The following is a 57,671-nucleotide window of genomic DNA, read 5'->3' as shown; positions in this document are numbered from 1 at the left end:
CCGCAGCCCGGCCAGCAAGCGCCGGGTGGGTCCCAGGCCGGCCCATACGCACCCCAGGCTCCTCAGGCACAGCCCCAGCAGCAGCCTGGCGGCTACCCGCCGGGGCCCGGCCAGTCGGGGCCGGGATGGCAGCAAGGGCCCGGGCAGCAGGGGCCTGTTCCGGGGCAGCAGGGGCAGTGGGGGATGGCTCAGGGCGGTCCGGGCGCGCCAGGTGGGTACGCGCCGGCGCCGGTGCAGACGGCCTACACGCCGGACAAGGTCCAGCAGCAGGTCCAGCAGCAGGCCGGGGTCGCTCCGGCCGGCCCGGGCGGAGGCTCGATCTTCTCCGAGCCGGTGCTGGTCGTGAACCAGAAGACCCAGCTCATCGAGGTCACCAACCAGTACGCCGTCTTCGACCAGCAGGGCCGCCAGATCGCCTCGGTGGTCGAGGTCGGGCAGAGCACGGCGAAGAAGGTCGCCCGGGTACTCACGTCGCTCGACCAGTACATGACCCACAAGCTGGAGGTGCGCGACCCGGGCGGCATGGTCCAGCTGGTGCTCACCCGCCCGGCGAAGCTGCTCAAGTCGCGGGTCGTCGTCACCCGGCCCGACGGCTCCGAGATCGGGCAGATCGTCCAGCAGAACGCGATCGGGAAGATCCGGTTCGGCCTGATGGTCGGCGAGCACCAGATCGGCATGATCAAGGCGGAGAACTGGCGTGCCTGGAACTTCGCCATCGTCGACCACAACGACGTCGAGGTCGCCCGGATCACCAAGACCTGGGAGGGGGTGCTGCGCACGATGTTCACGACGGCCGACAACTACGTCGTGCAGATCCACCACCGCCTCGCGGACCCGCTGCTCAGCCTGGTCATCGCCTCGGCCCTGACCGTCGACACCGCGCTCAAGCAGGACTCCCGCGGCTGGAACTAGCGCCGCCACGAGCGTTCGCCCGGCAGCACTCGACTGATTGATCACCACCGGCGTGTCGTCGTGGTCGCGGATCCGACCAGATCCCGACCACAGCGACACCCACAGCGATCATGAATGATCGTGAGTGGGGCGGACGCCTGCTGACGCGGTGCCAGGTGAGTGGTCCGAGCGAGCAGGCAAGACGGCCAGGGCCCGGAAGATCCGGTTGAACCGGAAGATCCGGTTGACCGCCGGTTGCGGGGGGCTGAGGGAGACTCGCGCGGCGGATGCCCACAGCGGGCCGATTGGTTGAAGGTCGCGCGACAGTTGAAGGTCGCGCGACAATAGACGAAACTCGCGCGGCCGGAGGCCCACGGCGGGTCGAAGGCCCGACTTCGGTCAACAACCTCTTAGACAGACGGGCGGGCGGGCGACAGGATGGCCGCGTGATGCAGCAGGCAGTCACACAGGCACGCAAGCACCTTCCCACGGTGATCCTGCCCGCCCCGCCGGTGACGGTGGCCGCGCTGGAGGCGGCCGAGGCTGACGACGGGCGGGTGGAACTCCTCGACGGGCTGTGCGTGCTGCGCCCATGGCCGACACCGCTGCGCACCCGCGTCATCCAGCGGCTCGCCGAGCGGCTCGCCGACGCCGCCCCCTCAGGCGCGTACGTCTACCCGCACGGCGTGAGCATCGAGGTCTCCGCGCGCACGCTGCTCGCCCCGGACATCATCGTCGGCCCAGCCCCCACCCTGGTGTCGGTCCCGTCCCCCACGCCCGTGCCAGGGCCAGGGCCAGGGCTGACGGCCGTGGCGCCGGCGCAGGGCGCCAGCGGGCAGGCGCCCGCGGGCGCAGTCGCGAGGAGCCGGATCGGCGATCTGCCGTTCCTCGTCGTCGAGGTGGCCGACGAGAGCACTCGCCGCTACGACCGGACCCTCAAGCTGGACGTCTACCGGGAACGCGGGATCCCGTCCTGCTGGCTGGTCGACCCGGACCCGGCCGCGGCCACCGCCACCGTCGAGGTGTACGACCTCATCGACGGCGCCTACGTCCGCACCGGCGAGGTCCGCGGCACCGCCCCGCTGACCGTGAGCCGCCCGTTCCCAGTCACGATCGTCCCCGCCGACCTGATCGACCCCCCCGAGTGACCCACGCCCGCAGGGACATCCCATGGGGTACGGCATCAAGCCGCCGGTGGTCGCGATGTCGTTCTGGCGAGCAATGTACGCAACCCAGCCACCGATGGTGACGGCGCATCAGCGCAGCACCCGGGGTCCCTGCCGGATCGACGGACGGGGTCCCTGCCGGATCGGCGAAGCCGATCTGGGAGGTCGTGATCTGGGAGGTCTGCCAGCCACCTCGTCAGCCCGGAGCCAGCCTTACCACCGCCATATGCCAGGACCCGGAACCACGTGGGGAGGGCGCTCAGCGCCCGCGGACCTCCCAGATTGGCTCCGCGAGCTCCGCCAATCCGGCAGGAACCCCGGGCGCTGCCCGGTTGCGGGCGCGGAGCGTCCGGCAACGGGAGCGCCTTAGGCGATGTCGGCGGCGTCGACGATGGTGTAGGCGTAGCCCTGCTCGGCCAGGAAGCGCTGGCGATGGGCGGCGTACTCCTGGTCGAGGGTGTCGCGGGAGACGACCGTGTAGAAGTGCGCGGAGCGGCCGTCGACCTTGGGGCGCAGCACGCGGCCGAGGCGTTGCGCCTCCTCCTGGCGGGAGCCGAACGTGCCGCTGACCTGGATCGCGACGCCCGCCTCCGGCAGGTCGATCGAGACGTTCGCGACCTTGGAGACGACCAGTGTGGTGATCTCGCCGGTCCGGAACGCCTCGAACAGCCGCTCCCGCTCCTTCGTCCGGGTGCTGCCCTGGATGACGGGTGCGTCGAGGTTGCGCCCGAGCGTCTCCAGCTGGTCGAGGTAGGCCCCGATGACGAGCACCCGGTCGTCGGAGTGCTTCCGGACCAGCCGCTCGACCACACCGTGCTTGGACAGCGCCGTCGCGCACATCTTGTAACGCTCGTCGGGCTCGGCGACGGCGTAGGACATCCGTTCGTCCTCGGTGAGGGTCACCCGCACCTCGGTGCATTCCGCCGGCGCGATCCAGCCCTGCGCCTCGATCTCACGCCAGGGCGCGTCGTACCGCTTCGGGCCGATCAGGGAGAACACGTCGCCCTCGCGGCCGTCCTCGCGCACCAGCGTCGCCGTCAGGCCGAGCCGCCGCCTCGACTGGATGTCGGCGGTCATCCGGAACACCGGGGCGGGCAGCAGGTGAACCTCGTCGTAGAGGATGAGACCCCAGTCGCGGGCGCCGAACAGGTCGAGGTGCAGGTATTCGCCACCGCGACGCGCGGTCATGACCTGGTAGGTGGCGATCGTGACCGGCCGGACCTCTTTGCGCTCCCCGGAGTACTCGCCGATCTCGTCCTCGGTCAGCGACGTGCGCCGCAGCAGCTCGCTGCGCCACTGCCGGCCGGCGACCGTGTTGGTGACGAGGATCAGGGTGGTGCTGCTCGCCCTCGCCATCGCCGCGGCGCCGACGATCGTCTTGCCCGCGCCGCTGGGCAGCACGATCACGCCCGAGCCGCCCTCCCAGAAGCCCGCGACGGCGCCCTTCTGGTAGTCGCGCAGCTGCCAACCTTCCTCACGCAGCTCGATCGCGTGGGCCTCGCCGTCGACGTAGCCGGCCAGGTCGTCGGCCGGCCAGCCGAGCTTGAGCAGCGCCTGCTTGAGCCGGCCCCGCTCGGACGGGTGGACGATGACCGTGTCGTCGTCAACCTTCGCCCCGAGCATCGGCGCGATCCGTTTAGCCCGGGTGACCTCGACCAGCACCGCCCGGTCGATGGCACGCAGCACCAGGCCGTGTACCGGATCGTTCTCCAGGCGCAGCCGGCCGTAGCGGTCCATCGTGTCGGCCACGTCGACTAGCAGTGCGTGCGGCACGGCATAGCGGGAGTAGGTGACCAGCGCGTCGACGACCTGCTCGGCGTCGTGCCCGGCGGCACGGGCGTTCCACAACGCGAGCGGGGTGATCCGATAGGTGTGGACGTGCTCGGGCGAGCGCTCCAGCTCGGCGAACGGCGCGATCCCCGCCCGCGCCTGGGTCGCGAGCGGGTGGTCGACCTCCAGCAGCAGCGTCTTGTCCGACTGGACAATGAGCGGCCCGTCAGCCATATGCTTCCCCACAGATCTGCCAGTGCAGTGGTCCCTGCCCGCCCGTACGTTCCGCCGTCATCCGAACTCGGCAGGCAGATCTGCGGGGACCCCTCGCCTGAACAAACGTCAAAGACGTCATTGGACTTGCGGCCGGGCCTCGGAAAGGCACGCCGACGGGCACGCCGCAGGCTGGGCTGGGCTGGCAAGCATGAGGTCGACGTTACCCGCTCCCGACAACTCGACCGCACGCACACCCTGCGAGGTCGAGGTCGAGAGGCTGGCCACGCACCGAGGGGCGCCCGAGTCCGCGGTGACGCGGCGGTCATGCCCTAGCCTTACGACGTCCAGCCGAAGGCCGCGCGATCGTGGCGAAGCCCGGCGCGACCAGAGGCCGAGATCCATGTCCCGGCCGAAGACCGCGATCGTGGCTAAGCCCCGCGCGGCCGGCGGCCGAGATCCATACCAGCGGACGCCAGCGGAACGGCTGCGTCCTTGACATCGGGAGCCCGCCATCGCTCGCCGAACCGCCCCAGCACCCAGGACCTCCACCGCGGCGAGCGGCGCCCTCGGCAGCGTGCCCGAGCCGCATGGGCCGCGCCAGCCGTGCCCATGCGGCTCGGGCCGCCGTTACAAGGCCTGCCACGGCGCCAGGACGCGTCCCGCGCCGGTGCTGCGGCCGTTCGTCGGCCGCGCTGACGAGCCGGACCTGGTCGCGCTGCGAGAACTGGTGCCCAGCGCGACCGCGCCGGTGGCCCTGCACCCCGACCACCTCGCCAAGCACCCCGAGCACGCCGGCCGCAAGATCACTATCGGCACGATGCTGCCGCAGGCGGCGCCGGCGCTGGTCCGTGACACCGGCGAGATCCTGCTGGCCACCCAGACCCTCACCCCCGGCCTCGACGCGTCCGCCGACATCGCGGGCGCGCTGCTGGCGGCGCTCGCCGCGGAGCCAGGCACCGTCGTCGACGACGGTCCGGTCTCGGCGCTGGCCGCCGTGGAACGCCTGCCGCAGGGGCTCGCCGGCCTTCCCCGCCTTGTCGACCTGCTCGCCCCGGCCCCGCTGGAGGTCACCGTGCACCCCGGCTTCGGCTGGTGGCTGCCGCCGGCCGAGGACGACTCCCCCGGCCTGTCCAGCGAGGTGCAGGCCAGTCTCGAACGGGCGAACGCCACGGTCGTGCCCACCGCCCGGCTGAGCTCCGTCGAAGCCGCCTACTGGACCCAGCCCGGCGACAAGCGCCACCTGCGCTGGGTGCTGCCATTCCCGGCCGAGGAAGACGGCGGGGCCGGCCTGGCGAGAGCCGGAGCCGAGGAGCAGCTGCTCGACGCGCTCGCCCGGCTCGCCGCCGCCGGCGCGTTGACCGTCGGAGACGGGTCGCGTTTCGTCGGCTCGTTCCGGGCCGACGGGCTGGTCGTCCCGGTCTGGGACCTCGCGCCGGACGCCGACGCGGACAGCTGCGAGGAACCTGCGGCTGCGCTGCGCGCCGCGCTGGACGGCGTGCTGGCCGACCGCCGCCCGCTGACAGGCGAGGAGCGCCGCGTCCGCGCCGGCGTCGTCGGCCGCACCCTGACGCTGCGCTGAGCGCCGTGGTCCCTTGCCGGGGGACGCGAGGATGATGGCGGCGATACCGCCGATGCCGCCGCGACCGAGACGAGGCCACTCCTGATGCCGGACCGTGCCTGATGGCGGACTTCGACGTCGTCGTGATCGGGGCCGGGCCGGCAGGGGCCGCGGCCGCGCGGGTCGCCGCGGCGGCGGGAGCCCGCGTCTGTCTGCTCGAACGCGCCGTGCTGCCGCGTTACAAGACCTGCGGCGGCGGGCTCGTCGGGATGTCCCGCGACCAGATCGCCGCCGCCGGGCTCGACTGGGCCGGCCTCGCGCGCGCCCAGGTCGACGCGCTCACGATGACGCTCGACGGCCGGCTGAAGGTCACCCGGCGCCGCCGCGACGGCCAGCCGATCCTCGCGATGGTGATGCGCCCCGAGTTCGACGCCGCCCTGGTCGACGCGGCCAAGGCGGCGGGCGCCGAGGTGCGGACCGCGACCACGGTCACCGAGGTGCGCGACGCCGGCGCGGACGGGGTCGCGGTGGCGGTGCGCGGCGGGCCCGACCTGGTCGCCTCGGTCGTCGTCGGCGCGGACGGGACGTCCTCGCGCGCGGCCAGCTACGTCGGGGTGCGCTGCGACCAGGTGGACGTGGGCCTGGAAGGCGAGTTCCGGGTGCCGTCCTACCTCGCCGCCCGGTGGGAGCGGCGGATGTTGCTGGACTGGGGCCCGGTGCCCGGTTCATACGGCTGGGTGTTCCCGAAGTTTCGCCGGACAGGGGCCGCCGGAGGTGCGAAGGAAGAGCATTTTCGCACCTCCTTTGGCCCGGAGGGCGACGTCCTGACCGTCGGCGTGATCGGGTCGCGCGACGAGGGCCCCGCGCTGCGCGCCTACTACGAGAAGTTCGTCGCCTCGCTGGGCATCGCGGACCTGCCCCGCCAGCACGACTCCGGACACCTCACCCGGGTGCGCGCCGGCGACTCACCGGTGCGCCGCGGCCGGGTGCTGGTCGCCGGGGACGCCGCCGGCCTGCTCGACCCGTGGACGCGGGAGGGCATCTCGTTCGCGCTGCGCTCCGGCCGGCTCGCGGGCGCGGCGGCGGCCGCGGCGGCGGGCGGCGACCCGGCCGCGCTGGGCACCTACCCGGAGCGGGTCGAGGCCGTGTTCGGCTCAGAACTCGCCGCAGGCCGGGTACTGCTCGGGCTGTACAGCCGCCGGCCGGACCTGATGCACACGATGATGTCGGCCGGCCCAGGTGCGTTCGGCCTGTTCACCCGGATCATCGACGGCCGCTCGACGATCGCCCGCCAGCTGCGCCGCCCCGGCGTCACCGCCACCGTCGCGGCCCTGTCGCGCTAGGGCCAAGGCCACGCGAGACCCGACGCGCGCCGCGCGGGACCTACCAGCATGGCTCGGGCGGTCAGTGGTCGTCGGCGGAGCGCAGCGCTGTGTGTAGCGAGGCTGGGGTCAGGTAGCCGGCGAGGCTGCCGGGGCCGTCGCCGTTCCCGTCGTCGTAGACGGGCAGCCGCGCGTCGGCACGCGCCAGGAGAGCGGTGAGCGCCTCTGAGAGCGTCGCTCCGACGACGATGGGCTGCTCCGGGCGATACGCCGCCGACCCGCCCGCGACCCCGGGGCCGGATCCGCCGGCTACAGCGGCGGCGGACGTGGGAGCCGCCGTGGTCTCCGCGGGCACGGCGCCCGCCGGTTGCGCGGCGCGCGCACCGGCCGCGGGCGGCTCGAGGGCTTCGCGGCGCAGCGGGATGACATCCAGGCGACGCAGGGTGCGTTCGGCGCCGGTGAAGTCGGCGACGAACGGGGTCGCCGGCCGCGCCAGGATCCGAGCGGGGGTGTCGATCTGCTCCAGGCTCCCGCCTTCGGGGCCCGCGCGGAGGACCGCGACCCGGTCGGCGAGCCGGATCGCCTCGTCGATGTCGTGCGTGACGAAGACGATCGTCTTGCTGATCTCCCGGCGCAGCCGGGCGAACTCGTCCTGGAGGCGTGCGCGGGCGATCGGGTCGATGGCGGAGAACGGCTCGTCCATCAGCAGCACCGGCGGGTCGGCGGCGAGCGCCCTGGCGACCCCGACCCGCTGCTGCTGCCCGCCGGACAGCTCATGCGGATAGCGGTCGCCGACGACCGCCGGGTCGAGCCCGACCAGTTCCAGCAGCTCGTCGGCGCGCGCCCGGGTCCTGGCCCGGTTCCAGCGCAGCAGCCTGGGCACGCAGCCCACGTTCGCCCGGACCGTCAGGTGCGGGAACAGGCCCACCTGCTGGATCACGTAGCCGACCCGGCGGCGCAGTTTCACCGGGTCTAGCGCGCGCACGTCCTCGCCGGCGAGCAGGATCCGCCCGGCGGTCGACTCCACCAGCCGGTTGATCATTTTCATGGTCGTGGTCTTGCCGCACCCGGACGGCCCGACCAGACAGACCAGCTCGCCGTCGCCGATCTCGAACGACAGATCCGCGACCGCGACCGTTCCATCCGGGTAGGTCTTCCCTACCCCCTCCAGTACGATCATCGGCTCGGCAGCCGGCACGCGGCCCGCTCCTCAATCCGTGAGGTCGGCGACGGGATCCGCCGACCGCGACGGGACTCGCCCAGACGGGATACGCCCAAGGGAAACAGGCAGTGGCGACGCCGGCCATCCGCTCATTCCGGGCAGGACAGCGGGTATTCGCACCCAGCCGGTCGGATAGCGTGCGGGCATGGCGTCGGCGGGTGGGAACTGCCTCACGCGCAACGAGTGGATCTGCGGCCGGTACCTGAGTACCAGGTCCGACGAGATCCTCGCGGCGCTACGCGAGCACATCGACCTCACGGTCACCTCGGTCGCGCTCGGGGTCGCGGTGGCGGTACCCCTCGTGCTCGTCGCGCGCCGCTGGCGGCCCGCGGTCGGCGTAGTCGGCGGTGCCACCAGCATCCTGTACACGATCCCCTCGCTGGCCTTCTTCGCGCTGTTGCTGCCGGTGTCCGGGCTGTCCACGACGACGGTACGCACCGGCCTGGTGATCTACACGCTCGTCATCCTCTTCCGCGGCTTCATCGCGGGCCTCGACGGGGTCCCGCCGGACGTCCTGGAGTCCGCGCGCGGGATGGGCTACGGCTCGGTGCGGCTGCTGCTCACCGTCGAGCTGCCGCTGGCGCTGCCCGCGATCGTCACCGCGCTGCGGGTCGCCACCGTCTCCACGGTCGCGCTGGTGACGGTAGGCGCGACGATCGGCCACGGCGGCCTCGGCAATCTGATCTACGACGGCCTCGGCAGCACGTTCAGGGCCGAGGTGCTCACCGCCTCGGTCCTGTGCCTGGCGCTCGCCGTGGTCGCGGACCTGCTGCTCGTCGGGCTGGAACGGCTCGTCACCCCGTGGCGGCGGGCGCGCGGCACCCGGCGGCCGGCCGGCGCGGCCACCGCGGCCAAGGCGGCCGCCGCGACGTCCACCGAGGCGCACTCGTGAGCACGGTCGCCGACGCCACCCGCTGGCTGACCGACGGTGCGCACTGGTCCGGCGACGACGGGATCCCGGCGCGCCTCGGCGAGCACCTGATCCTCACGGGAGCGTCGGTCGGGATCGCCGCGGCCGTCGCGTTGCCGGTCGGGATCTGGCTGGGCCACCGTGGGCGAGGCGGGGCACTCGCCGTCAACATCTCGGGCGCGCTGCGCGCGGTGCCGACGTTCGCCGTGCTGGTGCTGCTGGCCATCGGCCCGCTTGGCATCGGTGACCGGACGACGATCGTCGCGCTGGTCATCTTCGCGGTCGCCCCGCTGGTGGCGAACAGCTACGTCGGCGTGCGTGAGGTGGACGCCGGCGCGCGCGAGGCGGCCCGCGGCATGGGCATGTCCGGCTGGCAGCTGCTCACCCGGGTGGAGCTGCCGCTCGCGCTGCCCCTGATCATGCTGGGTGTCCGGCTCGCGGCGGTGCAGGTGGTGGCGACGGCGACCATCGCCGCGCTCATCGGCGGCGGCGGGCTGGGCCGCTTCGTCGTCGACGGCCTCGCCCAGCACGACCAGCCGCAGGTGCTGGGCGGCGCCGTCCTCGTCGCCGTGCTGGCTCTCAGCATGGACGGCCTGCTGCTCGGGCTCACCCGCCTGCTCGCCCCGGCCGGTGCCACCACCCGCCGGGGAGCGAGTCGACGCGGGCATGCCCGCCCGGCCGGCTCCACCGTGAGGTCGGTGACGAACTCGGTGACGAACTCGGTCGCGGGCCCCGCTGTCGGGCCGGCGCCGGCGACCAGGCGTCCGGATCAGCCGTAGGGGCGCCAGCGCACGGTCCGGTCGCCGGTACGCAGGCTCTGGAGGCGGACCCGGAACTGCGCGGCGGCGGTCGGGTTGCTGGAGAGGATCGGCAGCACGCTGGTGACCAGTTTCAGCTCGCGGACGGCCCGCAGCACCGGCCAGCCGTCCCACCGAGTGACGTCCACGCCGTAGGCCGCGGCGAGCTGGGTGTGCGAGCCGGGCGGGTAGGCGAACCGTGTCGCGCCGACGGCCAGGGGGATGAGGTCCCACTCGGCTGGGCCGATGCTCACCGAGTCGAAATCACAGAGCACCACCTGCCCGTCCGGTCGCCTGATGAGGTTGCCGAGATGGGCGTCCCCGTGGATCACCGCGGTCGGCAGCTGGTAGCGGACGGTCCGCAGGCCGGCCTCGACCCGGCCGACCAGCTCTTCGAGGAACACCCGGTCGGCGGCCGGCAGCGCCTCCGCGTCGGACATCCGCCGCCGGACGTCGTCGAGCGGATCCCACCGGGGCAGCGCCGGCCTGGGCGGCGCCAGGGCGTGCAGGCCGCGCAGCGCGGCGCCGAGCTCGGCGGCCGTGGGTGCCGGCGGGGCGCCAGGACCCGCGTCGACCCAGATCGTGGCCTGTGCGCCCCCCGCCGCCACCGGCGCCGGCACCGCCGGCAGCAGCCGGACCGCCGGCACGCCCTCGTCCTCGAGCCAACGGGCGACCTGGACGACCTTGGGTATCCGGTGCGTCATCGCCGCCGAGGTGGCGACACGTACCACGGCGCCGGCCCGCGGCAACCGGTAGACGGAGTTGACGGTGAGCTTGAGCGCGACCGCGTCGGTGTCGTCCAGCCCGGCCACGGCGCAGATCGCCGAGAGGGCCCGGCGGGATGCCTCGGCGGTGAACCGGCCGTCGGCGCCCGGTAACTCGGGATCCCGCTCGGAAGCAGGCGAGTCACCTCGCTCGTCACCCGGTCCGCCCGCCTGCGTTCCCCCCCGGGAACCGCCCGTCAGCCGTTCACTTCCGGGAGCGCCCGAACGGGCATGCCAGGTCCACCGGCCGCCGTGGCGGCACCCGGCGGGCCGTTGCCCGGCCGCTGCTCGGACGCCGAGCGCTGCCATTCGCGGACCAGGGTGGCCAGCTCACGCACCTCCGGCACCTCACCGTGTACGCGGGTCGCCGCCAGCACCTGGTCGGCGCGGCCGGACACCGAGGCGACCGTGCGGCCCCAGGAGATCTGGATCGCCTCGCTGGCCAGCGAGCACACTCGCTCGAGCTCGAGCCGCCCCGCCCTGGCGAGAGCCAGCGACAGGTCGAGGCGGATCACCGAGCGGAAGCCCGGGGCGTCCATCCCGTCCAGCTTCGGCAGCGCCAGCTCGGCATGCTCCTCGGCGGCTCGCGGCCGCCCGAGCAGGCACAGCGCCGTTGTCGCGTTGTACGCGACCTCCACCGGGTTGAACTCGTCGAAGCTTGGGCCGGGCCGTCCCCAGCGGTCCGGCGGGATCTCGTCGGCGAGGTCGTAGGCGTGGTCCAGCGCGCGGGCGGCGCCCTGGACGTCGCCCAGGCCGGCGAGCGCCCTCGCCTCCTGGCAGACCAGCCGGGCGCGCACGGGCCCGCCCGTGGCGTGGCGCTGTCCGTCCCTGGCCAGCCGCAGCGCCTCGTCGGGCCGGCCGTCGTAGAACTCGGCGACGGCGCCGACCTCACGAGCCGAACCGCACAGCTGTCCGTCGCCGGCGGCGAGCCCGGCGGCGTACCCCTGGGCGGTGAGCGCCCGGGCGGCGGTGACGTTGCCCTGCTTGAAGGCGGCGTCGGCGCGCAGCACCGCGACGCGGCCCGCCACCACCCGCAGCCGCTTCCACTGGCCGTCGGCCATCCGGCGGCGAGCCAGCCGCTCCAAGCCGCGGTGCAGCCGCGCGGTCTGGGCGAGGACGTGCGTAGGCGGGATCACCTCGTGCGCGCCGAGCGCCTGGCCGAGGAGGTGCTCGGCCCGATCGAGGGCCAGTTGGACGGGACTGGCGGCGAGCATGCCGGATACCTCCAGGATCTGGCCCTCGAGAAGCAACGCGCCCATGGCCACGCCGACGGCCATCCGATGGAACTGACGGCGATCTGAGGACCCTGTATCGGAATCGTCCTCGCCGCGAGGCGTCGCGACGGCCTCCGACGTGGTCTCACGTGTGGTCTCCGCCGGCGGGTGAGCGGGCGTCCCCTGACGGGGGTCGGTCGTGGGCGCCGGTCGCGGCGCGCTCTCGGCCGGCTGGGATCGCCGACCGCCGGTCAGGCCCGGGTAGTCCCCCGGATGGTCGTCAGGAGACCGCCGGGCGACCGGGATGACCGCCTGCCCGGTGGGGCCTGGCGACGCGGGCCAGCGGGTCGCGCCATCGAGGCCGGCTCCGCCGGCCGCGGCGGGCGCGACGGCACCGTCACGCCCGTCGCGCATGTCGTGCCCGTCGCCGGTGTCGGCCGATGCCGACGGCGCGGCCGCGTCGGCGGCATCGTTCCCAGGGTCCTGGGGCAGTCCACCCGTGGCTTGCGGCATCGGGTGTCCCTCCTGTGAAAGGCCGAATCGCCGATGAACCGGCCGTATGGACTAAAATCGGGCTACTTTTGGGACCTTCGACCCTAGCGAAGAGACTAGATCGCCTTTGTGGCAGCGCATACCTGCTCCCGAGAGGGCCCACGGTCGGACCACGCGCGGCGCGGCCCGGCCGGCCCGACCGCCTCGTGATGCCACCCACGCCATCCCGAGCCATACGGGCCTCGCCGCCCCGCGGAGGCGCGGCCTTGCCTACGGACAGTCAGGAATACTCGCGACGACAGCCGCCGCGGCATCCCCTTCCGGCAGATCGTACGAGCGTCCCTGGACCAGCCTCGCGACCTGTCGATGCCGGACTTGTCCGGCATGGTCCCGACTTGTGACCCGGCAAGGCCGCGTGTGCCCAAGCGGATCCCGTCAGCGAGCCGTTGGCATCCTTCGCATGAATCTGACTACTGAAGGTTATGGGCACGGCCTCTCGGTGGCCGTCGCGGGGCGGCGCGCCCGTTCGGTGCGCCCGATGGCCAGGGCCTGCGCCGCACGCCACAGGCCTCCCAGATCCCGGACGGCGGTGGCCGGCATCACGTCCTCAGCCGCCACCTGGCGGCCGGCGAACCCCGTCTGGCCGAGGGGGTTCTCGGTAGCCTCGGGAGCATGTCGGCTCGTGGGGACGCGGTGAGCTCCGGCCGGGAGCCGGTAGCCACGGACCCACTGGTCGCGCCCCGCCGGTTCACGGATCTCGCCGACCCCGCGGCCGACGCGGCCCTCACCCACACCACCGGGTTCGCGGACCGGGCAGCGCTGGCCGCCCACCTGGAGGTGCTGGCCTTCCGCGGCTGGCCGGCATTACGTACCCAGACGCTCGACGGCTGGGTGCTGCGGGACTCCGCCGGCGCCACCCGCCGCGGCAACTCGGTCTGGACATGCGGCGACGTCGCCGACGCGGCGGCGGCCATCGCCGAGGCCGAACGGTTCTACGCGCGCGCCGGCCGCCCATCGACCTTCCAGCTCACGCCCGTATCGCGGCCCGAAGGGCTGGGCGTCGCGTTGGACACGGCCGGCTACGACGACGACAGCGGCCCGACCGATGTGTGCGTCGCGGACCTGGCCGTCCTCATCGCGGGCGTCGCGGGCATCGCCGAGTACGCGGCCGGCCGGACGCGACCGGGCACGGCCGTCCGGACCTGGCAGGATGACGCGCCGGACGAGAGCTGGCTGGACGTCGGCGCCGCCGGCGGGATGTCGATGTTCGGCCCGTACCGGCCGGCGAGCGTCGCGATCCTGTCCCAGATCACCCTGCCCGTGGTCTACGTCACCGCGGCGCTGGACGGCAGACCGGTCGGGGTGGGCCGAGGCGTCGTCGACGGCGAGTGGCTCGGCATCTACAGCATGGCGACACTGCCGGCCGCGCGCGGCCGAGGCGCGGCTACCGCGGTGCTCGCGGCGCTCGCGCGGTGGTCGGCGGCGCTCGGCGCGCGGCGCGCCTACCTGCAGGTGGAGGAGCGCAGTGCCGCGGCGCGCCGGCTCTACGCCGCCCTCGGCTTCCTCCCGGTCTACCGCTACACCTACCGCCGGCGCCCGGCCGCGCCGATGAGGCCCGCATGACCGGCGCGGAGCGCGATCCGGCCCCCACCGCGGACCTCATGGCGCGGCTGCTCGTGCCGGGGCCGACCCGGGTCATGGGCGTCGTGAACGTCACCCCCGACTCGTTCTCGGACGGCGGCACCTACGCCGACCCGGTCGAGGCCGTGCGTGCCGGGCTGCGGATGGTCGCGGACGGCGCCGACCTGGTCGACGTGGGCGGGGAGTCGACCCGGCCGGGCGCGGCCCGCGTCGACGTGGCGGAGGAGTGCCGCCGGGTGCTGCCGGTGGTCGCCGCGCTCGCCGCCGCCGGGGCCGCGGTCAGCGTCGACACCACCAGGGCGGCCGTCGCCGAGGCGGCGCTAGACGCCGGGGCGGTGCTCGTCAACGACGTGTCCGCGGCGGCCGAGCCCGACCTGCTCGCGCTCGTCGCCGAGCGAAGGGCGTACTACGTGCTCATGCACGCCCGGGGAGCGAGCGTGGACATGGCCAAGCGGGCGTACTACGGGGACGTCGTCGCCGACGTGGTCACCGAGCTCGCCGAGCGCCTGGCCGCCGTGCTCGACGCGGGCGTGCGCCGGGAACGCGTGATCATCGATCCGGGCATCGGGTTCGCCAAGCGCTTCGAGCACAACTGGGCGCTGCTGGCCCATCTCGACGCCGTCGCGGCCCTGGGCCGGCCGCTGCTGGTCGGCACGTCCCGCAAGTCCTTTCTCGGCGCCGTGCTCGCGGCGCCCGACGGCGCGGCGCGCCCGGTGGAGCAACGCGAGGACGCCACCCAGGCGACCACCGCGCTGCTGGCCTACCAGGGCGTGTGGGGCGTGCGGGTACACACAGTGCGGCCGGCGGTGGACGCGGTCCGGGTCGTCGGCGCCTGGCGGGCCGCGGAACGTGACGGTTCGTTTGGCGCCTGACGGCCGAAGGCGTCCGCTCGGGCGAGCCTCCAGCCTCCACTGGCTCACCCGAGGTTCCCGCCGGACCGGCTGCCGCGCGAGGTAGGCGCCAAGTGGACGGGCCGGTGGCCGGACCTCTCCTGGCCGATCGGCGGGGAAGGAAGCGTGGTAGGCATGAGCACGGCCCGCGAGACGTTGAGAGGTGGAGTCCGTGGGCGGGCCGGCGCCCACGGCTTCCGGGTCGGCTTCCGGACCTCCCCGATTGGCTTCGCCGGTCGAGCAGGAACCCCGGATCAGGAAGGAACCCGGGTGCCGACGGCCCTCCAGGCGTGACGCGCACGCCGGGCGCGGGAGGTAGATCAGAGCGGACCGACGAGACAGGTCGGGCCGCAGCGGCGGCACGGGAGCCGGCGACGAGCCGGCGGGAGGCAGGATGGTGGTGCGACGGTGGTGACGGCGCGCGCGGATCAGGCGAACCCGGAGTGGGCGATGGGTCAGCGGCCGGCATGGGCGCTGCCCGCTGACCGGATCGCGCTGACCGGGCTGCGGGTGCGCGGCTGGCATGGTGTCCTCCCGGCCGAGCGTGAGCTCGGCCAGGAGTTCGTCGTCGACGTGACCCTGTGGCTCGACACGGCACCCGCCGCCGCCAGTGACGACGTGACACTCACCGTGCACTACGGCGAACTGGCCGAGGCGCTGGCCCGCGTCGTCGCCGGTGAGCCCGTGGACCTGCTCGAGACGCTCGCGGCCCGGCTCGCGGACGTCTGCCTCGCCGACCCGCGGGTGGAGCGGGCCGAGGTGACCGTCCACAAGCCGGCCGCGCCCATCCCCGTCCCGTTCGGCGACGTCGCGGTCTCCGTCGTCCGGGACCGCCCGTGACCGGTGCTGGGCCGAACGACCCGGCCCGGCCGGAGGTGGAACCCGGGCCGGCCGCGGCGAGTGGACCAGCCGTCCTGGCGCTCGGCTCGAACCTCGGCGATCGAGAGGCGACGCTGCGCGCCGCCGTCGCCCTGCTCGACAAGCGGCTCGGGGTGCTCGCCGTGTCACCGGTCTACGAGACCGTGCCCGTCGGTGGGCCACCGCAGGACGACTACCTCAACGCGGTGCTGCTCGCCGGGGCGGCGTCCCCGCGGGAGCTGCTCGCGGCGGCGCGGGAGGCCGAGCAGGCGGCCGACAGAGTCAGGACCGTGCGCTGGGGGCCGCGCACCCTGGACGTCGACGTGATCGCCTGCGGTCCGGTGGTCAGCGACGATCCGGAGATTCTCCTGCCGCATCCGAGGGCCCACCTGCGTGCGTTCGTCTGCGTGCCGTGGCTGGACGTCGCTCCCGACGCGGCGGTACCCGGCCACGGGCGGGTCGCCGACCTGGTCGCCGGCCTCGCCGCGACCGGGGAGACCGCGGGCCTGCGCCGCACAGCCGTGAACCTCGGCGAGGGCCTCGCGCTCGGATGAGACGTACCCATGGTTCCCGCGCCAGCCGGCCGAGCGGGGCGGCGCGTCTTCGGGGACGGCGCGGATGAGGCCGACGCGGGCACGCGACCTCGTCGGCGCCGCCGTGGTCGCCGGTGTGCTGGCCTACCTGCTGCTGGTCTGGACCTACCGGTCGCTGCCGCAGCTGCCGCGCACCGGCCCGCTGTCGGTGTTCATCGTCGCCCTGCTGGAGGTGCAGACGGCGAGCATCACCCGCCGCAGGCTCGCCGGCAGGCCCGGTACCAAACCCATCATGCCGATCACCGTCGCCCGGCTCGCCGTCCTCGCCAAGGCCAGCTCACTCACCGCCGCGGTCATGGCCGGAGGGTGGGCCGCGCTGCTCGGTTACACCGCGTCCAGGACCGACGAGTTCGGCACCGCCAGCGCCGACCTGGTCACAGCGGGCCTAGGTCTTGGCTCCGCGCTCAGCCTTGTCGCCGCGGCGCTGCTCCTCGAGCACGTCTGCCGCGTCCGCCACCGATAGTCACCACGCACCCCGCCGTCCGGACCAGAACTCGGCCACTTACGCTATGCACTGACTGTGACCGATACGGCCCTGCTCGCCGCGTGCCGCCGAGGTCCGCGCGCGCATGTGGCACCGCCGCCAGGTCGCCGCTTCAGATCGCCGCTTCAGATCGCCGCTGTCACCCGGGCAGGCGGTACGCGTGGACCCAGGAGGTTCCCGCCGTGGTCATCAAGGTCGAGGGGGCTCGGGGCGACAGTTGGGACGACTGGTCGGGTGACGACTGGTCCGACGACCGCCGGGCCGCCGGCCACGCGCCGACGGCCGACCACGCCGCCGGCGGCCGCCGTGGGGACCCGTGGGATGAGCCGCCGCCCTCCTCGCCGGCGGTGCCAGACGCGGCGAACGGCTGGTATGGCTCCCCCAACTGGGACGTGTCCGTCGGCGAAGCTGACGGCGGGTTCGAGCGGCCGCCGTACGCGCCGCCCGGGGAGGACGGGCGCCCGCCGCCCGCCGCCCGGTCCCCACACGCCGACTACCCCGGCCACACCGACTACACCGACTACACGGCCCATGGCGACCATGTCGAGCGCACCGACCGGATCTTGCTTCCCGGCCGCGGGCGCCCCCGCCAGCCCGAGGGCGATGAGTTCCGTGGCGCGGCTGACCGCGACGGCTGGCCCGACCACGGGCGCCAGGCCACCCGGGATGCTCGCGGCGACCAGTCCGACCAGTCCGGCTACGGCGGCCGTGGCGGCCGAACCGACGGGTCCACCTGGGACGAGCCTGACGGGAGCGGCGGGACCGGACGGACCGGCGGCACTGGCCGAGCCGGACGAGCTGGCGCGACCAGCCGAACCGAAGCCGCCCACGCCCGCCGCCACGACCGTTCTGAAAGAACCGGGCGAGCCGAGCATGAGGGAACCGGACGGACGGCCGGGACCGGACGAACCGGCGCGACCGGCCGAACCGAAGCCACTCACGCCGACCGCCCGGATCGCTCCGACCGCTCCGACCGCTCCGGGCGTCGTGACAGGACCGGGCGAGCCGAGCGCGAGGGAATCGGGCGGGCGGGACGGGCTGGCGCAACCGGCCGGACCGAAGCCGCTCGGGCCGACCCGGCCGGCGGAACCAGCCGGACCGGACGGACCGGCGGCGCTGGAGGTCCGAGCCGGCCTCGCCGGGCCGACCGCGACGGCCGGGCCGCCCGAGCGAGTGGCGGGGCAGGCGCGCCGGACAACGGGCTGGACGCGGTCAGCGCCACCAACCTCAATCTTTCGATCCGCGGCGACCTCGCCCCGGCGAGGCCGGCCCGTTCGGGCCGTGCGCCGTCGAGCGCGGCCTCGCTCGACGATGCCGAGGCCACCGGCTGGCGGCCCGGAACGGGAGACATGCCGGCCCGGCGGCCCCGGCGCCCGCCTCCCGAGCACCGGCCGATCGCCAGGACGGTGAAGACACTCGTGCTGGTCGGCGTCGCGTCCGTCGGCGTCTCCCTGGGCCGCCAGCTCGCGCTGCCGGGCGACGCGAGCCTGCAGATCCGGATCTCCGACTGGGCCAGGGACCACCGCCTCGGGTTCATCGTCGAGGCGGGTTTCTGACGCGGGCCGTCAGCCCGTGCCGCAGGCCGGGCCGCTGACGACGGGCTTCGACGAGAGCGGCCCGCGGGCCCCACGCCGACGCGCGCCGACGGTCCATAAGGACGCTGGGCTACCGTCGGAGCGTGTCATCGGCGGTCAGGCAGGACGATGAGGAGCCGGCCACGCTCGCGGCGTGGCTGCGCGCCCGCTCTGACGACGAGCTGACCAGGCTGTTCGAGCTACGCCCCGACCTCGCCACCCCGCCACCCCCTGACTTCGACATCCTCGCCGCGCGCCTGGAGATCCGGGTCAGCGTGCTGCGCGCGCTGGACACCCTTGACGCGTTCACCCTCGAGGTCGGCGCCATCCTGACGCTGCTGCCCGCCCCGGTCTCCATTCGGCGGCTGGCCGTGCTCTGCGGTGGCCTCGACGTCGGGCCGTCGGTCGCCGCGCTGCGTGCCCGTGGCCTGCTCTGGGGCCCCGCCGACGCGCTGCGGCTGGTCGCGACGGCGGGCGACGTGCTCGGAGACCGGCCGCTGGGCCTCGGCCGGCCAGCGCGGGACTGCCTGGCCACCTACCGCCCCCCGCAGCTCGCCCGCCTCGCCGCCGCCCTCGGCGTGCCCTCGGGGTCTGACGGCGACGGCCGCGACCGCGGCGCGGCCCGGTCGTCCGAGTCCCGCGGGCCGCTCGTCGCCGCGATCAGCGCCCGGCTCTCGGATGCCGACCTGGTGCGCCGGCTCGCCGCCGAGTGCTCTCCCGCGGCCGGGCGCATCCTGGACCGGCTGGCGCAGGGGCCGGCGCGGGGCGCCACCGCCGACGCGGGCCGCCTGCTCACAGTCTCCGCCGCGCGCACCCCCGTCGAGGAGCTGCTCGCCCGTGGCCTGCTCGTCGGTGTCGAAGCCGAAGAGGTGGAGATGCCCCGCGAGGTCGGGCTGGCCCTGCGCGGCGACACGCCCACCGGGACGCTGCACCCGCATCCGCCCGCCCTGACCGGACGTACCGTCGCCCCGGCCTCCGTCGACCCGGCGGCCGCGCTCGCCGCCGACACGATGGTCCGCCACGTCGCCACCCTGCTGGACGGGTGGGGAACGACGCCGGTGGTCCCGCTGCGCACCGGCGGGCTCAGCGTGCGCGACCTGCGGGCCGTCGCCAAGCTGCTGGACATCCCCGAGCCGGTCGCCGCATTCGTCGTGGAGCTGGCCTCGGCCGCCGGGCTGGTCGACGCCACCGCCGGCGTCGACGTGCGGATCATGCCGACGACCGCGTTCGACAGGTGGAGCGTCGACCTGCCGGCGCATCGGTGGGCGATGCTGGTCGATGGCTGGGTCAGGTCGGCCGCGGTCGCCTCGCTGGTGGGGGAACGGGACGAGCGCGGCCGGCAGATCTCGGCATTGTCGGTCGACGTGCGCCGGGGTGCCGCCGTCACGACCCGCCTGGAGGTGCTGGTGGCGCTGGCGGCCGCGCCGGACGGCGTGGCGCCCGCCCCGGAGTCGGTGCGCGCGCTGCTGGCCTGGCGCGCGCCGAGACGCGGCGGGCCGCTGCTGGACCGGATGGTCGACGCGACCATCCGGGAGGCGGAGCTGCTCGGGCTGACCGGCCGCGGCGTCCCGGCGACGACCGGCCGGCTGCTAGCCGAGCTGCTCACCCCCGCGCGCCCGCCGCTGCCGGGCGGAGCCGGCGGCGCGGCCGGCTCGATCGCGCCTGGTGGCGCGAGCCCGTCGGGGCCGCCGGGGTCGCTCGCCGACGCGCTCGCGGACGCGCTCGCGCCGCTGCTGCCCGAGCCGGTCGAGGAGCTGCTGCTGCAGGCCGACCTGACCGCCGTCGCGCCCGGCCCGCTGGTGCCCCAGGTCGCGGCGGAGCTGGCCCAGCTGGCCGACATCGAGTCGACGGGCGCCGCGACCGTCTACCGGTTCTCGGAGGCGTCGCTGCGCCGTGCGTTCGACGCCGGCCGTGCACCGGCCGACATCCACGACCTGCTCGCCCGGCTCGGCCGGGGCGGCGTGCCGCAGGCGCTCGCCTACCTGGTCGACGACACCGCCCGTCGGCATGGCCGCCTGCGCTCCGGCCCGGCGGAGTCCTACCTGCGCTGCGACGACCCGGTGCTGCTCTCCGAGGTGATGGTCTCCCGGCGCACCCAGGCTCTCGGGCTACGCCGGATCGCCCCCACCGTCGTGATCTCCCGGCTGCAGGTCTCCGACCTGCTGGACGGCCTGCGCGCCGCCGGGTTCGCCCCGGCGGCCGAGGGCCCGGACGGACGGGTCGTCGTCAGCCGGCCAGAGGCGCACCGGACACCGGCACGAGCCCGCGCCGCGGCGGCCGACCCGGCCGCGGTACGCCGCGGCCAGCTGCGCGACGCGGTGCGGCTCGTGCGCCGCGGCGACGAGAACGCGCGGGCACTGCGGCTCGCCGGTGTCGGCCCGGGGGGCACGGGAGGAAGCCAGGTGGACGGCCTGGTCCGGGCCGCGCCGATGATCCTGGTCCGGCTGCAGGCCGCGGTCCGCGACCGGCGCCGGGTGGTGCTCGGCTACGTCGACCAGCAGGGGACGCCGAGCGACCGGATCGTGCGGCCGACCGCGCTCGACGGCGGTTGGCTGACCGCCTGGGACGAGAACAGCGGCGCCCCTCGCCGCTTCGTCCTGCATCGCGTGACCGCCGTCGCCGACGTCGCCGACCCTTTCGCCTTTCCCGACGCCACGGGCTGACCACCACATGCCGCCTCAGCAAGGTGGCCTGCGGATCGTGGACGAGCAGATCTCGGACGCGCTCGCGGCCACGGTTCGGCGTCGCCCAGTCCTACCGACCTGGCCGACCCCCACCGCAAGCCGCCGCTGTCTCAGTCCGGATGCGCCGGGTGGCCCGGGTAGCTGTCCGACAGGGCGTACCGCAGCAGGACGATGTCGTCGATCCTGGTGACCTCGGCGAGACGGGCGGGGCTGACCGGGTTCCACGGGAAGGCGCCGCCGTGGACGAAGCGAGGGGCGCGCGGGTCGCCGACGAAGAACGGCGCGATCGCGAGCTGCAGCTCGTCGGCGAACCCCGCTGTCAGGAACTGGGTGTGGACGGTGCCGCCGCCCTCCACCATGAGCCTTCCGACACCCCTGGACGCCAGGTCGTCGAGCATCCGGCCCAGGTCGGCTGGCTCGCCGACGTCGACGATCTCGGCGACCGCGCTGACGCGGTCCCGTGTCTTCTCCAGTGCGGATGTAGTCGCATAGACGACCTTCGGGGCATCTCCGGCCGTGAAGAACAGGGCCTCGGGGTCGAGGTCGCCACGACCGGTGAGAGTTGCCTTCAAGGGGTTCACGGGCCGGCCACGCCGGGCCCGGGCGTCGCGGCGGGCCTGGGAGCGAACGAGCAGCTTCGGGTTGTCCGCCCGGATGGTGCCCGCGCCGATGAGGATCGCGTCGCATCCGGCCCGCGCCTCGTCCACCCGGTCGAAGTCGGCCTCGTTGGACAGCCGCAACCTGCGCTCACTCGCGTCGTCGATGTACCCGTCGATCGACGCGGCGCAGCTCAACAGCACATACGGCCGGCCGCTCACCCGCGCGTTCCCCATGTCCGCACGCTACGCGGGCCCTGAGCCCTGGCCGCCCGGCCCTGGTGCCCGGCCCCGGCCGGCGGGTCAGGAGAACAGGCGGTCGTTGTAACGGGGCTGAGGAATGGGATAGCCGGCGTCGTCGAGATCTTGTGGGGCGAAGCGCTCGGCGACGGCGGCGGCGAGCTCCTGGTAGGCGCGGCGCGTCTCCCGCTTCAGCTCGTGCAGGTCGATCCGCCCGCCGGTGGCCAGGTGCGGGTCCCATGGCACGCGCACCACCCGGCGAGTGCGCGCGGCGAAGTGCTGCTCGAGCGAGTCGACGTCCACCCCGTCGCCGTTCTGCGGGAACATCGAGATCACCGCGACCGCGTCACGGACCCGGTCGGCGTAGCCGTGCGCGTCCAGCCAGTCCAGCGTGGCGCTGGCGGACGTCCCGCCGTCGGCGCTGGAGCTCGTCACGATGACCAGCGTGTCGGCGAGCCCGAGCACGCCGCCCATGGCGCTGTGCAGCATGCCGGTGCCGCAGTCAGTCAACAGGATCGAGTAGTAGCGCTGCAGCAGATTGTCGACAGCGCGGTAGTCCGAGTCGGCGAACGCCTCGGAGATCTCGGGATCGTCCGCCGAGGCCAGCACGTCCAGCCGCGAGTCCGAGCGGGCCATGTACTGACGGATGTCGACGTAGCGATGCAGCCCGGGGGCGTGCTCGAGCAGGTCGCGAACGGTGTACGGAGAGGGCCGTTGCACCTTTGTTCCCAGGGTGCCGCGGTCCGGGTTGGCGTCGATCGCCACGACCCGGTCGTCGCGCAGGTCGGCGAGCGTGGAACCGAGGCCGATCGTGGTCGTCGTCTTGCCGACGCCGCCCTTGAGCGACATCACGGCGATCCGGTGGCAGTCGATCAGCGACGTCCGGATATGCGCGAGCAGCCGATTGTGCCGAGCCTCGTCGGGCGACGGCCCGGGGTTCACCGCGCCGCCGGACATCTGGTAGACGACCTTGCGCCAGCCTCGGGCCGCCGTCTCCTGGGACGGCCCCAGCAGGGCGTCGCTGTAGAGCGCCGCCCCGGGGTGCCCGGTACCGTGCCGGACGCCCGTCCGGCTGGACACGTCGTCGGCGGCGGGTCCGCCCACGTTCCCCGAGCCGTCCGGCATGTTCCGCCGCCGGGGCGGCGAGTAGGGCGCCCCGATGTCGTCCCTGGCCTCCCGGCCCTCTCTGGCGTCGCGGCCGTCCCTGGCCTCCCGGCCCTCTCTGGCGTCGCGGCCGTCCCTGGCCTCCCGGCCGTCCCTGACGTCGCGGCCGTCCCTGACGTCGCGGCCGTCCCTGACGTCGCGGCCGTCCCTGACGTCGCGGCCGTCCCTGACGTCGCGGCCGTCCCTGACGTCGCGGCCGTCCCTGACGTCGCGGCCGTCCCTGACGTCGCGGCCGTCACGGATCGGGCGGCCGCCGCGGTTGTCCGCCGGCGCCGCGCCGGGCCGGCGCCCCGCGACGTCGAACTGGTCCCACGATTCGCGCTGGCCGGGCTGAACCCGGCCGAGGCCTGGCTGAAGGGAGGCCACCGCCCGGCCCGCCTCCGGGTAGCCCGAAGGCTCGTGACCCACCGGCGGAGGGCCGGGCGGCGGCCGGCGCCTCCCGCCGTCGCCCCCGGGGGGCGGGGCCACCGGCGGCCGTGGCGGTGCCACCAAGCCGGCGGCGGCCGCGGTGGGCGGCGGCTGCGCGCCGGGCGGGGCCATGCCCGGTGACGGGGGCGGCGGCTGGGGGAGCGGGCTCGGTGCTGGTGCTGGGAACTGCGTCGACGGTTGGAAGCCGGGCGCCTGGTCGTGCAGCGGGGCGAAGGCGACCGGCGCGCCGGGGACGCTCACCGGCGAGCCGCCCGGCGCGCCAGGAGGCGCCGGCGGCCGCGGTGGGTAGCCCTGGCCCGCCGGCCCATGTGGGCTGGGCGGGACACCAGCGATCCCCGGCTGGGCGCCTGGCGCGCCCGCGCCCGGACGGCCGCCGGCGATGGTCGCACCCGCGGCGCCATACGGGCCGCCCGGCGCCTGGCCGACCGGGAAATCGTCGAACAGTGGGTCGAACGCCTGGGTCGGCAGGCCGGCCGAGGCCGGGCGCTCACCGGGCCCCGGGCGGCCGGCACCGGAACCGGCGCGGTCGCGGCCCGGACTGGCGGGCGGCCTTCCCGCCCTGTCGGCCGAGCCTTCCACCACCCACGGCCCAGCGGCTGGTTGGGGGCGGACGGACGAGCCGGCGTCACCGCCAACGGCGATGCCACCAACGGCGATGCCACCAACCTGGCCCCCGACGCCCTGGCCAGGCCCACCACCGTGCACCAGACCGGCGCCGTGACCCGGCCCGGCCCGGTTGCCCCGCGCGGCTCCGTTGCCCAGTCCGGCGACGGAGCCCAGCCCGGGCCCACGGCCGGCGTTGGAGCCGCCGTCCACACTCATCCCCGGGCCGGCGCCCACGCGCCGCCCGTCATCCGCGCCACCGAAGACGATCGGGCCGCCGGGCTGTGGCGATCCGCCACCGGGACCATCGCCGCGCCCACCGGCTGAGACATCCCAGCCGCGCGGGCGAGCCGGCGGCTCGCCAGGAAACTGGCCGGCGGGCCCGCCGCCGTGCGGCTGGCTCGCGAGCGGCGGCCCGGACGCCGGCCGGCTGCCTGGCGGCGCAGGTGGCACGCCGGGGGGTGAGAAGGCACCGGCCTGCCGGGGGGGGCGCGGCCGGGAAGGCGCGTTGGGGTCCTCCACGGCGAGGCCGGTCGGCCAGGACGGATGCCCCGGCGCGTAGGGAACACCGCGACCAGCGGCCGCCTCCCGCGCCGGCTCACGCGTGCCGGCGGGCCCCCGCCCACCGAGCACGAACGGGTCGCGCGCGGCGACGCCGAACGGGTCGGCGGGCGCCGGCGCCGCCTCGACCCTGGCGGACGACGGGTCTCGGCCCGCGACACGGTCGGCCGGGCCAGCGGGCCTCGCGGCGGGACGGCCTGGCGGTGTGCCGGGAACTGGCGGTGTGCCGGGAAAAGGGTGCGCCGCGTGGTCCAGCTGCCAGTCCTCGACGCGCCCGTCCACGCTGAATGACCCACCGGGGCCCGATGCCGGCACGCCCCGGTAGGGCGACGCCTGGCCAGGCGCGGCGCGCGGCGGGACGGCCGGCCGCGGTGGCGGCGCGGCATGGATGGACGGATGGTCCGGAGCTCCGACCGACCACCCATCGGGCATCGGCCTTGGTGGCCCACTCGGCATCGCCCCCGCGTCGACGGTGAAGCCAGCGAGCGGATCGGGCCGTTGCCCCCGCCCAGCCCCGTTCGGGCTGCCGGCCGCGGGGCCACCGGGCGGCGGGAAACCAGGGCCGGCCGGAGCCGGCGGACCAGACGCGCCAGCCGTGCCGGCCTGGGCCGCGGCCCAGGGGTCGGGGCGCCAGCGGGGGGTGCCCGCCGGCGGGGCGGGCGGATGGCCGGGCATCCTGGAGCCCGCGTCGAGATCGATGGGGCCCTGTCCGGACGCCATCGGGGCAGCCGCCGAGCCAGGCACGAACGCAGGTCGCGCGCCACCCGCGGACGGGAACGGCGCGGGGGGAAGCGATGACGGCCGCGGCGATGACGGCGGCGGGCCGGGCCGCGAGCCGCGAGGGGGCGCACCCCTGGCCTCGTCGGCCGCCGGCCGCCAGCCGGCGGCCCCGGCGCCACCAGATCCGTTCAGCGCCCCCGGTCCGGGTGGGCCGCCGACACCGCCCGGAGCACCGAACCCGCGCGGATCACCATGCCCATCCGGGGCACCGAATCCGTTCGGGGCGCCGTGACCGTGCGACGCGTCGAATCCGTTCGGAGCGTCGAAAGCGCTGGGGGCGCCGAACCCGCCATGCCCGCCCGGCGCCGCCGGTGCCTGCCCGAAGGCGGCGTGCGACGACGGCCACCGCCCGTCCGGGGCGCCGCCAGGCGCGACCGGGCCGGGACCGGCCGGCGCGCCGTACCGCGGGTTCTCTCCGCCGGGCGGCGGAACCGGTGGGGGCGGCGGAGGCTGGCCCGGCAAGCCCACGCCCGGCAGGCGTCCGGCCGGGCGGGTCCCCGGAGGGCCGTCGGCGCCATACGCGCCGGCAACGCCGGTTTCTTGCCCACCAATGGGCTCGCCGGCGGCGGCTCGGCCCAGGTATCCGTCGGCGAAGGGCAGCGCCGTGGGGTCGAGACGGTTCGCGCCCGCGGGCGCCCTGGCGACGTCCACGCGCGGCTGACCGGCGTACCGGGAGGGATACCCGTCGCCGGCGTCGAAGTCCGCGTCGCTCCTCATGATCCCGCCCGGTCCGCCCCGCCATGGGCGGGACACTCACGATCCGGCCTGGCGCCCGCTCGGTCCACAGGAACCCCTTCCGTCGGGGGCTGGACACACCGAGGACTAGAACACCGGTGGGCTAGCCCATGGCGCGGAAATGGCCAAAGATCACTATAAGCACCCACCCCATAGTCCCATGCCACACTCTGGTCGGCCTACCCGAGGGGCTTAGCTCGCCTCGGTTGCGGTCACGGTTGCGGCTTCGCCTTGCCCAGCGCCCCCACACCTTCTCACGGCTCACCCATGCCCACCCGGCCGTGGAGATCACCACCAGCCCGCCCCGCGCCAGCGCCGAGCCACAGCGCGGCCGGCGCGGGGCCAGGTCGGGCAGCGCCGGTCAGGTCGGTGCGGGGCCGCCGTCGGCGGGCTCGGAGACGCCCGACCACTCGCCGCGGTGCGCGAGCGCGTTCGCCGCCGCGAGCACTCGGCGGGCAGGCCAGCCGAGCTGATCCGCGACCAGCGCCACGTCCTCCCACTCGGGCTGGGCCACGCCTCCGGCACCCCGGTCACCGGCGTCCTGGTCCCCGGCACCGTGGTCCCCGGCGCGGGCGCTGGGGAGACCGGGCGAGACCTTGACCCGGATCGTGTGGCCGGCGACCTCGACCACACGCACGCCGCGGGCCAGCGCGCGCTTGCGCACCGCCGTCTCGCGCAGCCCCAGGGTCGAGGTATGCGCGAAGACGGCGGCCCGCACGGCGGGCGCGGCCGCGAGGGGCACCAGTGCGCGCAGGGTGTGCGCCGGGCGGCCCTTCTTCATCAGGATCGGAGTGAGCCACGCGTCCACGGCGCCCGCCGCGAGCAGCGCCGCGAGCACCGACGACCATACCCGCGGGTCGAGATCGTCGACGTTGGCCTCGAGCACCAGTTCGTCGGTCGCGACGAGATCGCCCGGCTCGCCGGGTCCGCCGGGCTCGCCGGGTCCGCCGGGCTCGCCCAGTCCTCCGGGTCCGCCGTGGTCGGCGATCTCGGCGGCCTGGTCTGTCAGCTCGGGCGCCGGAACGGTATAGCCGCCATGATCGTGGCCGCCGCGCGAGTGGCCATCATGATCGTGACCATCATGCGAGTGGCCGTCATGCGCCCGACCAGCGGATGGCGGCACCATGGGCGCGGCGGAGGAGGCGCCGCCCCGCCGGCCACGGCCGCCGTCCGCGTCCTCGAGCGCCTCACCGACGACGACACGGACGATGTTGGGGCGGCCGGGCAGGTCCCGGGTGCCGGCCCCCGCGCCGACGGCGGTGACACGCAGCGGCGGCAGGTAGCCGTAGCCGGTCGCCGCCGTGACGACGATGGCGGCGCCGGTCGGCGTGCACAGCTCGACCTGGGCCGGGCCGCCGGCGGCCGGCGCGCCGGCGGCTCGCAGCAGCTCCAGCACGGCCGGCACGGGAACCGGCAGCACGCCGTGCGCCGTCGCGGCCCGCCCACCGCCGAGCGCGACCGGAGTGGCCACCAGCTCGTCCAGCCCGAGGTGGGCGAGGCCGGCACTCGCGCCCACCACGTCGGCGATGGCGTCCAGCGCGCCGACCTCGTGGAAGTGGACCTCGTCCGGCGCGATTCCATGCACCCGTGCCTCGGCCGCCGCGAGCGCGGCGAAGATGGCCGTCGCGCGGTCCCTGACCGGCTCGGCCAGGGGCGCGCCGGCGAGCAGCGCGCGGATGTCGGCCCAGGTGCGGACGGTGTCGCCCGGGGGCACGACGACGTCGATCTTGGTCGCGGCGAGGCCCGCGCGCCGTACCTGGCGAACCTCGAACCGGACGGGCAGCCCCAGCGTGTCGACGGCGGCGGCGATGACGTCGAGCGGCACCCCGGCACCGACCAGGGCGCCCAGCAGCATGTCGCCGCTCGCGCCGCAGGACAGGTCCAGCCAGCCAACCCGCCGCGTCACCGCGGTCCGACCGGGCCCACCGGCACCGCGACGGCGGCGGCCGTGCCCTCCGGCTCGTTACCGTCACCGGCGGCATCGACGCCGGCGGTATCAGCGCCGGCAGCGGTGACGGCGGTCGCGGCGCGGGCGACGGCGGCGGCGCGGGCGACGCGGGCGGCGAACAGGCCGGCGCCGAAGCCGTTGTCGATGTTGCAGACGGCGATCCCCGGCGCGCATGCGGTCAGCATCCCGAGCAGCGCCGCGATCCCGCCGAACGCGGCGCCGTACCCGACGCTGGTGGGAACGGCGATGAGTGGCACCCCGACCAGGCCGCCGATGACGCTGGGCAGGGCACCTTCCATCCCGGCGACCACCACGAGGCAGTCGGCGCTCGCGAGCACGTCGCGCACCGCGAGCAGCCGGTGCAGCCCGGCCACGCCGACGTCGCGCAGCGTCTCGACACCCGCGCCGCTGGCCGCGGCCGTCAGGGCGGCCTCGTCGGCGACCGGAGCGTCGGAGGTGCCCGCGCAGACGACGACGACCCGGCCGCGCGCCGGCGGGAACTGGCCGACGGCGACGCTCGTGAGCGGGCGGGCCGTGTCGGTCGCCGTGGCGTCCGGCCAGCGGGCGAGCAGGGCGTCGACCGTCTCCCTGCCGGCCCTGGTGACCAGGGTGGGCCGGCCGTCACCGCTCGCCGCGCGCAGCGCGGTCACGATCCCGACCGTCTCGGTCGCCGTCTTGCCGGCCGCGTAGACGACCTCCGGGTCGCCGGTGCGCACGCCGCGGTGGGTGTCGACCCGCGCGTACCCAAGATCGACAAAACCTGCGCCGTCGCCGAGCGGCCCGGCCGCGAGCCGGGCCATCGCCTCGTCCGTGTCGACCCGCCCGGCGGCCACCTCGGTCAACAGCGTGCGCAGCTGCTCTGTGTCCATCGGTGTCAGTCTCACCTCCGCCGCCGATCCGCTGCCGCCTGCCCGGCGCCCGATCGTACGTTCGCTCGCCGGCAGCCGGCAGCCGGCGTCCGGCGCTGACGGAGTTGACGGAGCTGACAACGTGCCCTCACCCGGCGGCTACTCCTCACCACCGTTCGTCCGCGTCCCGCGACCGCACTCGCTTCTATTACACGAGAATTACAGTTCTGTGGTTCTGCACCGGGATTAGGCAGCATCTGGTTGCGTCGCCTCGGTCTGCCGGACAACGTCATGCGGAACGTTGTCCAGCACGCTCCCACTATGACGAAGCCTGGCCAGCCACCGGCGCGCCAGGCAGGGCACAGGGCGCCCCATACCCAGGAGAGTTACCTGTGGCAGAAACGACACAGTTCGCCGAAGATCCCCGGCCGCGGCGCCGCGACCGCCCACGCCTCGGCCGGCTCCTCGGCCGCGGCATCGGGCCACGCGCTGTCGGTGTCGCGGCCGTGCTGGCAGTCACCCTCGGCGCGGCAGCCTGCGGCGGCTCCGACGGCTCCGGGCAGACCGGCGCCGCCAGCACCGGTGGCCCCAAAGGGACTCTGACGATCGCTGACGCCGGCTTCACCGAGAGCAAGATCCTGGCCGACATGTACGGCGAGCTGCTCACCAAGGCCGGCTACAAGGTGGACCGCACATCGGTGCAGAGCACCGAGATCGCCCAGTCGTCGCTGGAGAGCGGCCAGATCGACGTCATGCCGCAGTACGTCGCCACCTACGCCGACCTGCTCAACTCGCTGGTCAACGGGAAGGACGCGGCGTCGGTCTCGTCGTCGGACCTGGACACGTCGATGGCGGCGCTGCGCAAGCTCGCCACCGGCAAGGGCCTGACCGCGCTGGACCCGGCGGACGCCGTCGACCAGAACGCCTTCGCCGTCAGCAAGGACCTCGCGACCAAGAACAACCTCAAGACGCTATCGGACCTGGGCGCCAGCGGCCTCGAGGTGAAGATCGCCGCCGGTCCCGAGTGCGCCACCCGGCCGTTCTGCCAGCCTGGCCTGGAGAAGACCTACAACATCAAGGTCTCCGGGATCGTCGAGACCGGCGTCGACACAGCGCAGACGAAGTCCGCGGTCAAGGACGGCACCGCCCAGCTCGGCCTGGTGCTGACCACGGACGCCACCGTCGACGACTACGACCTGGTCGTGCTCGACGACGACAAGAAGCTGCAGAACGCCGACAACCTGGTTCCGATCGTCAACACCAAGTCGCTCACGCCGGAGATCAGCGCGGCGCTGAACGCGCTGGCGCCGGTGCTGACCACCGCCGACCTCGCCGACCTGAACAAGAAGGTCGACTCCGACCGGGAGCGCAGCTCCGACGTCGCCAAGGAGTACCTGAAGAGCAAGAACCTGCTCACATAAGGCGGTCCCGCCGGGCGCCGCCGGTCGGGCGCTGAGCCTAACCTCCCGGATCGTTAACCTCCCAGATCGGCTCCGCCGATCCAGCAGGGACCCTGTCGCCGATCCGGCAGAGACCCTGCTCCCCGCGTGGTGCCGGGCCCTGGGCATATGACGGTGGTCTGGCTGGTCGCGAGGTGGACGATGTGGGTGCGTCCGCGCCAGCGCTGATGCGCGGTCGCCTTCTGTGATCATGTTGCGCGAACAAGTCACTATGGCGACGCACCTTGCCTGGCAGCAAAGCCGGGACAGGGAACGCTAGTCAGTAGGAAGATCGGCCCTGGGCGGCGGCATCGATGGGTGCCGCCGTTCCTCGTTGAGCGGGAGGGTCGTGTCCGAATCGAGGCCGTCCGCCCGCGTACCGGCGCGCGGGCCCCACCGCCGGCGGCGGGCCGGCAGGGTCACGTCCGGGTCGAGGGCGGGCGCCCCGGCGCCCGGCCAGCCGGCACCTCCACCCGGGCCCATGCCGGCCGCCGGCGGCAGGTCCGCGGACTGCCCGGGCTGACCGGGCTGACCGGGCTGGGCCCAGTCCGGTGTCGTCGGTGGCACCCGAACCGCTCCTGGCCGCGTGCGGCCTCTCCATCGCCGGGTGGGCCTCGGCTCGTCCCTGGGAGACGCGACGGTCGGTGACCAGGCGGCCGGCGGCGACTGGTCACCGGGCGGCGGCATCATCGTCGGAAGGACGGCCGGGTCGGCCCGCCAGGACGGGTCGGCTGACCAGGACGGATCGGACGGCCAGTCGCGCGCCGTCTCCGGCGCGGCGGCCCCGGCCCGGCGGGCCGCGCGGACCCGCCGTAGCTCCCGTGCCTGGCCGAACACGGTCGCGCCGGCCGCCACGGCGGCCAGGACGAAGCCCAGCGGGCCGGGCATCTCTATCAGCCCGACCGCGCCGCCACCGACCCAACCAAGTTGCAGGACGGTCTCCGAGCGGGCGAACGCCGAGTTGCGCACGTCCTCAGCGGTGTCCCGCTGGATGATCGCGTCCAGGGCGAGCTTGGCCATCGAGGCGGCCAGCATCGCCAGCAGCGCGGCGAGCAGCGCCGTGAGCTTCGCGTAGGTGACCGCCGCCAGCGCGCAGCCGCCGGTCGTCAGCAGCAGCGCGAGCGTCAGGAGGCGCTCGGGGCGGCGCCGGCCGAGCCGCCCGCCGATGACGACGCCCAGCCCGCTGCCGACCGCCGCCGCGGCGGCCAGCACGCCGAGCCACAGGGAGGTGCCGCCCTCGGCGCGCAGCAGGAAGGCCAGGTAGAAGGTCAGGAATCCCACGATCGTGCGCAGCACCAGGGTCGAGCGCAGCGCCGCCGGCGACCCCCCGAGCACCGCCCTGATCGCGGCGTGCGCCCGGGCCGACCGGCTCTGCTTCCCCGGTCCGGCGAGCATGGGGGCCCGCGGCCCGGTCGCTGAGGCGACCACGTCCCGCAGCCGGCGCTCCCCCTCGCTCGAGTCGACCCTCTTCGGCAGCTTGAACGCGTACGGCACGCCGGCCAGGTAGAGCACCGCGCAGACCCGCAGCACCCATGGGTAGCCGACGTAGGGGATCTGCGCGATGCCCAGGCCGATGGGCGCGGCGACGGTGCCGGCGACGATGTTGACCATCGACAGCCGTGAGTTGACCTTGACGAGTGTCAGCTCAGGCGGCGCTACTCGCGGGATGACCGCGCTGCGCGCGACCCCGAACGCCCGAGAGAGCATGAGCAGGCCGAGCGCGAGCGGGTAGACCGCGATCCCGGTCAGCGAGGTAGCCAGCTGCCAGGCAAGCATCCCGCGCCCGAGGCAGAGGGCGGCGAGCGCCGAGCGCCGCCCGTAGGAGAACCGGTCGAGCACCGGCCCGATCACGGGCGCGAGCAGCACGAACGGAACCATCGTGATCAGCAGGTAGAGGGCGACCTTGGAACGAGCCTCACCCGTCGGGACGGAGAAGAACAGCGCCCCGGCCAGCACCACGGTGACCAGCGCGTCGCCCGCGGCATTGATCACGGAGAGGTCGAGCAGGGCGGCGAGCCCTGACCGGTCCGCGCCATCGCGCCTTGTCGACGCGCGCAGCCGTGTGATGCCCGTGCCCATCCCGGCGCGGGCCTTTCCCACCGTTCGGCCGATCCCGCCAGTGCCCACCCTGCAGAGTGTGCCCGCGAAACAGCCGCAGGGCCACGACCACGCCGGGCGTACTGGTCACGACTAGGCGACAATGTATCCGTGGACGACGTGACAGGCGCTGACAACCAGGCAAGCGCACCCCCGGCGACGCCGGAGGTGGTTTCGGCTACACCTGAGACCGCGCCGCCGGATATGTCGGACGCAACCGGGGCGCCAGACCCCGCTGCCGACGAGGAGGCCCCGGGCACACTCACCGATGAGGCCACCAAGGCGGCCGCTCCCTCGGCCTCGTCTGCTGAGGCACCGACGGGGGATCCCTCGGTTCCCGAGGCCCCGGCCGTTGAGCCCCCTGCCCTGGAAGCCCTACCGGTCGAGCAGCCAACCGCCGACCAGGCTCCGGCTGAGTGGGACACGCGGCCAGCCGGAACGCCGCCGGAGCTGGCCGCCTCCGCTGAGGCCGCTGAGGCCGCTGAGGCCGCTGAGGCCGCTGAGGCCGCTGAGGCCGCTGAGGCCGCTGAGGCCGCCGCGCGGCCCGGGCCGGTCGCGGCGGCCACCATCGAACCCGGGCCGGAACCGGCCCCCGCGCCGACGGCCGAGCCCGAAGCACTGCCCGAGCCCGCAACGGTCCCGGCGACGGCAACGCTGCCCGAGCCCGCAACGCCGTCTGGATCCGCAACGCTGCCCGAGACCGCAACGGTGTCCGGATCTGTACCGGTGCCCCAGCCGACCGCCGAGGCCTCCACGGAACCCGAGACGGCCGCGCTGGCCGGACCGGAGTCGGCCACCGAGACCGAGACCCGGGCGGCGGTGGACGACGACGAGACGGTCGACGAAGGGGGCCGCGGTCGCGCGGTGCGGGCCGTCCGGGGGCCCGACCCGGTCTGCGCGGCCGCGGTCGACGTCGCGCGCGAGGCAGCCATCGAGGAGGCCGGCGGCGCGGACGCGGTCGGCGAGCACCTCGGCGTCGAGGCCGAGGGCGAACGGCTCGCGCTGCACCGGTTCGCCTGCCTGACGCCCGCATACCGGGGCTGGGTATGGGCCGTCGTCACCGCGAGGGCGCCGCGGGTCCGCAGGGTGACCATCGACGACGTGGTCCTGATGCCCGGCGAGGGCGCGCTGCTCGCGCCGCCCTGGGTGCCGTGGTCGCAGCGGCTGCGCCCGGGTGACGTCGGCGTCGGGGATCTGCTGCCGACCGCCGTCGATGACCCTCGTCTGGCGCTGCGCCGCAGCGATGTCGAGGAGTTCGCCGACACCGACGCCTTCCTGGAGCTCGGCCTCGGCCGGCCGCGGGTGCTGTCCATCTTCGGTCGCGAGGAGGCCAGCACGCGTTGGTACGCCGGGGATCCCGGCCCGGACGCGCATGTGGCGAAGGTCGCCCCGGCGACCTGCCTTACCTGCGGCTTCCACGTCCGGTTGGCCGGCGGGCTCGGCCGCCTGTTCGGCGTATGCGCCAACGAGCTGGCGCCGGACGACGCCAAGGTGACCTCCATCGACCACGGCTGCGGCGCCCACTCCGAGGCCTTGGTCGCGCCCTCGGCGCATCCCGAGCCGGTTCCCTTCGACGAGGACCCCTCCGACCTGGAGCCCACGGACGTCGAACTGGTCGGCGCGGCGGCGGGTGGCGTAGGCCAGGACGCCGCCGGCGCCGGCCATGGTGGCCGCCCGGAGCCCTACGGTCACGCCTGAGCTGTGTTTCTGGTTCGCTCCGTGCGGGCACGGCGCTACGGCCCCTTACTCGCTTCGCTCCCAAGGGACCTCCGCGCCGTGTCCTCCTCCGCTCACGTGCGCTACGGCGACCTCCGCTGCGGCCCAACCCACTTCGCTTCGCTCGTGGGCCGGGCCTCCGCGGAGGCACGCCTCCGCGCCAGCCCGGGTGCTTGCCGCTGTGACGTCACCAACCCGAAACCGCCATCACGGGGGGCCACTTCGCCGCGCTCGTAGGGCCTTCGCGGAGGCGCGCCGCCGCGGCCAGCTCGGTCGCTCGCCGCTGTGACGTCGCAGTCCACGATCGCCCGCCCGAAACCGGACCTCTGCCTCGGCGACATGACCGCTGCCGCGATTCGAACGGGCGGTGACGACGTGTTCGGGCAGGCGGGCGACCTGTGCGGGTGACGATTCGGGAGCCGGTGGGCGCCCCGCGCCCCGCCACGCACCGTCGACGGCGATGCTAAGGTCCGTCAGCAAAGTCCTGTTTGCCCTCCTTGGAAACCCCGTGCTGTCACCGCGCCGTCCGACACGGTGGCGCTTCCCGGCGGGTCTGCTGATTCCTTCGATGGCGCACGGAACCGACCATCGGGCCCCAGGCGGGCCCCGGACCGCGAAGGAACCTGACAGGACAGGGCCGACTACATGCTCAAAGCGTAACAATAGTGCAACGCAACGTAACAGCGATACGAAAGCCAGGAACCATGCCTCGGACACGCCGATGAGCCGCACCTTGATCGTCACCGCTGTGCAGGCGGAGGCGGACGCGGTGTGCGCGGGCCTGATGGGTAGCTGGTCGCGCTCCCGCGGACGTTCCACCGAGGCGCCGAGCGCGCCCGTCTCGCCCGACTGGGACCGCCAGCTTCTGACCACGTCCACTCTCGGCCCCTACGTCGGGCGCCGCCGCGGCCCGGTGACGGTGCTCGCCGCCGGCACCGGCGGGCCCGCGGCCGCGGCCGGCACGGCGGTGGCGCTCGCCGTCGCGCAGGCGGCGGGCGACCCGTTCACCCTCGTGCTGTCGATGGGGGTCGCCGGCGGGTTTCGTGGCTGGGCCGAGATCGGCGATCTGGTGGTCGCCGGGCGGCTCGTCGCCGCCGATCTGGGCGCCGAATCCGGCCTCGACGACCTGCGCGAGCCGCAGGGCCAGATCCACGAGATGGACCGCAGCCTCGGCTTCCACAGCACCGGCGCGCCACCGCTGCCACGCACCACCAGCTCGTCCATCGACGGCAAGTTCCTCACCCTGGATGACCTCGGCCTCGGCTCTTCCACGATCGTCCCGGATCCCGAGCTGGTGGAACGGCTGCGCACGGTGCTCGGGCTGACCGGACGGCGGGTGGCCACCGGCCCGGTGCTCACCGTCGCCACCGTCACCGGCACCGAACTGCGCGCGGCAACCCTGACCGCCCGCCTCGACCCGGTCGCGGAGGGGATGGAGGGCTACGCGGTCGGCGTCGCCGCCGCGGCCTTCGGGGTGCCCGTCAGCGAGATCCGCGCGATCAGCAACCAGGTGGGCCGGCGCGACCGGAGCAGTTGGAACATGCCGGGTGCGCTCGCCAGCCTGCGCACCGCGGCGGGCGCCCTGGTCGCCCACCCCGAGGGCCTGCTTCAGCCGCTGCGCACCTGACTGGTTTCTTGGTTCGGCTCCGTCCGGGCGGCGCGCGGAGGTCCCGTGGGAGCGAAGCGAGTACGGGGCCGGAGCGCCGCGCCCGGACGGAGCGAACCAAAATAAACAGCATGACGGCAACCGAGGTGACCCAGCCCAACACGACCGCCGAGCCTCAGGGCATGGCGCCGCTGAGTCTGGCGATCTCGCCGTGCCCGAACGACACATTCGTGTTCCACGCGCTGGCGCACGGTCTGGTGGCGGGAACGCCACCTGTGTCGGTGACGTTTGCCGACATCGACGTGCTCAACACCCGGGCGGCCGACGGCCTGGACCATCTGGTGAAGGTTTCCTATGCCGCGCTGCCGTGGCTGCTCGACGGCTACCGGCTCCTGCCGTCGGGCGGTGCGCTCGGCCGTGGCTGCGGCCCGCTGGTCCTCATGGCCCCCGGCCGCGCCGCCGGCGGCGACCCGGGCGGTGACCGGACACCGGGCGCCACGGGGCCGGGGATCCTGCGTGGCGCGAGGGTCGCCATCCCCGGCATCCGCACCACCGCATACCTGCTGTTCCGGCTGTGGGCGGCCGGCGTCGACGTCGCCTCGATCGACGTGCTCCCGTTCGATCAGATCATGCCCGCGGTCCGCGACGGCCGCTACGACGCGGGCCTGGTGATCCACGAGTCCCGGTTCACCTATCCGTCCTACGGACTGGTGTCGGTGGCCGACCTCGGCGACTGGTGGGAGGGAACCACCGGCCTGCCGATCCCGCTCGGCGCGATCCTCGCCCGCCGGGATCTGCCGGCCGGCGCCGGCGACCTGGGCGCCGCCGTCAGGGACAGCGTCGCGGCCGCCTTCGCCGACCGGACGGCGTCCGCCGACTGGGTGCTCGCGCACTCCCAGGAACTGGCGCCGGAGGTCGCCGAGGCGCACATCAACCTCTACGTCAACGACTTCAGCCTCGACCTCGGTGACGAGGGCTACGCCGCCGTCGAGGAGCTCCTCGGCCGCGCCGCCGCCGAAGACCTCGTCCCCCGCCTCTCCACCCCCCTACGCTGAACCACCATCGACCCGCGCTGGGGCTATGCCGTTCCGGTGAGGAATGCGCGCAACCCAGCCACAGCTGGTGACGGCGCCTCAGCGCAGTACCAACTCAGCCACCTCGCCAGCATCGACCCGCGCTGGGGCTACGCCGTTCCGGTGAGAAATGCGCGCAACCCAGGCACAGCTGGTGACGGCGCCTCAGCGCAGTACCAACTCAGCCACCTCGCCAGCTCGGACCCAGCCGGACCACCGCCATATGCCAGGGCCCGGCACCACGCGAGGAGGGCGCTCAGCGCCCGACACGGGGCGAGCGCGCCCAGCGCCTCGCCCCGACAGGCGCCGCCCGGGTGCGGGCGCGGAGCGTCCGGCACCGGGAGCGCCCTAGGCTTCGAACTCGCTGGCTACGGCGTGGACGACCTTGGCGACGCGCTGGGCGACGCGGCGGTCGGGGTAGCGACCGCGTCGCAAATCACGCTGGACCTCGTCGAGCATCTTGATCATGTCCTCGACCATGCTGTGCAGCTCGTCCGGGCTACGCCGGGCGGCCTGTGCCGCCGCCTTCGCGACCGACGGGGGCGCGGCGAGCACCCGGACGGACAGGGCCTGGTCGCCTTTGCGGCCGGCGGCGATGCCGAACTCGACGCGGTCGCCCGCGCGGAGCTTCTCGACACCGGGTGGAAGAGCCTCCTTGTGGACGAACACGTCGCCGCCGTCGTCACGGCTTAGAAAGCCAAATCCCTTGTCGACGTCATACCACTTGACCTTGCCGGTGGGCACGGGCGACCTCGTTCTGCGACACGACGGGATGGAACAGGGCCAAAGAAGGCGCGGCCACACGTACTTGGCCGCGCCTTCGCCCCAGGAAACCGGGACGGCTCGACCAGCCAACGACGGTCATCAGGCTATAGGGCGAGCGCCCGTCAGGCGCAGAGATTCCTTCTCCCCGCAGATCGGCTGGCCCGCGGCCGGCTCGGCTCGAAGCAGGAGCCAGGAGCCAGGAGCCAGGAGCCAGGAGCCAACGGTCAGGAAAGTAGCTCGTTCATCGCGCCGGAACGGAAGCCACGCCGGTCGACCTCGACGGCGGGGAAACCCTCCACGACGGCGACCAGGTCCGGCCGGTCGGCGAGCACCGCCACCAGCCCGGCGTCCACCTCGATCCGCGCGCGATCGCCCAGGTCGCGCACCCGCAGGTCGCGGACGTCGAGCCCGGCCTCCGCCAGCGCGTGCCGCAGCGCCCCCTCGGCCCGCTCGACCCGCTCGAGCCTGCGGGGCGTCACCTCGATGCCATAGGCGATCCGGCTGGCGAGGCAGGCGGCGGCCGGCTTGTCAGCGGTGACGAGCCCGAGCCGGCGCGAGGCGGCACGCACCTGGCGCTTCGTCAGACCGGCGTCGAGCAGCGGGGTGGCGGCCCCGCGCTCGGCCGCCGCCCGGATGCCGGGGCGGAACCCGGCGACGGCGTCGTCGGCGTTGGTCCCGGTGACGACATGCGCGAGGCCCAGCTCGGCCGCGAACGGCAGGAGAGTCTCGGTGAGCTCCGCCTTGCAGAAGTAGCACCGGTCGGCGCCGTTCGCCCGGTAGCCGGGCCGGGACTGCTCGTCGGTCGCGGGCAGTACGTGGCGCACGCCCAGGTCGCTGGCGAGCGCGCGCGCGCCGGCGAGCTCCGCCGCTGGCAGCGACGGCGAGACGGCGGTCGCCGCGACGACGGCGTCCGGACCGAGCGTGCGCGCCGCCCACGCGAGCAGGAAGGCGGAGTCGGCGCCGCCGGAGAAGGCTACGAGTACCGAGCCAAGGTCGGTCAGCCGCGCGGACAGGTCCGCGAGCCGCCGGTCGAGCACGGTGTCGGCCAGCCAGTCGGGAAACTCGGCGAGCGCGCCCAGCACCACGTCGGCGCCCGCGGCCGCGAGGGCGGCCGCGTCGTGCGGCCCAGTTGTCAGCCCGATGGCCAGCGCGCCACCGGCTCGAGCCCCGATCATGTCGCCCTCATGGTCGCCGACGAAGATGTTGACGCCGTATTCGCGGATCGCGTCACCCTTGGCGGTGGCATACCGGTTACCGACGACGACGTCCGGCTCGATGCCGATCGCCGCGAGACTGGCGCGTGCCTGCGGCTCGTTCTTGGCGGTGACCACGACCATCCGGCCGCCCTCCCGGCGCACCGCCTCAACGGCTTCCCTGGCGCCAGGCATCCGCTCGGAGACCGGGACAGCGTGCACCGTGTACAGCTCGCGGTACAGCGCGGCGGCCTCGGCGACCTCGCCGGGCGGGAACCAGTTCGCGAGCTCGTCCTCCAGCGGCGGCCCCAGCCGGCTGACGGCCAGCTCCCCGTCGACCGCGACGCCCGTACGCGCCGAGAGCTCGACGAATGTCGCCACGATGCCGCGGCGCGCGTCCAACAGCGTCAGGTCGAGGTCGAACCCGACAACCAGCGAAGAAGAAGCACCGTCTGACACCCCCTGAGCGTAACGACCGCTCTCCTCGGTCCGACCTGTTCGATGCGGCGGCGGGCGCTGGACGCGCCGCCCGCCGTCGGACGCTGAGCGTCCTCCCAGCGTGGTGCCGGGCACAGGCGTATGGCCGTGGTTCAGGTGGTGCCAGGTTGAGGACGTAGCTGGGTTGACGCAGCGCTAATGGCGCTGTCACGTTCTATGGCTGGTCGCGCGGACTAGTCGCGAGCGAGGCGGATCGCGGGCATGGGGTTCGGTCCGGCGGTGCCTCAGAGCTGGATGGTCACACCATCGCCGAGAAGGCCGTCGTGCAGCTCGAGACGCGATGGATGGGCGTCCGACGGGATGTCGAACACGAGCGTCCCGCTGACCTCCCCGCCCGGCTTGATCGAGTTCCAGAGGCTCTCCAAGAAGTACCAGCGGGAGCCCGAGTAGGCCTCGTGCTTGCCGCCGCTCTGGTCGAACATGAACTGCTGGTTGGCCACCAGACCACGCGCGGTGTTCCCGGTGTTGTGGACGCTCACCTTGACCAGGCAGTACTGCCCGTCCGGATGCTTCTTGATGATCACACCGATCTCGGTCACGCCGCAGCGCAGGTCCTTGATGATGAACTCCAGCGATCCGTCGCGGTAGACCCGCTCGGTGGGCGTCGGCGTCCCGGGCGCCGTCGGCTTCGACGTCCCGGACGAGCCAGAACCGTCGTCGCTGGACGCACCCGGGTTCAGCGCGATCGCGGCGATCGCCGCCGCTCCCAGGACGAGCAGCAGGACGGTGAGCCACAGCCCGACGCGGCTGCCACGGTTGCCCGGCCCACGCCGCCGCGCAGGCGGCGGACCGCCTGGCCCGCCGCCCGGTGGGCCGCCTCCAGGCCAGCGCCGTTCCCCCCCGACGGGGGTCGACGGCCGTCGCGGCGACACGATCTCCCCGGGGGCTCCGGGGTGGGCGGCCTGGCCCCGGTTGGGTGGGACGTACCCCTGGGCCGCTTCCCGGCTGCCCGGTGGGCGCTGACCCTTCGGGCCGTAGTTGGTGGCGCCGTAGCCGGGCGGCGCGACCCGCGTCCTGGGCAGCGCTCGGCCCTGGCCCGCGCCGCCTTGGTCCTGGCCTTGCTGACCGGGGCCTTGCTGACCGGGGCCGTGCAGATCTGGGCCGTGCAGATCTGGGCCGTGCAGATCTGGGCCGTGCAGATCTGGGCCGTGCAGATCTGGGCCGTGCAGATCTGGGCCGTGCAGATCTGGGCCGGTCAGTGCCGCCACGACGGGACCGGCCATCACGTCCGCCCGATCCGCGGCGAGCCCGAGCAGTTCTTCCCCGGGGGCGAGGCCCGCGCCGCCGGTCGGGCCCGTCTCGACGAGGGCGAGCAGCAGGTCGCGAGCGCTGGGGCGGGCGTCGGGGTCCTTCGCGAGCGCCGCGGCGACCACGCCGTACAGCGGCGGCACGAGGCCGGTCAGGTCGGGTTCGGCCGAGACGGTCCGGTAGGCGAGGTCGATGTCCTGCCCCTCGCCGAAGGGGTGCCGGCCGGTACCGGCGTAGGCCATGAGGATGCCCCAGGTGAACACGTCCGCGGCCGGCCCGATCGACTGCCCGTTGATCTGTTCGGGCGCCATCCAGCCCGCGGAGCCGAACCCCCACGACGTCGGCTTGGCCTTGCTGTCCGCCGCCACCGCCTGGGCGATGCCGAAGTCGATGACCCGGGGACCGGACAGTGACAGCAGCACGTTGCTCGGCTTGAGGTCACGGTGGATCAGCCCGGCCCGGTGGATCGCGGTCAGCGCGGTGGCCACCCCGACCGCGAGGCCGGTCAGCGTCGACGACATGAGCGGGCCGCCCCTGGCGATCGCCTGGTCCAGACGCAGGCCGTCGATGAACTCGGTCACCAGGTACGGCGCGGCCGCGTCGGGGTCGGCGTCGAGCACCTCGGCGGTGCAGAACGGGGCGACCCGGCGGGCGGCGGCCACCTCCTGGCGGAACCGGCGGCGGAACTCCTCGTCCGCCGCCAGGTCAGGCCGGATGACCTTCACCGCGACCAGCCGGCCGGCCGGCCCCCGGCCGAGGTAGACCGTCCCCATCCCGCCGGTTCCCAGCCGGCTGAGCAGGGCATACGGGCCGATCCGGCGCGGGTCGTGCGAGGCGAGCTGCTCGCCCGGCACCCCGGAGGCCGGGCGTCGCGCCGCGCCCGCCACGTCCTCCGTCACCCGCGCCCCCGGTCTCCTGGCCCGATGACCCCGGTCACCCTCGCCGTCGTCCCGCCTGTTCTCGCATCCGCCTCGCCACGTCGCCTGCCAGTGAACACCGCCCGACCCGGCGCGACCCGCCAGCCGCAGTCTCCCTCATCACCCCGCTTCTCCGCCCCCCGCGTTCAGGTAGCCGACACACCGTCCCGTCCTCGTCCGCTGTTTCCTCGTCGTTACACGGCCTCTGCCCGTTCAGCCACGACTCCGGTTCGGCCGCCCCTTCGCCGCGGAGGCAACGGAGACTTCACAGAAATCCGAAGATTGGCTCAGGACGCCGGCAGATCGGGCAACGGCCTGTTGGGCTCCTCTGGCGGGAGGAACGAGACACGGCGACCGCAGCCCTCGCAGACAGCGTTCACGGTTCCCGGCTCCTCGTCAGAGGGAACGAGGTGAGCCAGCGGGACGATCCCCGAGCACCAGGGGCAGGCCAGCCACGGGCCATCAGTCAAGCCGTCATGGACCGAACCGCCAGCTGTCATACCTCCACGATCGCACGCGGTAGGGGACACTGGCCTCATGCCGGAGCTGCCCTGACCTTCCTGCCCCTGGGTCCCGTCTCCTGCTTCTGAATGAGTTGCCCGCGGGGTCCCCGCCGATTGGCTGCCGACTGGCACAGGCGCCGAACGCGCCGGCGGGCGCCAAACCCCGACCTAGCCAATCGGTGGGGGAGGTCCCATGCCGGAGCTGCCGGAGATGGAAGCGCTTGCGTCGGTCCTGAGGGAACGCGCGGTCGGCAAGGTGGTCGCGCGGGCGGAGCCGGTGGCGATCAACGCGCTGCGCACCGTATCTCCAGGGCCGGGCGACCTGCTGGACGCGACACTGGTCGACGCCACCCGGCACGGAAAGTTCCTGGATCTGGTCTTCGCCGCGGCGGGCGGCGAGCGGCTCGACCTGGTCGCCCACCTGTCCAGGGCCGGCTGGCTGCGCTGGAAGGAGAACCAACCGGCCGCGCCGGGCCGGGGCGGCCGCGGGGGTCTCGCCTTCCGGCTGGTGTTCACCGACGGGTCCGGCTTCGACCTGACGGAGGCGGGTACCCAGAAACGCCTCGCCGTCTACCTGGTGCGTGACCCGGCCCAGGTGCCGGGCGTCGCCCGGCTTGGGATCGACCCACTCGACGACGCGTTCACCGTCGACGCGCTCGCGGGACTGCTCGCCGCCGCCGGGCGCGCCCAGACAAAAGGGGTTCTCACCGACCAGTCGGTGCTTGCCGGCGTGGGTAACGCCTATTCCGACGAGGCGCTGTGGGCGGCACGGCTCTCGCCGTTCGCGCCGGCGAGCGGTCTTGGCGCCGAGCAGGTCTCGGCGCTGCACGCCGCGCTGGTCGGGGTGCTGCGCGCCGCGGTCGACGCGGCCGGCGGCCTGGGCGCCGCCGACCTGAAGGCGGAGAAGAAGGCGAACCTGGCCGTCCACGGCCGCACCGGGCAGGCCTGCCCGCGGTGCGGCGACACCGTACGCCAGGTCTCCTTCGCGGACCGGAGCCTGCAGTACTGCCCCACCTGCCAGACGGGCGGTCGGGTCCTCGCCGACCGCCGCCTGTCGCGCCTCCTCAAGTAGCGAAGGCCGAGGCACCTCCCCGCGCCATCGGCGGAGTGGCGCGCGGCGGGCCGGCCCCAGTCGCGAGACTGCCGCGGCGGGGTGCGAGGATGGCGACGTGGGATCTGACCAGGTGCCGACCGTCACGGTCGCCGACATTCCACCGGGAACCCCGGGCGAGCTGTTCCTGCTCGACGTGCGCGAGCCGGAGGAGTGGGTGGCCGGCCACATCGACGGGGCGGCCCACATCCCGATGGGGGAGCTCACCGGCCGTCTCGGCGAGGTCCCGCGCTCGGCGCGCGTGGTCGCGGTCTGCCGCTCCGGCAACCGTTCAGCCAGGGTCACCGCCTACCTGGTCGGCGGCGGCTGGGACGCCCACAACCTTGAGGGCGGCATGATGGCCTGGGCCGCGCTCGGCCGCCCGATGACGGCCGACACGTCCGTCCCACCCTTCGTCCTGTAGACGGCGGGTCTGCCCGCCGCGGACGTCTGCCGGCGGCTGCCCGCGTTCTCCCACCGGGCGGCTTACCCGAGCTCGGCGGTGGTCAGGGGCGCACCGGCCAGCTGGGCGAGCGAGACCGGCGGATCGTCGAGGCGGCTGTTGTGGTCGCTGGGACGCAGCGCATCGAGCATCAGGTCGACATAGCGGCGCCACGTGCCCTCGGCCGACGCGTCCGTGAGTTCGAGGATCACCCGCAACGCGCGTAGCAGGACGATCAGGTCCGCCAGCACCACATCCGGGCGCAGCAGTCTGACACGCTGAGCATCGGCGAACATCTCCCCGATCAGCGGCACCACCTCGTCGAAGACGGCCGCGCGGGTGCGTCCGGTCCAGAGCCGGCGAGAGACGAATGCCCAGCGGCAGGCGTCGTCACTCAGCCCGGTCACCAGGAACTCGCGCAGCGCCCGCCCGGGAGGCTGCGCCTCAAGAGCGGCAACGGCGAGTTCGCGCACCCGCGCGACCGCCGTCACGAGCGTCTCCTCCACGAGCGCGTCCTTGTTCGGGAACCGGCGGTACAGCGTTCCCATGCCGACGCCGGCGCGCCGCGCTATCTCGTCCACGCCGACGCTCAGGCCCTGCTCGACGAACAGTTCGCGGGCCGCCCGTAGGATGCGCTCCCGGTTCCGTTCCGCGTCGCGGCGCAACGGCCGGCCTGGCACAACCACCTTGACCACCTGCGAGCCCCCCACGTGCATGCGGCCACTGTAAGGGCCCCAAGCCGGCGGGATCGACCCGTTCGATCACACACCCGAATTCGTGGGTCGCAACCAGCGCCAGAGGTGCCAAAGCTCACGATGGGGGCGGCTCGTGCATCTCGTCGGCTACCCGGAAAACTGGACCGATGAGGCAGACTGCCCACGGACGATCGGGCGGCAGCCGCACGGGCGGCGGACAAAGGACAGGCGGGCGTAGATGAGCAAGTTGGTGTCGCGACGAGTGAGCGTGGCGGCCGCCGTGGCATTGGTGGCCAGTGTGGTCGCCGCGATGCTGTTGACCTCGTGCGATGGGGTCCAGCAGGCCGTCGACAGTCTCGCGAGCGCGTCGCCCACGCCCGCGGACGGCGCGGCGACGGGCGGCGGGGGCGGAGTAGCCGCGGATGGCTCGGCGCTGGCGGTGCTGGCCACCTTGCAGGTGCAGCCGCTGAGCACCGAGAAGAAGTACCAGCGCGACGAGTTCGGCACCGCCTGGAAGGACGTCGACCACAACAGCTGTGACACCCGCAACGACATCCTGCACCGCGACCTGCGCTCGGTCACGGTCGGTAAGAGCGACGACTGCATCGTCCTCACGGGCGAGCTGACCGACCCGTACACCAACCGGATCATCCGCTTCAACCGGTCCAGGGACGCCTCGGCGGTACAGATCGATCACGTCGTCGCGCTCGCCGACGCCTGGCGCACCGGCGCGTACGCCTGGACCGACGACACGCGGCTGGCGTTCGCCAACGATCCGCAGAACCTGCTCGCCGTCGACGGCCCGACAAACATCAAGAAGAGCGACCAGGACGCGGGCGAGTGGCTCCCGCCCGCCAAGGGCTACCAGTGCACCTACGTCGCACGTCAGGTCGGCCTGAAGGCCCGCTACCACCTTTGGGTCACCCAGGCCGAGGCCGACGCCATGCGCGGCGTCCTGTCCACCTGCCCCGCCCAGCCCGAGCTCGGCGAATAACCCGAGCCGACGCCACCGGCGGCGCGAAGGATCAACGCCTTCGCGCCGCCCTCGGCCGGATCTCCTCCTCGGACGCACGCGCCGACGGACTGGCTCTCCGTGGTCCATGCGGGATGCGTCGACCAAGGCAGCGAACTCGTCCTTCAGCGGTCGAGACGGCGGCGGCTGGGCGGGTCACGGGTCGGTGTGCTGGTGTCGCCCCGCACACCGGTGGCGAGCCGGTCCGAAGTCCGCGGACCGCCGTCGGCGCGTGGCGCGTCACGTAGGCCACCCGCGAGGTACCGGCGGTCACCGCCAGCCGTCCTTACCTCGGCAGCAGTCACCCGATTTCGAACACACCCGCAACAACCGCCCTCGATTCCACTCAGGTATCGGCGACGGCGACGAATTCTCCATCCCTGTCATCACGCCTCCCCCACCGGCAGCAATTCCATCCCCGCAATTCGGGATAAACACCCCGACCAGGCCCGTCTCGACAGGCGGGCCCGAATCGAAAGAAAGAAGGAAAGCAGCCAAACCGGCAAAATCGCCGCCGGCTCCACCCATCAGGGCCACCGGCACTCCGACGGCGGAGCCTGGTCCGACCGCCGCCCTTCACCCGTCGGAGATCGCCGGCAACCATTCGGCCGCGATCTCCAACACCCGCCTGGGTCCAGCGTCCCGACGGGTCAGAAACCACAGCCCGCTCTGGCACCCCCCGCGAGCCCGGGACGAACACGGAGCGAAACCCAGGACCGATCTCCGCCACCGCGCCACCACGGCCGACCGCACCCGCGCTGAAAACGGCATCCCAGCCAGGCCCCAGCCTTCTCCACGCCAGACACTTGGCCGCCCAGCCCGGCGGGACCGGGAGGCAAAGCCCCAGCTCGACGCACGCCGCCCCACGACGACCGCGGGCACTCCACCCGAGAAACCAAGACCACCCACAGCACCGGCACCCGGTAACGCCAGCCTCAGTACCACCCCAATCAATGGACCAGGAGAAACAATCCCTCCACTCAGCCCCTGAACCTCACCCTCAAATCAACACCACAACCAAGACTCGAAGCACAGCAAGGAAGCACACCCAGCCAAACCTCAATTTCCGCAATGCTCAGAAAAACTCATCGCAACCCAAAAATTCAACCTGAACCAGCCACCACAAAAAGGCAAGGAACCAAAAAACGAAACCCACCCAAATCGTTCCGGGGGGTCCAGGGGGACGAAGCCCTCCCTGGCGCGGGGACCGGGGCTCGGCCCCGGAGCAATATAACGCGGGAGCCCGGGAGCAAATCCAAAGGATTCGCGAACAGGGAAGCCCGATCGCGTGGGCGAGGGGGGAGTTGAACCCCCACGTCCTTTCGGACACACGGACCTGAACCGTGCGCGTCTGCCATTCCGCCACTCGCCCGAGTGGTCTTATCTCGTGACCGGAGCTACCGTACCACGTCAGCGTGGGGCGCAGACGTGGGCCGCCCTCGCCGTCGGGCGCCGGGCGCGTGCCGGGACTGGCTGCGGGTCAGGCTGTATGGCGTGGGCGGCTGGGCTCGGGCCGACGCGGGCCGGCGGCGGACCGTGCGCTCCGGGGCGGACCTATGGCACCGGGGTCGGCGGGGTATCGATGAGACGACCTGCGCGAAGCGCCCGAAGACGGTGGCGCCCGGCGCCTCGTCCGATAGCGTCCCCTGCCGACCAGCGTCCCCTGCCGACCAGGCTGGCCACCACCCCGGCCCCAGACCACGACCGGCCCCGCCTACACACTGAACCTGTAACCAGTCCCGTCGGGCGCTCGACACCCGACGACGGGGGCGTTCTCACGCCCCCGTCATACGATCCACAGATCGGGCGAAGGGAGGTCGGGCATGGGCGTGCTGCAGCGCTTCGAACGCCGCCTGGGCGGCCTCGTGGAGGGCGCGTTCGCGAAGGTCTTCAAGGGCGGCGTCGAACCGGTCGAGATCGCGGGTGCCCTGGCGCGGGAGACCGACGACCGGCGGGCGATCAGTTCGAACCGGGTGCTGGTGCCGAACCAGTTCGCGGTGGAGCTGGCCAGCGGAGACTATACGCGTCTGGCGCCCTATTCCCGGGCGCTGTGTGACGAGCTGGCGGAGATGGTCCGTGAGCACGCGGCCGAGCAGCGGTACACGTTCGTCGGGCCGTTGAGCGTGAAGCTGTCGGAGGCGCAGGATCTCGACGTCGGTGTGTTCCGGATCCGCAGCAGCGTGGCCTCGGCCGATCCGGGGGTTGTCGCTGGCCCGCGCGGCGCCGGCCCGCGCGGCGGCGGCCCACGCGCGACGCCAGGTACCCCCCACCTGATGATCACGAGCAAGGATGCGCCGCCGGGGACGGAGCGGGAGTACGCGCTGACGGGCGAGTCGACGCTGATCGGCCGCAGTGTGGAATGCGATATCCGGCTTACGGACACCGGGGTGTCACGCCAGCACGGCGAGATCCGGAGCATGCCGGACGGCCATTTCCTCTATGTCGACGCCGGTTCGACGAACGGCAGCATCGTGAACGGCCGTCCGGCGACGCAGGTGAAGCTGGTCAACGGGGATCTGATCGAGCTCGGCAACGCGCTGATCACGTTCGTTCGGGAGGACGCGCGGCCGGCTCGGACGTCGACGCCGCCACCGGCGGACCCCTCCCGCCGCCCCGGCGGCCAGGAGCCGTATCGCCCACGTGAACGGGATCGCCGCCCCGAGCCGCCCTACGCGGACCGTTCCAACCCGCGCGCGGAGCCCTACCAGGACGCGCCGCCCGCCGGCCGGCCGGACCCGTACGCGGACCGGGATCGTCCCCACCCGCGTGGCGAGCCGTATCGAGACCGTTCCAACCTCCATGGAGAGCCCTTCCAGGACGCACCGACGCCGCCACCGCCACCGGCGGCGGCGGCGGCGGCCCGGTCGGAACGGCCCATCCGGCCCGTCCGACCCGTCCGACCCGTCCGGCCCGTCCGACCGGATCGGCCAGGTCGGCCGGATCCATATGCCGACCGCTCCAGTCCGCCGCCGCGGGGTGAGCGCCATCGCGAGGACGCCCCCGGAACCCCGTCAAGCCCACGTAACGAGCCGTATCGAGATGCGGGCGGCCGGGACCCGCGCGACGGACGGGATGCCCGGGATGCCCGCTCCCGTCAGGATGCGGACGCCGATCTGTACCCTGATCGGGGAGACAACTATGGCTCCGGTCGCCGTGCCGACGGGCACCCCCGTGGACGCCCGGGCTCTGAACGCTATGGTTCTGAGCGGTTCAGCACCGAACGTCCCGGTGCTGAACGTCCCAGTACGGAACGTCCCGGTGCGCCGCGGGGAGCGAACGGTTTCGGCGGCCCCCCGGCCGACCGAGGTGGGCCCGGCCGCGGTGGTCGCGATGACCGTGCTCCCGACGAGATCTACGATGCCGACACCGAACTGCCCAGCGGGACCCCTGCTCGTCCTCGGCCCGACGACCACCGACGTCGGCCCGGCCCACCCCCTCCGAGCGACCGGAGCTGGTAAAGCCTGATGGATCCAACCCAGCCGAACGAGCTCGTCCTGCTGCTGGTGAAAATCGGTTACCTGACGTTGCTCTGGGCGTTCGTCCTGCTGGCGGTCCGCGCGGTGCGGGCGGACGTGCTCGGCCCGACGCGCCGACAGGCACGGCGTGGCGCGGGCGCGCCTGTCGGCCGTGGCCCCACCCCGCGAGGGCCGGCGAGGCCGCGAGTGGCTCAGCCACGGGCGGGCATACAGGTCCCGTCAGCACTGAACGCACCCAATGCATACCCGCCAAGCAAGCTCGTGGTCACAAAGGGCCCCCTAGCGGGCACAGTGATCCCACTAACTGGCGAACCGATCACCATCGGACGCGCGCCGGACTCGACGTTGGTTCTCGACGATGACTTCGCGTCCGGTCGACATGCGAGACTCGTCCCTCACGACGGGCGGTGGTTCGTCGAAGATCTCAACTCCACCAACGGAACGTTTCTCGAACACACGAAAGTGACCACGCCCATGCCGGTATCCCTCGGCGCGCCGGTCAGGATCGGCAAGACGGTCCTGGAGTTCCGCCGGTGAGCCTTCGGCTTCACTACGCGATCCGCTCGGACGTCGGCCACGTCCGAGAGGGCAACGAGGACTCGGCCTACGCCGGTCCCTACCTGCTTGCCGTCGCCGACGGCATGGGTGGTCACGCCGCCGGTGAGGTGGCGAGTTCGACGGTTATCTCCGCGCTCGCCGACCTGGATACCGAGATCGACGCCGACGACCTCCTCGAGGCCCTCGTCGCCGCCATGCATGACGCGAACGCGCAGCTACGCGCGATGGCTGCCCGGGACGGGACGCTCGACGGGATGGGCACCACGGTCACCGCGCTGCTCGCCTCCGGCGACCAGCTCGGCGTGCTGCACGTCGGGGACTCTCGCTGCTACCTCCTGCGCGACGAGGTGCTCAGCCAGGTCACGCACGACCACACGCTGGTGCAGGATCTCGTCGACCAGGGCCGGATCACTCCGGAGCAGGCGAACACCCATCCGCAGCGCTCGCTGCTCATGCGCGCGCTCGACGGCCGGGAGGTCGAGCCGGACCTCTCGGTGCGCCAGGTCCGGGTGGGCGACCGCTATCTGCTGTGCAGCGACGGCCTGTCCGGCGTCGTCAGCGGCGAGACGATCCTCGAGGCCCTGCTCGGGACGACCCCGCGGGACGCCGTGGACCGTCTGGTCGAGCTGGCGCTGAAGGGCGGCGGCCCGGACAACATCACGGTGGTCGTCGCGGACATCGTCGACGACGAGGAGTCGATGGAGGGCGCGCTGGTCGCCGGCGCCGCCGCGGAGAAGGGCACGGTCCCGGGCGCGACCGCCGCGCGGGTCGGCCCGAACCCCCGCGACCCGGACACCGACTCGGCTGCGGCCAAGGCCGCGCGGATCGGACGAGGCACCCAGCGCGGCGGATTGTCCGCCGAGGACTTCGCCGAGGGAGCGGGGCGGGGCCGCGGCGGGCGGCGCCTCATCTTCATCGGCGTGACGGTCGTCGTGCTGCTGGTCGTCACCGCGGTGGCGGGCCTGGCGTGGATGCGCGACCAGTACTACGTCGGCGTGCAGGACGACAAGGTCGCGATCTTCCAGGGCATCCCGAGTCTCGGCGCGCTGGCCCACCTCCACGCCACCTACGACCCGATCTCCACGATCGCTGAGCCGGACCGCAGCGCCGTGCGGTCCGGGGTGCGCGTGGACGACCTCAACGAGGCGCTGGACAAGGTCCATGGGCTGAAGAAGGTCCAGGACACTGACACCGACGAGTCCAACACGTCGACGTCCCCGAGTCCGAGCCCGACCGCGTCAGCGACCGTTCCGGGCTCCCCGGACCCGAGCGCGGCGGCGGCCTCGGCGGCCGCGTGCGCCACCAACCCGGCCTCCTGCCAGAGCGCACCCGTCTCGTTCCCATGACCCTGCCGCCTCGCCGGCAATGGTCCGCGAACCTCACGTCAGCCTTCGCCCGCGTCCCTTCGCCGCAGGGGGTAGAGCTACCCCCTTACCGGCGGAGCGAGCTGGTTCTGTTGGTGGCCGCGGGCATCCTGACGACCGCGGCGCTCTCCGCGCTGACGCTGGCGCATGACGGCCATCTGACCTACCACATCGCCACGTACGCGCTCGGGTTCTACGTGCTGTGGGGCTTTGTCCACCTGGCGATGCGCCGGTTCGCGCCGGCCGCAGATCCACTGCTGATGCCGCTGTGCGCTGCGCTCAACGGGCTCGGGCTCGTCATGATCTACCGGCTAGACCTGGCCAGGTCCGACGCCGCGAAGCAGGCCGGTCGCGCCATCCCACCCAGCGCGGCGCACACCCAGATCGTCTGGACCGCGCTGTCGGTCATCGTGTTCGCGCTGGTCCTGGCGCTGGTGCGCAACCACAGCACGCTCGCCCGCTACACGTTCACCGCGGGCCTGGCCGGCCTGGTGTTCCTGTGCCTGCCGGCGCTGCCGGGCATCGGCGCGACGATCAACGGCGCCAGGCTGTGGCTGCGGGTCGGCCCGTTCTCCTTCCAGCCGAGCGAGATCTCGAAGATCCTGCTGGCCATCTTCTTCGCCGGCTACCTGCGGACCTTCGGCGCGCTGATGTCGGCGCACGTGGTGACGAAGGCACGCAGGCGCTCGACCGGCAACGCCGCCGCCGCCCTCACCGGCGCGATCAGGCGGCTGCGGCCGGGGGCGCACGGCCCGGGCGAGCCGGCGGCGCCCGCCGACGTCACCGACTCGAGCGGCACGTACACCGGCGTCATCAGCCGGGTGTGGTCGAAGGGGCCACGTTTCTACGTGCCGGCGATCCTCACCTGGGTCGCCGGGCTCGGCGTGCTGGTCATCGAACGTGACCTGGGCTCGTCGCTGCTGTTCTTCGGGATGTTCCTGGTCGTCCTGTACGTCGCCAGCGAGCGGGCCCGGTTCGTCGTCGTGGGCCTTGGCCTGTTCATCGCCGCGGCCCTCGCCGCCTACCACCTGTTCAGCCATGTGCAGGTGCGGGTGGACATCTGGCTGCACGCGTTCGACGGGACGAACCCGAGCAACAAGTCCTACCAGTTGGTCCAAGGCCTTTACGGCTTTGCCGCGGGCGGGATCACCGGCACCGGCCTCGGCCGGGGCCATCCGAACAAGGTGCCGTTCGCGAACACCGACTTCATCATGGCCAGCCTCGGCGAGGAGCTGGGGCTCACCGGGGTCATGGCGATCCTGATGATGTACCTGCTGATCGTCGTGCGCGGGATGCGGGTGGCGCTGACCGCCCCGGACCCGTTCGGCAAGCTGCTGGCCACCGCGCTGGCCGCGACGCTGGGCATCCAGGTCTTCGTGCAGGTCGGCGGCGTGATGCGGCTGATCCCGCTGACCGGGGTCACGCTGCCGTTCGTCTCGTACGGTGGGTCGTCGCTGGTCGCGAACGCCGCGATCATCGCCCTGCTGCTGCGGATCAGCGATACGGTCCGCCGTCGTCAGGCAGAGGCGCAGGAGGTCCTGGAGGTCGAGCCCGACCAGGTCGCGAACGTGCAGACCGAGATCGTCCGCAGGGTCGAGGTTCCGGAGACCCAGGAGACCCATGAGCCAGCCGAGTAGTCCAGGCGACGCGCGGCGGTCCGGTCCGGACCAGCGCGCGTCGCACATGAACCGGCCGATCCGACGGGTCATGCTGGTCTGCGGCGCGCTGTTCGCCGGCCTGCTCGTCAACGCGAACTGGGTGCAGGTCGGCGAGCAGCGCAGTCTCAAGCAGGAGCCCACGAACAGCCGCGAGATCGCCGCCCGCCTGGACCGCCAGCGCGGGATGATCCTCGCCGGCTCCACCACGATCGCGTCGTCCACGCCGGTGGACGACGAGTTCAAGTACCTGCGTCAGTACGCGGACGGCCCGCTCTACGCGCCGTTGACCGGCTATTACGCGCTCTACAGCGCGACTGGGCTCGAGAGCACGCAGAACCTGTTCCTCAGCGGTGACGACGACCGGCTGCTGGCCAGCCGGGTGAGCTCGCTGTTCTCCGGCTCGGAGCGCAAGGGCGGTTCGGTGGTCACCACGATCGACCCGGCGATCCAGCAGGCCGCCTCGCAGGCGCTGGCGGGCCGCAAGGGCGCGGTGGTCGCTCTCGACCCACGCACCGGCGCGATCCTCGCCATGGTGACGGCGCCGACGTACGACCCGAACTCGCTGGCCAGCCACGACGTGGACACCGTCCAGCAGCAGTACAACACCCTCAGTGGCGACAAGGCCGAGCCGCTGTTGAACCGGGCCGCGCAGCAGACCTACCCGCCCGGCTCCACTTTTAAGATCATTACTGCCGCCGCGGCCCTCTCCACCGGGAACTACAACCCGGATTCCGTGGTCCCGGCACCGGACCGGCTACCGCTGCCGCAGAGCACCGTCGAGCTGCCGAACTTCGGCGGCGAGCGGTGCGGCAACGGCCAGACCGACACGCTGATTCACGCCCTGGCGATCTCCTGCAACACCGCGTTCGCGCAGCTCGGCATGGACCTCGGCGGCGACAAGCTGCGGGAACAGGCCGATGCGTTCGGTTTCGACACCACGATCGACGGGTTCGAGCTGCCACAGGCCAAGAGCGTCTTCCCGGAGTCCCTGGACAAGCCGCAGACCGCCCAGTCCGCGATCGGCCAGTACAACGTGCGGGTCACCCCGCTGCAGATGGCACAGGTGGTCGCGGCGATCGCGAACGACGGGCGGATGATGAAGCCGTACGTCGTACAGGAGCTTCAGGGACCTGACCTCAAGCGGATTGCCCAGACCGAGCCGAAGGAACTCGGCCAGCCCATCAGCTCTCAGGTGGCCGACCAGCTGACTACCATGATGAAGTCCGTGGTCACGTCGGGTACTGGCCGGAAAGCACAGATCAGCGGCGTGTCCGTGGCAGGGAAGACCGGTACCGCCGAACATGGGGCGAACGAGCCGCCACACGCGTGGTTCGTTGGTTTCGCCCCAGCCGACAACCCCACCATCGCCATCGCCGTCGTCGTTGAGGACGGCGGCGGAGAAGTCGGGACCGGCGGTGCCATCGCTGCCCCGATCGCGCAGAAGGTCATGCAGACCGCATTGGACGTTCGAGGATGAACAACCCGTCGGGTCAGCCCACCCACCAGCCATCCCAGCCGTTCGCCGGAGCCGTTCCGCCGAACACCGTTCTCGACAACCGCTACCGCCTCGACGGCCGGATCGCCACCGGCGGCATGGGCGAGGTATGGCGGGGCGTCGACCAGACCCTCGGCCGGCCGGTCGCGGTCAAGCTGCTGCGCCCGGAGTATGCCAGCGACGAGTCCTTCCTCGTCCGCTTCCGCGGCGAGGCCCGCCATGCCGCCCGGCTCTCGCATCCGGGCATCGCCTCCGTCTACGACTACGGCGAGGTCGCGACCGTCGACGACCACCCGACGGCCTACCTGGTGATGGAGCTGGTCGAGGGCGAGCCGCTGTCGGCGGTCCTGCACCGGGAGAAACGGCTCTCGCCCGAGCGGATGCTCGACATCCTCGGGCAGGCGGCGGACGCGCTGGAGGCCGCGCACGCGCTCGGCATCGTGCACCGCGACATCAAGCCGGGCAACCTGCTGATCCGCACCGACGGCGCGGTCAAGGTCACCGACTTCGGCATCGCGCGGGCAGTCGACGCAGCCCCGCTGACGGCGACCGGGATCATGATGGGCACGGCGTACTACGTCTCGCCCGAGCAGGCGTCCGGACGCCCGGTCACCCCGGCCAGCGACGTGTACTCGCTGGGCGTGGTCGCCTACGAGTGCCTCGCCGGGCGCCGGCCGTTCGACGACCGCAACCCGATCGTCGTCGTCATGGCGCACCAGCAGGACACGCCGCCGCCGCTGCCGGCCGACATGCCCTACCAGGTGCGCGCGCTGGTCGAACAGGCGATGGCGAAGAACCCGGCGCGCCGGCCGTCGTCCGCCGGCGCGTTCGCGCGCAGCGCCGCCGGCATCCGCCGCGAGGTGTTCGCCTCCGAGCCGCGCTGGGCCGCCGGCGCCGGCGTGAGCCCCGACATGACGGCACGCCACCCAGGCCCCTCGGGGCCGCCGCCGCGCGGCCGGACCAGAACGCCCTCCTGGGTGGCCGACAGTCCCTCCGGCGTTCCCGCCGGAGACTCGGCGGCTTACCCCGGCGGTGCGCGCCCCGGCTACCCCGTCGCGGCGCCCGTGGCCCAGGGTGGTCACGCCAATGCTGGAGGCCCCGGACGGGGCACCCCCAGCCCGGCGACGGCGCACCAGCCCGGCGCCACCGGCTACCAGCAGGGCGCGCCGGGCTACCAGCCTGGAGCGACGGCCTACCAGCCGGGCGGCGGCTACCAGCAGCGCGGCGGGACCGGTTACCAGCAGGGCGCCAACGGCTATCAACCCGCCGCCTACCAGCAGGAGCAGCCAGGGCACACCGCCTACCAGCCGCCCCCGACGGCCTACCAGCCGGCCGCCGCCGGTTCCTGGCCACCCGGTGAGGCCGACGACCAGCTGGCCGAGACCGGGCTCGCGGTGGCACACCCGGCGGCGACCGACGCCGAGGACGCCGAGCCGGGCGGCTGGCAGCCGGGCCGGGCGGCGAGCCGTCGGGCGGGAGCCGGCCGGGCGGGAGCCGGACGGGCTGGAGCCGCCGGCAGGCAGCGCCGGAGGCTGACCCTGCCGGTGTTGATCGTCCTGCTGGTGATCACAGTGGCTGTCACCGCGCTCATCACGCGCTCCCTCGCCGGCTCGAGAGGTTCCTCGCATGCGGCGGCCTCCATCACACAGGCGGTGACGACCGGTCCCGGTGGTGGTGGGATCGTCGTCGGGGAGGGAATCGCTGGTGTCTGATGTGACAGAGATGTACGGAACGGAGCCACGGATCATCGGTGGCCGGTACGAGCTGGGTGCCGGCATCGGCTACGGCGGCATGGCCGAGGTCTACCGCGGCCGCGACATCCGCCTGGGCCGGGACGTGGCCGTCAAGGTGCTGCGCTCGGACCTCGCACGTGACCCGAACTTCCTCAAGCGCTTCCAGCGGGAGGCGCAGTCCGCCGCCGGTCTGAACCATCCGGCGATCGTGTCGACCTACGATACCGGCGAGGACGTCATCAACGGCGTCCATCTGCCGTACATCGTCATGGAGTTCATCGAGGGACGCACGCTGCGCGAGGTGCTCCAGCAGGAGGGGCCGTTCCCCGAGCGCCGGGCGATGGAGATCACGTCCGACATCTGCGCCGCGCTCGACTACAGCCACCGCCTGGGCATCATCCACCGGGACATCAAGCCGGCGAACGTGATGCTCAGCCCGGACGGCTCGATCAAGGTGATGGACTTCGGCATCGCCAAGGCCAACAACGCGACGTCGTCGACGATGACGGCCACGCAGGCCGTCATCGGCACCGCCCAGTACCTCTCCCCGGAGCAGGCGCGCGGCGCCAAGGTCGACGCGCGCAGCGACGTCTACTCGACCGGTGTGCTGATCTACGAACTGATCACCGGCGAGCCGCCGTTCCGCGGCGACAACCCGGTCGCCGTCGCCTACCAGCACGTCCGGGAGCTGCCGGACCCGCCGTCGCGGCGCAACCCGCAGCTGTCCGCCACCGTGGACGCGGTCACGCTCAAGGCGCTGGAGAAGGAGCCGGACGACCGGTACGCGACTGCCGGGGAGATGCGCGACGACCTCGAGCGCGCGATCGCCGGCCGGCGTGTCTTCGCGCAGCTGCCCTCACCGCGGCCGGCCGCCGGCGGCGGGGCCTCCGCGGCGGCCACCCAGCTGGCCCCGGGCGGCTACGGCGACGACTACCGGGGTGGCGGCGGCGCCCGCTACGGCGACACCGGGTACCGCGACACCGGGTACCGCGACACCGGCTACGACGACCAGACGGGCCCCTACCCAAGCGGTAGCTACGGCGGTGGCGGCGACTACGACGACCAGCACACGCGGATCGGCGGCTACGGCGGCCGCTACGACGACGAGTTCGACCGGGCCGGCGCCCCCGGCGCGTCCGACCGCTACGGCCCAGGAGGCGGTCCGGCCGCACCGGAGCCCAGGCGCGGCTCCAACGCGTGGAAGTGGGTGCTCGCCGGGCTCGCGGTCGTGCTCACCTTCGTCGTCGTGTCGCTGGTAGCGACGTCGCTGTTCAGCAACAAGGGGGGCGGCGGCGACGGCGCGACCGGCGCTACCCAGGCGACGATCCCGCAGGGCCTGCTCCTCCAGTCGCGGGAGGTGGTACAGAACCAGCTGAGCGACCTGGGCTTCACCAACATCACGGTCGACCGGGTCAAAACCGCCGACGCTCCGACGGACGTGACCGAGCCCGTCACCAAGATCGACCCGGTCGAAGGCAGCAAGATCGACAAAACGGCGAAGATCACGCTGACAGTCGCGGTCCCGCCGGACTCGGTCGAGGTCCCGGATGTCACCGGCATGAGCAGGAACGACGCGGTACGCCTCCTGACCGAGGCGGGCTTCCAGCCCGATCCCGAGGACTTCATCGGCCAGGCCACTCAAAAGGCGGGCACGGTGGAGAAGACCGACCCGGCGGGCGGCCAGCCATGGCCCAAGGGCAGCAGCGTCAAGGTCTACGTCGTCAGTTCGAAGGTCAACGTCGGCGACTACGTCGGCCGGGATGTCTCCATCGCGCAGTCGGAGCTGACCAGCCTCGGCCTGAAGTACACGATCAGCGAGCGGGCCATCGCCGACCAGCCGGCGGGCACCGTCCTCGACCAGAACCCGAGGAACGCGACCGTCAACCGCGGCGACACGATCACTCTGGTCGTCGCGGCGCAGGCGGCCCCGACCGAGACGCCCTCGCCGACGGTCACGCCAAGCACCAAGCCGCCCACCAGCGGGCCGCCGACCGAGACGCCCACCTCGCCCGCCGGCGGCACCGGGGCGCCCACCACCGCCGCGACTGGCGGGTAGCGACAACAGGCACTGACGCATCGGTGGCTCGGCCCTGGTCCGCCAGGGCCGAGCCACCGGGATTACCCGGAAGACAAGTGGGAAGCG

Annotated in this window: 41 protein-coding genes, 1 tRNA gene and 1 pseudogene; 28 read left to right on the top strand and 15 right to left on the bottom strand. The window is 73.5% G+C overall.

The genetic code is table 11. The annotated features are described in order from the left end of the window. Positions 1-183 precede the first annotated feature (183 nt). Both QOZ89_RS39110 and QOZ89_RS39105 read left to right on the top strand, forming a co-directional pair. Positions 184-912, top strand: coding sequence for an LURP-one-related/scramblase family protein (locus QOZ89_RS39110; protein WP_312629123.1), 729 nt, complete (start codon positions 184-186; stop codon positions 910-912). 428 nt (positions 913-1,340) lie between these two features. Then, positions 1,341-2,039, top strand: coding sequence for a Uma2 family endonuclease (locus tag QOZ89_RS39105; RefSeq protein ID WP_083419823.1), 699 nt, complete (start codon positions 1,341-1,343; stop codon positions 2,037-2,039). Between the two features lie 384 nt (positions 2,040-2,423). Here the strand turns inward: QOZ89_RS39105 and QOZ89_RS39100 are convergent, their stop codons facing one another. Next, positions 2,424-4,061 carry a DNA repair helicase XPB gene (locus tag QOZ89_RS39100; protein ID WP_071053282.1) on the bottom strand — a complete coding sequence of 546 codons (1,638 nt, stop codon included), beginning with the start codon at positions 4,059-4,061 and terminating at the stop codon, positions 2,424-2,426. A 493-nt stretch (positions 4,062-4,554) separates the two neighbouring features. Between QOZ89_RS39100 and QOZ89_RS39095 the strand changes: the two genes are divergently transcribed. Both QOZ89_RS39095 and QOZ89_RS39090 read left to right on the top strand, forming a co-directional pair. After that, positions 4,555-5,622 (top strand): DUF5926 family protein, encoded by a 1,068-nt coding sequence (locus QOZ89_RS39095; protein WP_312629122.1) that lies wholly within the window; start codon positions 4,555-4,557, stop codon positions 5,620-5,622. 101 nt (positions 5,623-5,723) lie between these two features. Further along, positions 5,724-6,944 (top strand): FAD-dependent monooxygenase, encoded by a 1,221-nt coding sequence (locus QOZ89_RS39090; RefSeq protein ID WP_071053284.1) that lies wholly within the window; start codon positions 5,724-5,726, stop codon positions 6,942-6,944. Positions 6,945-7,005: 61 nt separating this feature from the next. Here the strand turns inward: QOZ89_RS39090 and QOZ89_RS39085 are convergent, their stop codons facing one another. Continuing rightward, positions 7,006-8,121 carry an ABC transporter ATP-binding protein gene (locus QOZ89_RS39085; protein ID WP_198543574.1) on the bottom strand — a complete coding sequence of 372 codons (1,116 nt, stop codon included), beginning with the start codon at positions 8,119-8,121 and terminating at the stop codon, positions 7,006-7,008. Positions 8,122-8,290: 169 nt separating this feature from the next. On the opposite strand from QOZ89_RS39085, the gene QOZ89_RS39080 reads away from it, so the two are divergent. Both QOZ89_RS39080 and QOZ89_RS39075 read left to right on the top strand, forming a co-directional pair. Further along, a complete protein-coding gene (locus QOZ89_RS39080) occupies positions 8,291-9,037 on the top strand; it encodes an ABC transporter permease (RefSeq protein WP_071053285.1) in 747 nt (248 codons plus the stop codon). After that, the gene (locus tag QOZ89_RS39075) at positions 9,034-9,834 is read left to right on the top strand and encodes an ABC transporter permease (protein WP_083419876.1); all 801 of its coding nucleotides are present in this window, start codon (positions 9,034-9,036) and stop codon (positions 9,832-9,834) included. The genes QOZ89_RS39080 and QOZ89_RS39075 overlap by 4 nt, the downstream gene beginning before the upstream one ends. On the opposite strand, the gene QOZ89_RS39070 is transcribed toward QOZ89_RS39075, so the two are convergent. Further along, a complete protein-coding gene (locus QOZ89_RS39070; protein ID WP_274536628.1) occupies positions 9,825-10,673 on the bottom strand; it encodes a phosphotransferase family protein in 849 nt (282 codons plus the stop codon). The two genes, QOZ89_RS39075 and QOZ89_RS39070, sit on opposite strands and share 10 nt — an antisense overlap. A 140-nt stretch (positions 10,674-10,813) precedes the next feature. Beyond that, on the bottom strand, positions 10,814-12,343 hold the full coding sequence (locus QOZ89_RS39065) for an NsdA family TPR-like regulatory protein (protein ID WP_083419826.1): 1,530 nt from the start codon (positions 12,341-12,343) through the stop codon (positions 10,814-10,816). A gap of 651 nt (positions 12,344-12,994) precedes the next feature. Between QOZ89_RS39065 and QOZ89_RS39060 the strand changes: the two genes are divergently transcribed. The 7 genes from QOZ89_RS39060 (at position 12,995) to QOZ89_RS39030 (ending at position 21,025) form a co-directional block, all read left to right on the top strand. Continuing rightward, entirely contained in the window at positions 12,995-13,945 is a 951-nt protein-coding gene (locus QOZ89_RS39060) for a GNAT family N-acetyltransferase (RefSeq protein WP_071053286.1), read from the top strand. Further along, positions 13,942-14,835 (top strand): dihydropteroate synthase, encoded by an 894-nt coding sequence (gene folP, locus QOZ89_RS39055; RefSeq protein WP_083419828.1) that lies wholly within the window; start codon positions 13,942-13,944, stop codon positions 14,833-14,835. Before QOZ89_RS39060 ends, folP begins: the two co-directional genes overlap by 4 nt. Positions 14,836-15,303: 468 nt before the next feature. Continuing rightward, positions 15,304-15,693 (top strand): dihydroneopterin aldolase, encoded by a 390-nt coding sequence (gene folB / locus QOZ89_RS39050; RefSeq protein WP_071053426.1) that lies wholly within the window; start codon positions 15,304-15,306, stop codon positions 15,691-15,693. Further along, entirely contained in the window at positions 15,690-16,265 is a 576-nt protein-coding gene (gene folK / locus QOZ89_RS39045; RefSeq protein ID WP_083419829.1) for a 2-amino-4-hydroxy-6-hydroxymethyldihydropteridine diphosphokinase, read from the top strand. The genes folB and folK overlap by 4 nt, the downstream gene beginning before the upstream one ends. Before the next feature lie 64 nt (positions 16,266-16,329). Then, positions 16,330-16,767 (top strand): DUF3180 domain-containing protein, encoded by a 438-nt coding sequence (locus QOZ89_RS39040; RefSeq protein ID WP_071053287.1) that lies wholly within the window; start codon positions 16,330-16,332, stop codon positions 16,765-16,767. Positions 16,768-16,970: 203 nt separating this feature from the next. Then, entirely contained in the window at positions 16,971-18,344 is a 1,374-nt protein-coding gene (locus QOZ89_RS39035) for a chromosomal replication initiator protein DnaA (RefSeq protein ID WP_312629105.1), read from the top strand. Between the two features lie 122 nt (positions 18,345-18,466). Then, entirely contained in the window at positions 18,467-21,025 is a 2,559-nt protein-coding gene (locus QOZ89_RS39030; protein WP_312629103.1) for a helicase-associated domain-containing protein, read from the top strand. Positions 21,026-21,156: 131 nt separating this feature from the next. On the opposite strand, the gene QOZ89_RS39025 is transcribed toward QOZ89_RS39030, so the two are convergent. The 4 genes from QOZ89_RS39025 to larB form a co-directional block, all read right to left on the bottom strand. Then, positions 21,157-21,879, bottom strand: coding sequence for a RibD family protein (locus QOZ89_RS39025; protein ID WP_198543575.1), 723 nt, complete (start codon positions 21,877-21,879; stop codon positions 21,157-21,159). A gap of 66 nt (positions 21,880-21,945) precedes the next feature. Further along, complete coding sequence (locus tag QOZ89_RS39020; protein WP_312629099.1) at positions 21,946-24,921, bottom strand: nucleotide-binding protein; 2,976 nt, start codon at positions 24,919-24,921, stop codon at positions 21,946-21,948. A gap of 1,594 nt (positions 24,922-26,515) precedes the next feature. Then, positions 26,516-28,060, bottom strand: coding sequence for a nickel pincer cofactor biosynthesis protein LarC (gene larC, locus QOZ89_RS39015; protein WP_312629097.1), 1,545 nt, complete (start codon positions 28,058-28,060; stop codon positions 26,516-26,518). Continuing rightward, positions 28,057-28,971, bottom strand: coding sequence for a nickel pincer cofactor biosynthesis protein LarB (larB, locus tag QOZ89_RS39010; RefSeq protein WP_312629095.1), 915 nt, complete (start codon positions 28,969-28,971; stop codon positions 28,057-28,059). The genes larC and larB overlap by 4 nt, the downstream gene beginning before the upstream one ends. Before the next feature lie 371 nt (positions 28,972-29,342). On the opposite strand from larB, the gene QOZ89_RS39005 reads away from it, so the two are divergent. Further along, complete coding sequence (locus QOZ89_RS39005) at positions 29,343-30,371, top strand: ABC transporter substrate-binding protein (protein ID WP_083419830.1); 1,029 nt, start codon at positions 29,343-29,345, stop codon at positions 30,369-30,371. Between the two features lie 294 nt (positions 30,372-30,665). On the opposite strand, the gene QOZ89_RS39000 is transcribed toward QOZ89_RS39005, so the two are convergent. Next, complete coding sequence (locus QOZ89_RS39000) at positions 30,666-32,489, bottom strand: MFS transporter (protein WP_397428929.1); 1,824 nt, start codon at positions 32,487-32,489, stop codon at positions 30,666-30,668. 723 nt (positions 32,490-33,212) lie between these two features. On the opposite strand from QOZ89_RS39000, the gene QOZ89_RS38995 reads away from it, so the two are divergent. From QOZ89_RS38995 to QOZ89_RS38985, 3 genes are all read left to right on the top strand, one after another. After that, entirely contained in the window at positions 33,213-34,184 is a 972-nt protein-coding gene (locus tag QOZ89_RS38995) for a DUF3027 domain-containing protein (RefSeq protein WP_397428928.1), read from the top strand. A 739-nt stretch (positions 34,185-34,923) separates the two neighbouring features. Further along, the gene (gene mqnB / locus QOZ89_RS38990; RefSeq protein WP_071053295.1) at positions 34,924-35,829 is read left to right on the top strand and encodes a futalosine hydrolase; all 906 of its coding nucleotides are present in this window, start codon (positions 34,924-34,926) and stop codon (positions 35,827-35,829) included. Positions 35,830-35,939: 110 nt separating this feature from the next. Further along, the gene (locus QOZ89_RS38985) at positions 35,940-36,863 is read left to right on the top strand and encodes a 1,4-dihydroxy-6-naphtoate synthase (protein ID WP_241842320.1); all 924 of its coding nucleotides are present in this window, start codon (positions 35,940-35,942) and stop codon (positions 36,861-36,863) included. Positions 36,864-37,229: 366 nt separating this feature from the next. Here QOZ89_RS38985 and QOZ89_RS38980 read toward each other — a convergent pair whose 3' ends face one another. From QOZ89_RS38980 to QOZ89_RS47905, 3 genes are all read right to left on the bottom strand, one after another. Next, positions 37,230-37,625, bottom strand: a complete 396-nt coding sequence (locus QOZ89_RS38980; protein ID WP_071053296.1) for a cold-shock protein — start codon at positions 37,623-37,625, stop codon at positions 37,230-37,232. 245 nt (positions 37,626-37,870) lie between these two features. Further along, positions 37,871-39,298 carry an ATP-dependent sacrificial sulfur transferase LarE gene (gene larE, locus QOZ89_RS38975; RefSeq protein WP_312629087.1) on the bottom strand — a complete coding sequence of 476 codons (1,428 nt, stop codon included), beginning with the start codon at positions 39,296-39,298 and terminating at the stop codon, positions 37,871-37,873. A gap of 263 nt (positions 39,299-39,561) precedes the next feature. Continuing rightward, positions 39,562-40,560, bottom strand: a complete 999-nt coding sequence (locus tag QOZ89_RS47905; protein ID WP_397428931.1) for a DUF4352 domain-containing protein — start codon at positions 40,558-40,560, stop codon at positions 39,562-39,564. Between QOZ89_RS47905 and QOZ89_RS47900 the strand changes: the two genes are divergently transcribed. Next, positions 40,449-40,829, top strand: coding sequence for a hypothetical protein (locus QOZ89_RS47900; protein ID WP_397428930.1), 381 nt, complete (start codon positions 40,449-40,451; stop codon positions 40,827-40,829). The two genes, QOZ89_RS47905 and QOZ89_RS47900, sit on opposite strands and share 112 nt — an antisense overlap. Here QOZ89_RS47900 and QOZ89_RS47895 read toward each other — a convergent pair. Continuing rightward, a pseudogene (locus QOZ89_RS47895) lies at positions 40,711-41,358 on the bottom strand (serine/threonine-protein kinase); the annotation flags it as partial. The gene QOZ89_RS47900 and the pseudogene QOZ89_RS47895 overlap by 119 nt on opposite strands. Before the next feature lie 840 nt (positions 41,359-42,198). Here QOZ89_RS47895 and QOZ89_RS38965 point away from each other — a divergent pair. After that, positions 42,199-43,077: a DNA-formamidopyrimidine glycosylase family protein gene (locus QOZ89_RS38965; protein WP_071053299.1), complete on the top strand. Its 879-nt coding sequence runs from the start codon at positions 42,199-42,201 to the stop codon at positions 43,075-43,077. A 97-nt stretch (positions 43,078-43,174) separates the two neighbouring features. Beyond that, positions 43,175-43,519: a rhodanese-like domain-containing protein gene (locus QOZ89_RS38960; protein WP_312629080.1), complete on the top strand. Its 345-nt coding sequence runs from the start codon at positions 43,175-43,177 to the stop codon at positions 43,517-43,519. A 62-nt stretch (positions 43,520-43,581) separates the two neighbouring features. On the opposite strand, the gene QOZ89_RS38955 is transcribed toward QOZ89_RS38960, so the two are convergent. Continuing rightward, positions 43,582-44,223 carry a TetR/AcrR family transcriptional regulator gene (locus QOZ89_RS38955; protein WP_241842321.1) on the bottom strand — a complete coding sequence of 214 codons (642 nt, stop codon included), beginning with the start codon at positions 44,221-44,223 and terminating at the stop codon, positions 43,582-43,584. A 247-nt stretch (positions 44,224-44,470) separates the two neighbouring features. Between QOZ89_RS38955 and QOZ89_RS38950 the strand changes: the two genes are divergently transcribed. Further along, positions 44,471-45,226 (top strand): HNH endonuclease family protein, encoded by a 756-nt coding sequence (locus QOZ89_RS38950; RefSeq protein WP_071053302.1) that lies wholly within the window; start codon positions 44,471-44,473, stop codon positions 45,224-45,226. Positions 45,227-46,533: 1,307 nt separating this feature from the next. Here QOZ89_RS38950 and QOZ89_RS38945 read toward each other — a convergent pair. Then, positions 46,534-46,616: transfer RNA gene (locus QOZ89_RS38945), tRNA-Leu, on the bottom strand. A gap of 451 nt (positions 46,617-47,067) precedes the next feature. On the opposite strand from QOZ89_RS38945, the gene QOZ89_RS38940 reads away from it, so the two are divergent. Genes QOZ89_RS38940 through pknB form a run of 7 tightly spaced genes read left to right on the top strand, consistent with a single transcriptional unit; the run spans position 47,068 to position 57,584 of the window. Continuing rightward, positions 47,068-48,702 carry an FhaA domain-containing protein gene (locus QOZ89_RS38940; protein ID WP_312629077.1) on the top strand — a complete coding sequence of 545 codons (1,635 nt, stop codon included), beginning with the start codon at positions 47,068-47,070 and terminating at the stop codon, positions 48,700-48,702. A 6-nt stretch (positions 48,703-48,708) separates the two neighbouring features. Further along, positions 48,709-49,257, top strand: coding sequence for an FHA domain-containing protein FhaB/FipA (locus tag QOZ89_RS38935; protein ID WP_071053304.1), 549 nt, complete (start codon positions 48,709-48,711; stop codon positions 49,255-49,257). Continuing rightward, positions 49,254-50,624 carry a PP2C family protein-serine/threonine phosphatase gene (locus tag QOZ89_RS38930; protein ID WP_071053305.1) on the top strand — a complete coding sequence of 457 codons (1,371 nt, stop codon included), beginning with the start codon at positions 49,254-49,256 and terminating at the stop codon, positions 50,622-50,624. Before QOZ89_RS38935 ends, QOZ89_RS38930 begins: the two co-directional genes overlap by 4 nt. Then, positions 50,621-52,279, top strand: a complete 1,659-nt coding sequence (locus QOZ89_RS38925) for an FtsW/RodA/SpoVE family cell cycle protein (protein WP_083419834.1) — start codon at positions 50,621-50,623, stop codon at positions 52,277-52,279. Before QOZ89_RS38930 ends, QOZ89_RS38925 begins: the two co-directional genes overlap by 4 nt. Positions 52,280-52,325: 46 nt before the next feature. After that, positions 52,326-53,777: a peptidoglycan D,D-transpeptidase FtsI family protein gene (locus QOZ89_RS38920; protein WP_071053306.1), complete on the top strand. Its 1,452-nt coding sequence runs from the start codon at positions 52,326-52,328 to the stop codon at positions 53,775-53,777. Further along, complete coding sequence (locus QOZ89_RS38915) at positions 53,774-55,507, top strand: serine/threonine-protein kinase (protein WP_312629071.1); 1,734 nt, start codon at positions 53,774-53,776, stop codon at positions 55,505-55,507. Before QOZ89_RS38920 ends, QOZ89_RS38915 begins: the two co-directional genes overlap by 4 nt. After that, positions 55,500-57,584 carry a Stk1 family PASTA domain-containing Ser/Thr kinase gene (gene pknB / locus QOZ89_RS38910; protein ID WP_312629069.1) on the top strand — a complete coding sequence of 695 codons (2,085 nt, stop codon included), beginning with the start codon at positions 55,500-55,502 and terminating at the stop codon, positions 57,582-57,584. Before QOZ89_RS38915 ends, pknB begins: the two co-directional genes overlap by 8 nt. Positions 57,585-57,671: the final 87 nt, after the last annotated feature.

Source organism: Pseudofrankia coriaricola, assembly GCF_032027725.1.
Lineage (GTDB): Bacteria > Actinomycetota > Actinomycetes > Frankiales > Frankiaceae > Pseudofrankia.
This window is presented reverse-complemented; position numbering and strand designations above follow the sequence as displayed.

What these genes read in the sequence shown, in the direction of transcription:
- QOZ89_RS39100 (WP_071053282.1), bottom strand. Translation starts at nt 4,061, where the DNA reads ATGGCTGACGGGCCGCTCATTGTCCAGTCGGACAAGACGCTGCTGCTG.
- QOZ89_RS38925 (WP_083419834.1), top strand. Translation starts at nt 50,621, where the DNA reads ATGACCCTGCCGCCTCGCCGGCAATGGTCCGCGAACCTCACGTCAGCC.
- QOZ89_RS47905 (WP_397428931.1), bottom strand. Translation starts at nt 40,560, where the DNA reads ATGGCCGGTCCCGTCGTGGCGGCACTGACCGGCCCAGATCTGCACGGC.
- QOZ89_RS38940 (WP_312629077.1), top strand. Translation starts at nt 47,068, where the DNA reads ATGGGCGTGCTGCAGCGCTTCGAACGCCGCCTGGGCGGCCTCGTGGAG.
- mqnB (WP_071053295.1), top strand. Translation starts at nt 34,924, where the DNA reads ATGAGCCGCACCTTGATCGTCACCGCTGTGCAGGCGGAGGCGGACGCG.
- larB (WP_312629095.1), bottom strand. Translation starts at nt 28,971, where the DNA reads ATGGACACAGAGCAGCTGCGCACGCTGTTGACCGAGGTGGCCGCCGGG.
- QOZ89_RS38920 (WP_071053306.1), top strand. Translation starts at nt 52,326, where the DNA reads ATGAACCGGCCGATCCGACGGGTCATGCTGGTCTGCGGCGCGCTGTTC.
- QOZ89_RS38915 (WP_312629071.1), top strand. Translation starts at nt 53,774, where the DNA reads ATGAACAACCCGTCGGGTCAGCCCACCCACCAGCCATCCCAGCCGTTC.
- QOZ89_RS39090 (WP_071053284.1), top strand. Translation starts at nt 5,724, where the DNA reads ATGGCGGACTTCGACGTCGTCGTGATCGGGGCCGGGCCGGCAGGGGCC.
- QOZ89_RS38965 (WP_071053299.1), top strand. Translation starts at nt 42,199, where the DNA reads ATGCCGGAGCTGCCGGAGATGGAAGCGCTTGCGTCGGTCCTGAGGGAA.
- QOZ89_RS38935 (WP_071053304.1), top strand. Translation starts at nt 48,709, where the DNA reads ATGGATCCAACCCAGCCGAACGAGCTCGTCCTGCTGCTGGTGAAAATC.
- folP (WP_083419828.1), top strand. Translation starts at nt 13,942, where the DNA reads ATGACCGGCGCGGAGCGCGATCCGGCCCCCACCGCGGACCTCATGGCG.
- QOZ89_RS39040 (WP_071053287.1), top strand. Translation starts at nt 16,330, where the DNA reads ATGAGGCCGACGCGGGCACGCGACCTCGTCGGCGCCGCCGTGGTCGCC.
- QOZ89_RS38950 (WP_071053302.1), top strand. Translation starts at nt 44,471, where the DNA reads ATGAGCAAGTTGGTGTCGCGACGAGTGAGCGTGGCGGCCGCCGTGGCA.
- folB (WP_071053426.1), top strand. Translation starts at nt 15,304, where the DNA reads ATGGGTCAGCGGCCGGCATGGGCGCTGCCCGCTGACCGGATCGCGCTG.
- QOZ89_RS39110 (WP_312629123.1), top strand. Translation starts at nt 184, where the DNA reads ATGGCTCAGGGCGGTCCGGGCGCGCCAGGTGGGTACGCGCCGGCGCCG.
- QOZ89_RS39060 (WP_071053286.1), top strand. Translation starts at nt 12,995, where the DNA reads ATGTCGGCTCGTGGGGACGCGGTGAGCTCCGGCCGGGAGCCGGTAGCC.
- QOZ89_RS38985 (WP_241842320.1), top strand. Translation starts at nt 35,940, where the DNA reads ATGACGGCAACCGAGGTGACCCAGCCCAACACGACCGCCGAGCCTCAG.
- QOZ89_RS39065 (WP_083419826.1), bottom strand. Translation starts at nt 12,343, where the DNA reads ATGCCGCAAGCCACGGGTGGACTGCCCCAGGACCCTGGGAACGATGCC.
- QOZ89_RS39105 (WP_083419823.1), top strand. Translation starts at nt 1,341, where the DNA reads ATGCAGCAGGCAGTCACACAGGCACGCAAGCACCTTCCCACGGTGATC.
- QOZ89_RS39080 (WP_071053285.1), top strand. Translation starts at nt 8,291, where the DNA reads ATGGCGTCGGCGGGTGGGAACTGCCTCACGCGCAACGAGTGGATCTGC.
- QOZ89_RS39025 (WP_198543575.1), bottom strand. Translation starts at nt 21,879, where the DNA reads ATGGGGAACGCGCGGGTGAGCGGCCGGCCGTATGTGCTGTTGAGCTGC.